Source organism: Planctomycetia bacterium, from assembly GCA_015200345.1.
Classification (GTDB): domain Bacteria; phylum Planctomycetota; class Phycisphaerae; order UBA1845; family UTPLA1; genus PLA3.
In genome coordinates, this window is sequence record CP054187.1 from 576470 (window position 1) to 634140 (window position 57671).

Genomic DNA, 57671 nt, shown 5'->3' on the forward strand with positions numbered 1-57671 from the left:
TGTTCATCGGCCGCATAATTGTACGTCCGCGTGAGAGGCCGTGCGAGTACGGATTACTCCGGCCCGGCGTTGACTTCGAACTCCGACTCCGGCGCGAAGCGGACGGCGCCGCCGTCAAACGCAGGCTCCAGGGCGTCGAGCCAATAGGCCTCATCGTTGCGTTTGTAGATCATCACGCGGCCGCGGTTGGAGCCGTCCTTCGCGCGCTGGTAGCGCGTGTAGATGTGCTGATCGGTGACGGCGAGGATTTCGACTTTGCCGGTTTCGTGAGACATGACAAACCGCGCCCGTCGCGCCAGGCCCGATCCGTAGCGCAGCGCTTCGCGGAAGATGAACCAGCCCTGCACGATGGGGATTTCGTACGGTTCGTTCCCCGCCGTGGGGCGGCCCTGGAAGAGGTAATACGGCGGACAACCGACCCACGAGAGCTTGCGATACATGTCGGCCAGCACCATCGGATCGTCGTTGATGCCCTTGATGAGCGGACACTGGTTCACGCAGATGACGCCGCAGCGAATAAATGCGTCGATTCCGCGCACGGCGTCGTCGGTCAGCTCGCGCGGATGGTCGAAATGCGCCATGAGGTAAATGCGCTTGAACGGCGTGGAATGCTCGCTGAAAAGCTTTTGCAGCTCCGGATCGCCGAGCATGCGCCAGGGGTCGAAGGCGGGCATCTTCGAGCCGATACGGATGATCTGCACGTGGGGGATGGCGCGCAGGGCCTCGATGATTTCGCGCAGGCGACGCGTGCTCATGATGAGCGGGTCGCCTCCCGTGAGCAGCACGTTGGTCACTTCGGGATGCGCCGCGATGTAGGCGATTCCCTGGGAGACATCCTTGGTGACTTCCTCGTTGTCATCCATGAACAACCGCTTGCGGAAGCAGTAGCGGCAGTAGGCGCCGCAGACTTCGTTGCACAGCAGCAGAACCGTGTCGGGGTACTTGTGCTGCACACCCCGGGCAACGGTGACGGCCGCTTCGTTGCTGGCGTCGAGCTTGCCCCAGTCGTTGAGTTCCTCGGCGCGAGGAATAATCAGTTGCTTGATGGGGTCGTTGGGATCGTCCCAGTTGATGAGGCCGAGATAGTAATCATTCGCGCGGAAGATGTACTTTTCGGCGACCTTTTTGAGCAATTCGCGCTGATCGGCCGGGATGTTCGCGATCTGGTCGATCTTGTTGATGAATTTCGTGCGCCGGGTCGGCGCGGCGTCATCGGATGGCGTGACCGTGAGTGAGACCATGGGCGGTTCCTCCGGTGAGTACGACCGTATGGCTGGACGGACAAACTGACGAACGCTTATGCAATCAGGCGTGAATGAGCGGCGGCCTCGCCGCTGGGAGCCACGTGCAGCACGGCTCCGCGCCTGATAAACACCATCACGCCGCTTCGGAAATAGAAGCGGACAACCGAATGGTAGCGCGTGACGTAGCCCCCGTCAACGGAATTTGCGTTTTTTTCCCGCGCGCCGCGGAACCGGGCGCGCGACGCCATGGCGGGACAAATATAGAAGATCGTCTTGTTATAACGACTGACTCCACATCGCCGCGTTACGGCGCCGTCAACAGGTTCGAGAAACCCTGCACGTCCCCGCCGTTGAGCAGCGTATCGGTGTTGAGGTCGCCCCGGCTCGTGCTGCAGAACGGGTAGGCCGCCGCGTAGGCCGCGGGATCCAGCTGCGCAAGCACGAACGGATCAACGTCGTCGAGGTTGACCAGTCCGTCGCAGTTCATGTCACCCAGAATGACGGGAATGCGGGCGAAGAATACGCGCACGGAAATATCGCCGTTGATGCCGACGACCATGTCGTCCCACCCGTCACCGTTGATGTCGCCGAACGCAATGGCGTTGCCAGTCGACGTGTCGTCATAGGTGTACGCCGGGGTATTGCTCAACACGCCGTTCGTGTTCAGGTAGATGTGTGCGCGGCCCGTGCTGAACTGAAACTCGGCCAGGTCCTGATCGCCGTCGCGGTCCACGTCGACAAACTTCATATCCTGCGGCTGCGTCGAGAAAGGTGGAGCAGCCGTCCAGGTCTGGTTCAAAACGCCCCCGGTGTTGGTGTACAGGATCATGGGAGAGCGGCCGACGGCAAGATCGAGGTCATTGTCGCCGTCCACGTCGGCCCAGGCCGTGCCGCGGTCGCCCCCGGTGTAGCCCGACTGCCAGACCGGAACGGTTTGAAGCACGCCATTCACGTTTTTGTAGACGGCAGTCTGGAAATTGACCCACTTGCCCACGGCGAGGTCCTCCCAGCCGTCGCCGTCGAGGTCGCCGAACGACGGGCCGCTGGAGATCGCCTCCTCGTCGGACTGCCAGAACGGCGACGTCTCCAGCACCCCGCCGTTGTTGCGATAGCCAAGCATGCGGCGATACGGATTGGGCGAGACACCCTGGTTGGACGTGAACGCATCAAGGTCGCCGTCGTGATCGAAGTCGAACAACGCCACGCCCGTGGTCCAGGTCGATGGGGATGGCGTCGCGATCCAGCCGGCCGTCGTACTCGGCCCGGTCGCGCTGCCAAAATAAATCCGAGACGGCGAGAACGTACTGCCGCCGTCCGCGGAGAACACATCGGGGTAGCCGTCCAGATTGATGTCGCCCACCGCGAGATCGCTGGTGTGAACCTGGCTGCCCGAGATCCACGACGGAGTGGCTTCCAGCGTTCCGCCGATGTTGTAGTAAATCAAATTGGTCCACTCGGGATAAGGTGGAAAACTCTGGGACGTGTAGCACCCGACAAGCAGATCCTTCTTGCCGTCGTTGTTCACGTCTGCCACGAGTACGGCACTCACCTGCCGCCGGAGGTTGTTGTTCCAGTCCGACGTCGTGAGGTACGGTACACCGTTGTACCGGAACGAGGCGCCCTCCGTCTCGCCGGCCGCGTCGGGCAGCTCCACGCGAACACGTCCGTCCTTCGAGATTTCGACGCGCGAAGCTGCCAATCGGGTCGTGCGGGCTTCTTCCGCGATGGCGGAGCTGGCCGCGAGATAAACGGTGACCGTTAGCGTTAACGCAACTTGAAATCTCGTGAGCATGGCGTCTTTCTCCTTTGCTGCCGAACTCGTTCAGGGGTGGGGGTCGGTCCCGGCAACAGCAAGGACATTATAACGGAATTCTTGAAGAATTGTGCGGTAAGGGGATCTTAACCGAACAGGTGGGACATGGCGTCCACGAGATCGTGAATATGCCGGCCCACCATCCACATGGGGACAACGAGCAGGCCGATTCCGAGCAGGACGAGACAGGCGCCCATGGTGGACGGTAGCTGTGCGACTTGGCGGATCCGGGCGGCAAGCCCCTGGGCCAGTGCATCCACCAGCGCTTCATCAGGCGGCTGCGTGTCGACGGCGATTGAGACATTTCGCAACAGTCCAAAACTGTGCAATTGCAGAGTGAGCCGACCGTCTCGGCTTCGCCAGGTTCGACCGCGCCATCGTCCCGAAAGTTCCATTGAATACAGGGTCTGATCGAGCAATTGCATGCAGCGGGCTTCGCTGATGTTGTAAACGACGAACCCCGCATTCCGTGATGGAAGCAGATGCCAGAACACAATCGCCGCGACGACGAATCCCACGACGAGCAGCCAGGCGGTATGTCCCCGCGCCAGATTCGGCACGGGCCAGAGCAGCACGGGAACCAGCACGGACGTAAGCGCGACAAAATCGGCGCGGGCTGTGATCAGGTGCGGTCGAGCGTGGGAGTTGACCAGCCCCAGCGCAAGGAGATAAACGGCAATCGGGGCAATGTTGCCCACGAGCATGAGAACATCAACAGGTTGGTAGCTCGCGAAGTTCATAAGCGCTCGCGCCGCCAGGCAACCTCTGGAGGCGCCAGCGCCGCACTACCCAATTCTATCATATCGGCGAGAGCAATTCCGCACCCGCTGAACAACCGGGTGAGGGACCGGCTGAAACACAGGTAGATCGAATTCCGGTCCTGGGGACCCAATCGAATTAATCCCGGAGATGGTCGGGGGCGGGGCGGTCGACGTGATCGCCCATCGGCGCGACCTTTCGATAACCCAGATACTTGATCACTTCCAGGACTTCGGTCCAGGTCGGGAAGGGGCGACGATTGGCGCGTTTGTATTCGTCCATGGCGAGGACGAATTCGAGCTGCTCGTTTGACATTTCGCCTTCTTCGGCGCTGCGGCGCGAGTCGGACCGCCGCCGACCGGGTCCGCGACGGCGCTCCAATCCGCTTCGGCGCTCCACCGCGGAGCGGCGTTCGGTCGTTCCGCGGCGTTCGGTCGCCTCGCTCGCTTGATCGTCTTGCGGCGTATCAGGTTTGGTCATCACCGCCACCTTCACCGCATCGCCCGCAGCAAGAGGATCCATCGGCATCGCTCCAAATAGGCGGGTGTCTGCCCCGGATACCTTGCTGCCTGACGGCTCAATGGCCGGGAACCCGTCGCGGCCTTTATCGACTAAAGGTCGTCGTCAGTTCCGAATTCTTCTACTTCGTCATCGTCGTCGTCACCAAAATCGTCATCGTCGTCGTCAAAATCATCCGTATCGTCGTCGTCTTCATCCTCGTCGTCATCGACGTCCGAAAAGTCATCGTCGTCCGAGTTTTCCAGGTTGAGCGCCAAATACTCCGACGCCTCGATAAAGCGATCGCTGGGCACCATCACGGCGATGCCGCAGGCTTTGTCGGAGGGCTTTCCTTCGACCTGGGCGTGGATCCCCTGGCCGCGCAGCAGTTCGCAACAGTGCGTCGCTTCACCCATGGTTCGGGCGTACATGACTTCCACGAGCGCGGCGGATTCCGGCGCACTCGGCGCACTCAAACTGCTCATTGATTCGTCCACCATAGCGAGCGTACTCCTCCAGCGATGATCGCGCGGACTCCGTGCCACGGATCATGTTTCAAGTTGGTTGTGACTTTAAGGTGACCGCACCTGAGAATGCTCGACTCAACGTCGCCAACACGCTATCGACTCGCCGGCTGATTCGCAAGCAGGACATCCGCATCACCGATGCCCGTTCCGAGCGCCGACTTCATTTGCTTCGCACGCATGTCCCCGAACGCGACCCGGGATGAGAAACCCGATCTGGTCACGTTCCCACCCCCAGCACTCCTCGCATTCTGCGATGCCGCCCGAGTCCATGTCAAGCGATTCCAATGGCCCGGAGCGGGGAATATTTTGCCGGCTCGGTTACGATCCGAAAAGCCCCTCTTTGGGAGGTCAAGCCAAGCCGGGCCTGCCCTCCTCCCAAGCCGTCGAGGCAAACAAAAAGGCCCGCTGAATCGCTTCAGCGGGCCGGTTCGAACTGCTTAAAACGTCGTGGCCGGGGGAACCTTGCCGGCCCGGCACGGTGGCTCAAGACGCTACTCCGGAAGCACGGTCACCGGACGCTCGCTCTGCCGTTTGGCGGCTTCCTGGAAAAAGAACAGGAAATCGCTGAACCGCATGCCGCCGACGGTGTACTGGGCTTCCAACGCCTTGTCGATCCGCTTCTTGACGTCCGACAGGTGTGCCTCGGTCGTATCGTCGAGCTTGGCGGTCTTGAGCGTCTTGCCGATCTTGTCGGACAGCTTGGCCACGCACCGCCGCGCGATGGCATTGGCATCGGCCGGCACCGTACCGTCGGGATCGGTCAGGATAAGATTCATGAGCATCTCCAGGTGATTGCGCTGGAGGTTTCGCCGGAAGCTGTTGATGAACGGCTTGCGGTCGGTGCCCTCTCGGTCGCCCTCGTTCAGCTCCGACCAGATTTCGTTGGTGAGACGAGTCAGGTGTTCTGAAAGCGTGTACACCTCCTGGTCGTCCTCGAACTTCACCTGGTTGTCGTGGATGCGATTGACCGTGAACGGATTCATCAGCGTCATGAGAATCCCGTACTGGTTCGCGGCGACCACGTCGTGGATGTTGAACTCCACCTGGAAGTCAAAATCGTCGCTGCCCCAGTGGTTCTCGCGACCCGGCCCCAGCAGGGCCAGCAGCTTGGGGTCAAACAAGTAGGCGTCCTCCGCGAACACATGCTTGCAGACGAACTCCAGCGCCTCACGCTGCTTGGCGCCGTCGACCACTTCGATCGGCTTGCGGCACTTTGGATCGCCCTTGCGGTCGCGATTGATCACCTGGCCGCCGACGAACCGGGCGACGTAACTCGTGACGTTTGCCTTCTCGCTGAGGATACGCGTGAAAGCACGGCGCAGCCGGCTGTATGACTCGCCATCCTTGACCGACCACTCCGTGATGTCCGACATCAGGTTGTTGGTCAGGTCCATCTGCCACTGGGCGTACTTCATCACGTCGCGGCCCATGTCGTAGCGATTGCTGTAGGGATCCGGCGAGATGAACGACATGGTGTCCTCGTCGGTGCCGTAATCCAGGCCGGCTTCCGCGACGCGGCTCGCGATCTTGGTGAGCATCTCCTCTTCGCTTTTGTACGGCGCGCCGACCGGGCGATAGCCATACTCAATGGCCCAGTAGTCGTACGGGCCGATGGTGCGCGTGACGAAGTTCGGCTGCTTCTTGCCGCGAACCGCAACGATCGCCGGGTTGTAATCCATCACGGATCCGACATTGGCCTCGCCGGCCGCGGTGTTGGCTTCGATCTCTTCCATGGGCAGCCAGGCGCTGGCCTTGAAGTTGTGACGCAAACCGAGGCAGTGGCCAACCTCGTGCATCACGATTTCCTTGATGATCTGCCCGATGAAATCCTCATCGGTGCGACCCAGGCCCTTGGCTTCCATCGCGATGCCGGCGAACTCCAACTGATACGCCATGCCCGCAGCACACTCACAAACGGGGCGGCCGCGCTTGAACATGTGCGCCATCAGGTGATTGCGAAACTCCTCATCGGGGTCATTCTGGAGTTTCACGTTCGGGAGCAGTTTTTCGATCGGGCTGCGATAAAGCCATTGCGGATTGGAGCGGAAAAACTCCTGCACCACCGGCTCGAACGGTCGCCACGACGTGTCGCCGCCGCTTAGCCGCTGATACGACGCGACGTAGGCGCGGGCCATGGAATCATCGAACACGATGTCCGCGTCGAAGATCTGCCCGGTAAGCGGGTGATCGCGCGACGGGCCCATGGCGAAGGCGCGACCGGTGACAATCCAGCGGAAGAAGTTGTAGCGCACGTCTTCGGGGTCGAGGTCCTTCGTGGACGGGTCGTAGTCCTCCTGCTGCTTGACTTCAATCGCATCCAAGAACCCGCAGGCCTGGTAGGCCTTGTTCCATTCGAGAATGCCCTCTTTGACCCAGCGGCGATACTTGAGGGGGACCGTCTTCTCGATGTACCAGACGATCGGATTCTTCGGGGCCGAAAGCTCCGCCGAGGGGTCGCGCTTTTCTAGGTGCCAGCGGTTGATGTAGCGGTTGAACAACGTCTTCGAATCGTGCGGCTTGGTCCAGTCTTTGCGCACGGTCATGAAGTAACCAATTCGCGGGTCGGCCACGCGCGGCTTGTAGGCGGCGGCCGAATCGGGAATTTTCGAGATGCTGTAGTGCATCAGATTTCGCCGGCCGCCATCGCGCTGCATCAGGGCGAGGTCGACCTCGAGCTCGACGTTCTGCGGCATGGGTTTGAACTTGACCCATTTGCTTAACGCGGGGTTGACGTTGCCGCCGCCCCAGCCGCCGATGCCGGAGAAGTCGCCCTTCATCAGCGCGTCGAGATCGATGACGCAATCCCCGCCCTTCATCGTGATGATGGGAACCGTTTTGAGGATCTCGTCGCCGCCGTAGCTGCGTTTGATCACGTCGCTGACTTCGTTGCTGCCCTCAACGTAGCGGGGATCGACGCGCATTAAGACAAGCATCTTATCCATGCGATCGAAATACGCCAGGAAGTGGTCCAGTTGGAAGCCCGTGGCCACCGGCCCGCCCGCCATGCTCGAGGCGATCAGGAATTGCGACTTCGGCCCGATCATGCCGCCGGGGATCACGGCGCGCAGCGAATCCGTTTTCTTGTTGTGCCAAAGAGCAAAGAACGGAGGCTCGCTCGTGGGGACTTCCGCGTAGTCCTTCATGACCTCTTCGAATGGCGGGAAGTCGGGTTTGTCGGCCTTGGGCTTGTCGGGTGAAGGTGGCGCGCCGGGCGGTTGCGCGCCGGGCGGGGCCGCGAACGTGACCGAGCAGGCCGCCGCGACGAAGGTCGCGAACATCGCCGTTAGAGTGGATCGTTTCATCGTCATGAAGTTCTCCTTTGCGGAATGAGTAAGGGACTGCGCGCAACGCGAACCGACCGCGGCCGCGGACCATCCCATACGGATCGCCGCTTCGTCGAGGACGGCCAGCAACAGCGTTGTTCCACCCCGGGGGGCGTTGCCAAATCAAAGAGTTTACCGTGAACCAAGCCGGGTTCTCACGCGGGCCGCGCGGGTTTCTCCCCCGGCACGAGAAACTCTTCGACCGAACTGAAAGCTGGGGTTGCGGAGGAATCGCGCAGGAAATTTTTGCAGCTTTCCATTCAGCATCGCAGAGACGGGCTCGGGTTATCGTGCGGCCAGTTGCGCCTAACTAACGCATATACAGACGGTTAAGGTTGTACGGTCCTGTGAATTTCGTAGCCGTTTGAGACGCTGTATCCGGGCATTTCAATGCTGCGAAACAGGGTCGTTCCAACGGAACCCTGTTTGACACCGCTTGGCGAATCGTGCTAGGTTCCCCCGCCGTTGTGGCGGGAAGCCGTCGTTTCCAAAGCGTTTTAACGGGATTTGCTAGTTCCACGGCGACGGACCCGCTGGCAGGAGTCGGCCTTTGGATGGGAGTGGGATCGTTCAGTCCGAGTGGCTGGACGTCGATATAGCCGCGTGGGGGCGGCAGGCTGGACCACGCGACGAGGTGAGCAATTCCCTGTCCGCAGGCACTTGGCTGTTAAAGAGCACACTTAAACCATGACAGAGAAACCCGCCAAGAAGAAATCCCCCAGCCGGTCGGCAAAAGAGACCGACAATCCGGGCGCGTCCGCAGGCGGCAAGTCGCTAGTGATTGTCGAGTCTCCGGCCAAGGCGCGAACGATCAACAAGTACCTGGGCAACAAGTACATTGTCCGCGCGAGCAAAGGGCACGTTCGAGACCTGCCCGCGCATCGCTACGGGATCGACCCCGGCCGGAACTTCGAGCCAACGTACGAGATTCTTCCAAGTCACGAAAAGACAGTCGAAGAGTTGCGGAAGCTGTCGCGCGATGCGGACGAGGTTTATCTCGCGACCGACCTTGACCGCGAGGGCGAAGCGATTGCGTGGCACCTCGCCAACGCGCTCGACCTTCCGGAAGACAAGCGCCGCCGCGTCATCTTCAATGAGATTACCAAGAGCGCGATTCAGGAGGCGTTCAAGAAGCCGCACGCGATCGACATGGCGAAGGTCGATGCGCAGCAGGCACGGCGAATTCTGGATCGCGTCGTGGGCTATGAACTGTCGCCGCTACTTTGGAAAAAAATCGCGAAGGGACTATCGGCCGGACGGGTGCAGTCGGTGGCTGTGCGATTGATCGTCAATCGCGAGGACGAAATTCGCGCGTTCGAACCACAGGAATACTGGGCGCTGGATGGCGCCTTCTGCGGCGACCCGGCGAAAGTCAAGGCGCTGCTGCCCGAATGGAAGAAGTTCCTGGAGACGGGCGGGGAAGCAGGCGGACTGCCCACTCAAAAAGACATGATGGCGTGGCTGGGCGAGCATGGTGGATTTCAGGCCAGCCTCGCCGAGTTAAACGGCAAGCCGTGGAAGCCGGAAGGCAAACTGGCCAAGAAGCCCAAGGCTGGTGCGAAGGTTGTCGCGCCGCTGACCGGTGCGACGGCTTCCGAACTGGCCGCTCGGTATACATATGAATTCACCAGCGCGCAGGGGCAGGCGCAGCCGCTTGTCGAGGCGCTGGGTTACCAGGTCCGCGAAGTCAAGGCGACCGAGTTCGAAGAATACGGTCATCTGGGGCTGAAACGAATCGAGCTGGTCGGCGGATTGGACATCGGCCAGGCACCGAAGTTCATTGTGAAGAACGTCGAGACGAAGCGATCGCGCACGCGGCCATCGGCTCCCTTCACGACGGCCTCACTCCAGCAAGCGGCGGCGAATCAGTTGCGATTTCCGACTTCCAAGACGATGAAAATTGCCCAGGCGCTCTACGAGGGCGTGGACATCAAGACCGGTGAGGGCAACGTCGGTCTGATCACCTACATGCGAACCGATTCCACGAATCTGTCCCGGGAGTCGGTCGAGGCCGCCCGCGACTACATCGGCAAGACGTTCGGAGGGGAGTACCTGCCCGAAAAGCCTAACGTTTACGAGACCAGCGCCAAGCGCGCACAGGAAGCCCACGAGGCCATTCGCCCGACCGATGTCACACGGTCCCCCCACGTGCTGCGGGGCCATCTGTCGGACGAGCAGCATAAGTTGTATACATTGATCTGGAATCGGTTCGTCGCCTGTCAAATGACGGCGGCCGAGTGGGATTCCACGACCGTGTCGATCGTCGCGATGACGTCCGCGGGCGAGGCGACCTTCAAGGCCAGCGGGCGCGTGCTGGTGTTTGACGGGCATTACAAGGTGACGGGCGTGCCCAAGAGCAGCGAGGATCAGTTGCTGCCGCCGCTGGAGATCGGACAGGAAGTCGGCCCATTGTCGCTGCATCCGGCGCAGAAGTTCACCGCGCCGCCGCCGCGGTACACCGAAGCGTCGCTGGTGAAGACGCTGGAAGCGGAAGGCATCGGCCGCCCCAGCACCTACGCCGCCATCATCAAGACGATTCAGGATCGCGGCTACGTGGAGCAGGAGGATCGCCGGTTTTACCCGACGGCTCGCGGCGAGCTGGTGACGCGCCGACTGGTCGATCATTTCCCGAAGATCATGGACGTGCGTTTCACGAGCCACATCGAGGAGGACCTCGACAAGATCGAAGAACGGGAGATGGAATGGCATGACGTCCTCCACGAGTTTTACGATCCGTTCAAGGAAGCGCTGGCCAAGGCCCATGAGGACATGGAGGCGGTTCGCGCCGAGGCAAGCGAGTACACCTGTAACCTGTGCGGCAAGCCGATGGTCTATCGCCTCGGGCGCAACGGTCGATTTCTGTCCTGCACGGGCTATCCCGACTGCACGAATGCGAAAAATGTCGATCGCGACGGAAAAGCGATCGAGCCGATCCAGGGAGCCGCGCCGTGCGAGGCATGCGGCAAGCCGATGATCCTTCGCAAGAGTCGCACAGGCTATTTCCTGGGTTGCACGGGTTACCCGGAATGCACGAACACGACGCCGAGCAACGAGCGCGGCGAAGCACTGCGCCGGGTGAAGCCCGAGGAGCTGAAGCAGCCGTGTCCCGAGTGCGGAGGCGAAATGACGATCCGCTTCGCGCGCGGACGTGCGTTCTTCGGTTGCAGCAAGTATCCCGAGTGCAAGGCGACCGCGCCGGCGCCCGACGACGTCTTCATTGAGAAGCCCAAGCCGGAAGAAGCCGGAGCGCGCTGCGACAAGTGCGGCCGGCCCATGGTGATTCGCAAGAGCCGTCGCGGCCCGTTTCTATCGTGCAGCGGGTTCCCGCGGTGTCGCAACGCGATGCCGATGGAGAAGCTGGATCACTTGAAGGACTTGGAAGCAAAGGGCGAGATCCCCGAAGCGCCGAAGGAGGTGCCGGCCGGCGGAAAGCAGGGCAAGGCGGCCGGTCGCGCGGCCCGTGCCAAGTCCGGCGGCAAGGCGAAGCGCCTGACGAAGGAAGAAGTCGCCGCCCTGGGGCCTCCGCCGACGGGTTTCGCATGGACGCTGACGGGCCGGCCCGTGGTGGAAGAATGGCCGGAAGGATCGCTGACGTGTTTCGAATGCGGCGGGGAGATGTCGCTTCGGCAGGGACGATTCGGGCCGTTCTATTCGTGTGCGAAATGTCGGGCGTCGGCGAATCTGCGCGGCGACGCCAAGAAACGGGCCGAGGCTGAATCGCCCCAGCAGGAGCGCGCCAAGCCGATTGAGACGGATGTAAAATGCCCCGATTGCGGCAAGAAGATGCTGCTTCGCCTGGGCCGCACGGGCCGATTCCTCGGATGCAGCGGCTATCCCAAGTGCAAGAAGACGATGGAAGCCCCGGCCGGGTTGCTGCGCGAAGTCGCGGAACTGGCGGAGACGTAAACCATAACGCCCGCGCGGCGGCGCCTAATTCGGATTCGGCTCCAGCAGGAGCCTGGTAATCACCGGCGGGATGGGGGTTTTGGCGGTGATCCAGCCGACGGGATAGACATCTTTCTGATTGTCCCGGTAAGGCGAGCGCTCATAGAAGAACGCGAGCCGGGCGCGCGGGTTGGCGGCCATATCGGGATTGGCCTTGAGCCAGGCATCGAACTCGTCGCGCAGGGCAGGCTCTTCGGCGAGCATGCGGTCCGCCATCGGCCCCATCACGTAATCCTCGAAGTATTCCTTCTGCTCGAAGATTGGCGTAAAGAATCCCCAGCGCACGAGCGCATCCGGCCCCTGCGGGTCGAGCAGATGTACGGCCAGCGCCGCTAGCGGCGTATCGAGGCGCACAAGATACGAACCCGCCGGATACACTCGCGTCTCATTCATCGGATGCACGTCGTAGTCGACCATGAACCGGCCCTCGAACGGCCTGGGCGCGAAACGCACGTTGTTGAATCGCACGCTTTGAAGATCGAGCGTCACGGCCTCGGGCAGACGTTGCACAAAAATGCCGTGCAGGCCGAGGCGATCGGCCACCTCGGACCACTGCGGCGGAATGAGATATGCCCGCGGCACCGCCACGGATCGCACGACCAGGTCGGATCGGATCAGTCGCGACGGGACGTCAACGGGCCTGGACTCGTCCCAGACCGGCAGCTCAACATTTCCGGCTTCGCTCTTTCGAAATTGATGCTCATACGCCTTGAAGATGAACGGCTCGCCCTCGGCGTCGGCCGGCTGACTGGTGGCGAGTACGACGCGATTGTTCGGCGGATTTTGTGCGTGCAACTGCCGCGTGGCCAGATCGGCGTCGGCGATGGCGCGTCGCAGCGATTCGGGGTCGGTGTTGACGAATTCAATGGTGCGGACCAACAGATCGTAGGTGGCCTTCACGCGCCGTTCGAACGACTTGATCATGTGCGTCTCGACGAGAATGGACACGCGATTGGTGATCGGGCCGTAGCCGGTTGAAAATCGCGGGAGAAACTCACCGGCGACAATGCCCTTCGCGGGATCGGTGCGATCGCGCATGTCGAAATAGACCTGCGGCACATGGCCGTCGGCGGCGAGCAGCGTGAGCAGGTGCGATTCAAGCTGGCGCGACCACTTGGCGAGCGGCGGGGCGGTCTCCGGTCCGCTGGGGATGAAAAAAGTAATGTCGTATTGGAAGTCCGCGCCGTCGGTGGTATGCGTATCGAAGAAAAGATCGGGCTTCCAGTCCTGATACATGCGCAGCCAGGCGCGCGTCTCCGGCGTGTCGACCTTCATGAAATCGCGATTGAGATTGATGTTGGTTGCATTGGCCCGCCAGCCCATGTTGGTCGGGCCGTTCTGATTGATTCGGTTGAACTCGCTGACCCGCTCGTGGCCGTCGATGTTGTAGATGGGCAGTATCAGCAACGTGACATGATCGAGCAGGGCGGCCTTCTCGCGGGTGACGGCGATGTCTCGCATCAGCGCGAGGCAAGCGTCCTTGCCCTCGATTTCACCGGAATGGACACCGTTGTAAATCAACACGGTGCGCTTACCGGTGCGGGCGGCGGCGGCGGGCGTGAAGGCCTGATCGCGCGAAAGCACGACCAGCGGCATGTCCCGCCCCTGCGGCGTCGTGCCGATCGACTGGACGCGCACCCAGGGTGAATGCTCCGCGACCCGTCGGCAATACTCCACGGTCTCGACATAGGACGCGGTATGCGTGAAGCCGGATTGCTCGGCGCGCGTTCGCCATGCAGTCGGATCGGCGGGTTGAGCGCAGCCGACCATCAGGGCGTAAGGAATGAACAACGTATTGAAGGCCAAACGGAGCGTTTGAGAGGACATGAGGAGGGAGTGTAGAGCGTGGAGAAAACCCGCACAAACGGGAGACGCCGCACGCGGCGCGATAGATGTTTCACGCGGCCCGCGCATTTGAAGCGGTGAACCAACCGGGCTAAACTTGCGGGGCTATGGACGAATCGCGACGCGAAAAGCCCAATGCCGCAGGGCTGCGGATTGCGCTCGTGGCAAGCCGGTTCAACGAGTTCATCGTGCAACAGTTGGTCGAGGGCGCGCGAACAACCCTGCTGGAGCACGGTGCGAGAGCCGAGCAGATTCAGCAGGTCTGGGTGGCCGGCGCGTGGGAGCTGCCGCTGGCGCTCCAGACGCTGGCGGCGAGCGAACGTTTCGATGCGCTGGTGGCGCTGGGCTGCGTGATCCGGGGCGAGACGACGCACCATTTGTACATCTGTGCCGAGACGGCGCGGGGGATCGCGCAAGTCTCGCTGGATACCGGCATTCCGATTGGTTTCGGCGTGCTCACGACGGAGAACGAGGAGCAGGCGATGGCCCGGGCCGGCGGACCGAAGGGGAACAAAGGCGCCGACGCGGCCTTGGCGGCGGTGGAACTGGCGCAACTGAAACGAGCGTGGAAGTAATCGGGTATGGATAGACATCAGTCTCGTATTCTCGCCATGCAGGCGGCCTGCCAACTGGAAGCGGTCGGCACGGCCTTCCTAAGCGACCTCGACGGTTTTCTCGCGGACGAAGGGGCGACCGGGGCGACGGCCGCGCGTGCCCGGCAGTTGGTCGAGCAGGTCGAAGCGCACCTGGTGGAGATCGATGCGCGCATCGCGGCGGCGGCCGTGAACTGGGAAGTAAAGCGTCTTGCACCGGTCGACCGCGCGATCTTGCGCGTGGCGGTTTGCGAATTGGCAATCCTGGGTGATACGCCGCCCAACGTCGTCATCAACGAGGCCGTGGAGATGGGCAAGGCGTTCGGCAGCGCGGAGAGCGGCTCGTTCATTAACGGCTTGCTGGATTCCATTGCGCGGCGGTTGGCGAGCGAGCGATCCGGTGCTGCGGCACCGGAGGGTGTTCCCGCACCGGAAGCGACAAGCGAGGCACCGCATGGGGCTGTTTGATCGGTTCAAGAAGGCGCTAAGCAAGACGCGATCGGCCGTGGCGAGCGGTTTTCGATCGGTGCTGCCGTTCGGTCGCAAGATCGACGAGGCGCTGCTGGATGAAGTGCACGACACGATGATCGGCGCGGACTTCGGCCCGGCGACGGCGGCGGGATTGATCGAGGCGGTGCGCGCGGCGTGGAAGAAGGGCGAGATCAAGGAGTCACAGGAGATCATCGCGTTTCTCAAGCGGCACATCGTCGGAAAATGGCCGGATGACGCGCGATCCCTGGCGAAGGCGGCCAGCGGGCCGACGGTGGTGCTGGTGGCGGGGATCAACGGCAGCGGAAAAACGACAAGCGTAGCGAAGTTGGCGAACTATTTGAAGAAGGATGGCAGGAAAGTCGTACTGGCGGCATGCGATACGTTCCGCGCGGCGGCGGTGATGCAGCTTGCGGAGTGGTCGAAGCGATGTGGCGTGGACCTCGTGAAGCACGAGCAGGACGCCGATCCGGGCGCCGTCGCGTTTGACGCGTGCGAGGCAGCGGTCGCGCGAAAGGCCGACGTGCTGCTCGTGGATACGGCCGGGCGGCTGCACACGCAGGACAACCTGATGCGCGAGTTGAACAAGATTCAGCGCGTGGTGGAGAAGAAGATCCCCGGCGCGCCGCACGAAGTGCTGCTGGTGCTCGATGCGACGATCGGACAGAACGCCGTAAACCAGGCGCGGGTCTTTGCCGAGCATGTGAAGGTAACGGGCATCATCCTCGCGAAGCTCGACGGATCGGCCAAGGGCGGCATCGTCGTCGGCATCCGCGATCAGCTTAATGTGCCGGTGAAGTTTGTCGGTCTCGGCGAGACGATTGACGATATCGAGCCGTTCGACCCGGAAAAGTACGTTGAGGCGCTGTTCGCGGAGTGATGTTGGCCGACCAGGAACCGATTGCGCGAGCAATCACGTGGGGATATCCCCCACCATCACACCGAGTGCCCGCTCGATGGTGCTTTGAATTGGGAGGAGACACTCCGTATCGCCATTCGCCAATCGACGTCACGGCCGCGAGTCGGAAGGATCGAGGGAGGACGATACCGGCCAATCTGTCAGGAGCGGTTCCTGTTCCTCCCTGGGCCGGCTCTTCCAGCGGCGATGAATCCAGAGGTATTGCTCGGGAGCCTGGCGAATCATGTTCTCCATTGCCGCCGAAAACGTCTGCGTGATCCAGAGTAATTCGTCAGGCTGACCTTCCCATTCCTGTGGGTGGATGATGCGCTCGACGTGAATCTCATACTCAAACCGCCGCGGTCGCAGCCGCCGGGCGCAGCCGACGATGATCGGCACACGATGCGAGATCGCCAATAGGCCGATGGACTTATACGTTGATGCCTTGCGCCCGAAGAAATCGACAAACAAGCCCTTGCTGCCGGCGTTCTGGTCGGCGATGAAGCAAAGCGTCCCATTATTCTCCAGTACTTCCTGCGCCGAGCGCGTCACGCCCTTTTTATACAACAGGCGCAAACCGCTCCGCTCGCGCCGATCGAGCAGGAATGAATTGATGTACTCGTTGTCGAGCGGGCGCATCACCGCGTCGATATCGAAGCCCAGGGTCGCCAGCGTGTAGCCGAGCAGTTCCCAGTTGCCGTAGTGGCCGGTGATCATGATGCAACCGCGGCGGGCCAGCAGCTCGCGGATCGCGCCCGACAGATCGCCGAGGCAGACGTGCCGCGCCCAGGTCCATTGCGTGATGTAGCGCGGCGCAAGCAATACCTCGACCGCCAGCATGGCAATTTGTTGCATCGAGGCCAGGGCGATCTGCTCGACGCGGGGCGTGTCCCATTCGGGGAATGCAAGGCGAATGTGCGTCTCGGCGCGATTACGGTGCTCGCGGAACTTATGCAGCAGCCTGTTCAGCGCTCGCTCAACCCCCGTGAGCCAGCGAAACGCGCCCATCGCCGTGAGCCTTCGCGGAAAGCGCATCTCCGGAAGCGCACGCGGCAGGTGAAACCACACGCCCCCCAGTGCCGACATCAGGCGAAGATTCCAATCGATCGGAAACATCGCCATCGCCGTGGCGACGCCGCGCAGCGCCAGGTAGGCCGCATAATCGATCCACCGGATGCGCTGCTTCATGCACGAAACCCGACCGCGACAACCCGCCCCCGCCAGGCCCTCCGGTGCGTCGTGGGGCGCGAGGGGCTACTATACCCGAATGATGCACGGTCGCTACCGAATGCCCCGCCCGGCAGTCTTCGCGATGCTTATGGCGCTGTCCGTGATCGCGCTCTTCCTGCCGCCGCGCTGGACCGACGGCCTGAAGCACGTCGTGCAACTGATGGTTCCGGCCCAGGACATGGCCTACACCGCGGCGCACGCGGCAGCGCGCAGCGCCTCGTCGCTGGACCCGAAGCGATCCGCCAGCGCCGACGCCGCCCACGAACAACTCGTGCAGTCGATTGCCTCGCAAGCTGCCCTGATCGAGCAACTGGAAGCGCAGAACCGCCGCCTTAGCGCGCTGCGCCGTGATCATCTCGATGTCCACGTCCCGCTTCTGGCAGCGCGCGTGGTGTCGCTCGATGTGGTCACCTGGCGCGATTCGCTGCTCGTCGCGCGCGGTTCCACCGGCGGCGTTTCCTATCGGGATTGGGTGACGGCGAGGCTCTTTGCCGATCGCGGCTTCGCGTCGGACGTCGCGGACCATCAGCCGGTTCTCGCAACGCACGGTCTGATCGGCCGCGTCGAGCAGGTCAGCCCGTACTTGTGTCGCATTCAGCTGCTGACGGATATTGGCGCGCCCCGTGTCGAGGTACGCGTCGCGCACCTGCAAGGCAGCGAAGCGCGGATGATCGACTACCCGTGCAGCGTCAAGGGAATCGGCCAAGGCCGCATGGCGATTGATGACATTGACTACCACTGGATCGACGGCGCCGCAAGCGCCGCGGCACCGGCTGATTCCGCGCGGGCGACCGCCGATCGAATAACCGAGGGCGATCTGGTCTACACCGCCCCCGGCGCGCTGGGACTGCCGCGGCCGGTCGTGGTTGGAAAAATCGTTTCGCTGGCGGAGAATCCTCGCCGGCGGCTGGTGTACACGGCGCAGGTCGCGCCGATGCAGCCGATGGAGGACGTGCGCGAGGTGTACATCGTGCCCCTGACGCCGACCGCGTCGCTCCAGGTTCCTAATTAGGAGTTTGTCGCTAAAATGAGGCATCGGCCTGACCCCCGCCGCCGTTCTCTCCCTTCCCGGTTCAGCGCGGATTCCGCCGGCGAATTCGAATCCCCGCGTCGAAAGAGCGAACCGGCGGCTGACATTCTGTTTCAGGACGACGATTACGTCATCGTCAACAAGTCCGCGGCAGCCTGGATCGACGAACCGCTTGACGATTCACCGTGCGTGCAGGATGCGCTGGTCGCCGCAGGCGTGATGACGGGAGATCACAACGCATCACCGGTCTACCCGCTCGAACCGGGGCTTAGCGGTGTCGCCCTGCTCGCACGAACGCCTCGCGCCATCGAGGCTGCGAATGACACCATTCTATCCGACGGATTGCACCTGACGTGCCGCGCGATTGTCCAGGCGCATTTGCTCACGCGCGAGGGCGTCATCCCCGGACCGGTGCCGCAGCGGCTGCGCTCGGGCCCGGCGCTGCGATACCTGGATGCCTGCGCCGGCGAGCCGCACACCGCGTGGACGATGGTCGACGCGCTCGTCGCATTCGCGGTGATCGATTGCCGCCCGTTTCCCGCGTATCCGTCGCTCGTTCGCGCGCACCTGGAATTGGCGGGCATGCCGCTCGCCGTCGATCCGGCGTTCGGCGGCGCGCGTTCGCTCATGCTCTCCTCGTTCAAATCGGGCTATCACCCCAGCAGGCGTCACGCCGAGCGCCCACTGATCTCCCGCACGAGCCTTCACGTTCATCGCATCGCGTTCACGCATCCGTTCACGCGTCAACCGGTTCAACTGGAAGCCAGACCGCCCAAGGATTTTCGTGCCACGTTGCACCAGCTTGATCGCTTCGGGCGCATTGCCAAAGGCTAGACGTGCCGCGCTACAACCGCTTCGCCGGTTTTCGGCTTGAGCAAAAGCCTCGCCCTGCATATGCTCGCTCTGGCGAGATCGCTCCATCATTCCGGACACTCGCCAGAGGTTTTCCTCCTTGGCCACACAGACGCGATTGTTCCTGACATGCTGGTTGATGCTTGGCGTCGCCGCTGCTTTTGCATCGGCCCAAACCGTGACGACCCAGCCCGGCGAGGTTCAAGTCGAGCTGCGACCCACATCCGCTTTGCGAGATGCCGCGACCATCATCGAAACGCTTGAGAAGCTGCGCGCGGAAATGCAAGCCCTCGCTCCCACCACTCGGCCCGTGACCTCGCAGCCGACGACCCGACCCGACGCCGATCTTCCCAGCCAACTCGACGGATGGAGAATCGAACTGTGGCAGGCCCTGGCCGAATTGGAATCGCAGCTTAGCGAGTTGCTCCGGTTAACGCGGACCCTGGACGAGGCCGCGACCGACACCGAGGTCGAAGCGCTGACCGGACAAATCAACGAGTGGAAATCGCTCACCCGGCAATGGTCGGAGCAGCCGCTGCCCGATGAGATCAGCGATGCCCTGCTGGCAGAGCGAACGCGTCAATTTGAGGAGTTTCAGAAGCGTCTGGAGGAGCTCACGACGACGCTGACCCAGCAGGAGGCCCTGATCAAGGACGGGTTCAAGGCCCAGCGCGATCGGCTTAAGACGGAACTCGCGCGGGCATCGGCGCTGCGTGAGACGCTCGTGGCGTCGTATGAGCTGGACTTGAAGTCGGCGGATTCCGATTCGCAGCGGGAGATCGTCACGTCCCGGCGGCGCGTTGCGTCGGCGCGTGTTTCGGCGCTGGAGGCCTCGCGTCAGGCCATCGACCTCAAGGAAAAGTCGACCCAGAAGGAGCTGGAGCGCAATCGCCTGCGAGCCGAAACCCTGCGACCGCTGGTGGCCGCCATGCGCGAACGATTGGCCCGGCTGAACGAAGAGAAATCGCGTTCGCGTGCGGATAAATTGCGTCGCCAACTCGAGACGGCGAACGTTCCCGAAACGCGCAAGGCGTATCTGCGCCTTCAGTTGCTTTGCGAAGAACACAAGGCGCGCCTGCATCAGTCGATCAATCCGGACGTTCTGGAGCGGTGCTCGGAATCAGACGTGGCGGAGATGACCACCGAGCTCGCGCGCGATACACAATACTGGGAGCAGTTCGGCGAATCGCTTTCGCGTCGCAGCGCCGCCGACGTGTTGGCGGCTCACGCACAGGCCAATCGCGAGGAAGTGAGCGCCCGCCGCCAGTTGCGACACCTGCTTGATCAGATCGACCAGACTCTCACCGAGCAGCGTACGATCGAGGACCTGGAGCGCAAGGCGCTGGAAGCGTTCGACGTTCAGGCGGCGGCCTATCGTAATCTGGCCGCCGGTGCGATCGACACGGAAACGATCAAGTTAAGCCAGGAAATCGGCCAGATGCGCATCGACCTGCGCAACGAGCACGAAGACCTGCTCGGCCGCCAACAGGTCGTGCTGGAGCGATTGCGCAAAGCCCTCGACGTGGCACGGCGCCGCGTGCAACTTTGCGAGCAGGCGGTCAGCCGCTTGTACTGGTCACACCTGATCACCCGCGGACCGCATTATTTCGACACAAGTCGCTATAATGCGCTGTCCGCGGAGACTGATGCGATGGCCGCCGGCGTGCTTCGCGACGTGGCGCGGCAGGCCTGGACCTCGACCCGAACCCAGGCCCAGTCGATGCAGCGCGGCGACTGGGTTGTCGTGGCTCTCTCTTTGATGGCCAACGTCCTCGTAGCCTTCTGGCTGATGCGCCGGCTCCCGTCGCTGCGTCAATCCGGTGCCGCCGCGGCAACCGCTGAATCGGCGGCCGCCGATGGCGCCGAACCCGAACCGCTCACCTTTGTCCAGCGCCTCATTCCACAACTGGGAAGATCTCTCCAGCGCGTGATCCCCTGGCTCCTGCTCGGTTCGATAATCGGCACGCTGATCGTTACGCTGGGTTTGACAGGTTTGCCCGCACAAATCGGTTACACCGTGGTGGGCTTGTGGGGCGCGTTCTGGCTTTCCAGCGCCGTGCTGCAAATCGCATTTTTAGCCCCGAAGACTCGTTTTCGGGTGATCCCGTGCAGCAGTGTCGTCGCACGGCACTACCTTTGCTGGGGGCGCGTGCTCATTGCCCTGGCTGTCCTGCTCCTGGTGCCCAGTCGGATTCTCACAGCCGCCGGCGTGCTGCCCACGACGGCCGCCCTGCTCAACGAATGGTTTAAATTCACCGCTACCAGTGCTTTCTTCCTTTTCATGGTCCGGCGTGAGGCTGTGCTCAACGTCTGGCCGCGCGCGCTGCGCGGGCGATTCGCCGGCACGTTCACGACCCTCCATACGATCTACCCGACGCTGGTTCTATTTGTACTGGGGCTGATTTTCTGTCGCGTCGTCGGGTACACGGCGCTGGCGGATTATCTTTCCCTGGGCGCCGTCTCGACGATCCTGCTCCTGCTGGCGGCATCGGTGATCTACCAGGTCTTTCGCGACATCCTGATTCGCGTCGCCGCACGCATTCGTACGGCCCGCGAGAGTTTTGCACTGTCCGCTACTCCGGCGGCCACGTCGGCAGTCGCAGCAGCCCAACCCAACGCCGAGGAGGTCTCCCCAGCGCTTCCTACAGAGCAACTGCCGTCTTCCATTCGGCTGCCGTTGAGCGGCGCAAAATGGCTCCTGTTTCTCTCCGCACTGGTCGGCTCGCTGAACATTTGGGGCATTCGTCCCTATGAAATCAAACGCCTGCTCGACTTCGGACTCTGGGAACACAACGGCCAGCAGGTGACGCTCTGGCGCATCGGCGGAGCCGTTCTGGCTGTGTTCGCGGCGGTGGTCGTATCGCGCGGCATCCGCCAGACGCTGCGCACGCGTTTCTACCCGTCGCACCCGGGAATCGACGTCGGCGCCCAGGCAGCGATCAACACGCTGCTCCATTATGTGATTACATTCATCGGCATTTACGTCGGCCTGGCGACGCTTCGCCTCGATCTGGGCGCGCTGGCCGTTCTGTTTGGCGGCTTGGGACTTGGCATCGGCCTTGGCCTGCAATCGCTGATTGTGAACTTCGTCAGCGGCCTGCTCATCCTGTTTGAACGCCACATCAAAGTGGGCGACGTGGTCCTGTTGCAGGACAAGCAGGGCGAAGTGGTCAGCATCAATATGCGATCCACGACGTTGCGCACGCCGGACGGGCTGTACATGGTCGTGCCCAATGGTGAGTTTATTAATCAGAAGGTCGAGAACTGGACCCTGCGGCGCGACCCGATCCGCGGACTGCTCACGGTCGGGGTCGCCTACTCGTCCGATCCCAAAGTCGTGCGGCAGACGCTGCTGGAAATCGCCGAAGCCGAGCCGCGCGTGCTTTTCAATCCGCCGCCCGAGGTCCATTTTCTCGGCTTTGGAGACAGCAGCCTGAACTTTCAAATTGCCGCGTGGTTCCGTACGACTGGCGACCGTTGGTATGGCATGATCGACATGCGCTACGCGATCCTGAAGCGCTTCGCCGACGCGAAAATCGAAATCCCCTTCCCGCAGCGTGATCTGCACGTGCGCAACGCATACCTAGACGTGCGCCTGCGACGCGATCACGATGCCGCTGACGCGCCGGATGAACCAACCAAGCCCCCGTCGCCGTAATCGGCCCGCGCGCCTGCCGGTTCAGCCCAGCCGCGCCATAACCGCCGACATCGTCTCGCCGATGCCGGCGCGAATGACCAGCGCCGCCGCGAAGTCCAGCGGGGTACTCTCTCGGTTGAGGATGACCACGCGCGCTCCGCGTTGCATCGCCGTCACCGGCAGACCCGCCGCCGGCTGCACGACGAGACTCGACCCCATCGCGATGAACAGATCGCCGCTGGATGCCAGTTGAATTGCCTCGCGCATCACGTCGGCCGGCATCTGCTGACCGAACGAAACAGTCCGTGACTTGAGCAGCCCGCCGCATGCATCGCAGCGCAGGTCCCATTCTCCAGCTTCCAACCTCGATTGGATGTCACGCGCGCTCCATCGTTTGTCACATTCCAGGCAATGCACCGTCATCGCCGTACCGTGTATCTCCACGACGCGGCGGCTGCCGGCGCGTTGATGCAGCTCATCAATGTTCTGCGTGATGACGCCCAACAGTTTGCCGCGCCGCTCCAACTCTGCCAACGCGAGATGACCTGCGTTAGGCGTCGCGGCGAAGAACGACGGCATCATCTCGCGGCGAATCTCCCAGAACCGCCGCCGCTCCGCCGGATCATTCAGAAAATCGTCAAACATGACCGGGGCATGACGCGACCACAGGCCGCCGGGGCTGCGAAAATCGGCGATGCCGCTTTCCGTGCTGATGCCTGCTCCCGTAAACGCCACGATCCGCCGGCTCGCCCGGAGCCACTGCGCCAGTTGATCGACGGCGGCATCCATTCCATCGCTCACGGTCACTGCCCCGCACCGGCTGCCCACGCTCCGTCGAGCGTCTTCAGAAACGCCTCGATTTTTCCCCGCAATGCATCGCGGACCTCGCGCGCCCGCACCAACGCTACGTCCGGGGCTGGCTCATGCGACGGATCCGGCATCGGCCACCGGTGCGTCGCCACGCTGCCACGCAGCGCCGGGCAGCTCGTTGCCGCGTGATCGCAGACCGTCATGACGTAGTCGAACGTCCGTGGGCCGAAGGAATCCAGCCCCTTGGACCGCTGCGAGGAGATATCGATGCCCGCCTCGCTCATGACCCGAATCGCCAGCGGATGCACAAAGCCCGCCGGGGCCGACCCGGCCGAGAACACGTCGATCCGATCGCCGGCCAGATGCCGCATCAAGCCCTCGCCCATTTGCGACCGAAACGCGTTGCCCGTGCATAGAAACAAGACGCTTGGCTTCTTATCGTTCATCGCACACTCCCATCACCGCATTGCCCGCTCGACCACCGCCCGCTCCGTCGCCAAGGCCGACGCAGGCCCGGCGTCCTCCAACGGCGCCGCGGGCACACGCTCCAACAGGACCGATTCGCGAATACCTGCTCGCCGCGTTTGCTCCGCCCGCAGCAGCAGCCACGCACCGCCGAGCATCACAAACCCGCTTCCCCACTGCCCCGCCGTCAGCGATTCGCCGAACAGGAGCGCGCCGCCGATGGCCGTCAGAAACGGTGAGATTTGAACTATCGCCGTACTCACAGCCACCCCCAGCCGCGTCATCGCAGCATAATAGCACGTATGCCCCGCCGCGATCCCGACCAGCGCCGAGACAATCAACAGAAACCAGTTCATCGCCGAGAGATTCAACGCCTCCAGCCCATGACGGCGCCCCATGGGTATCATCAGAGCGACCATTCCCAGCGCCGTCAACAACGATATGACAGAGAACGCCGTAAGCGACGGCACGCCGCGCATGCAATAGCGCACCGACACGCCATACAGCCCGAAAAACGCGCCGGACAGCAAGGCCATGACGATTCCGAAACCGCCCGCTCCGCTTAACGGGGTCGTCCCCACGAGCACCGTTCCGACCGTGCCCCCCGCTACCAGCGTCATTCCCATCCAAAACGTCGCGCTGCGCGCCAGCGGACGCTCATCCACAAACAGGATCAACGCGCCGGCCGTCGACGAGATCAGCGACACGCGAAGAAGGAACCCTGCCAGCCCCGGACCAATGTAATACGGCGCGAACGCATACAGCACTTGCCCCGCGATATTGAACGCGGCCGGAATGAAGGCGCGCCGCCACAATCGCTCGGGCAGGTCGCCGCGCCGCAAGCCCATCAGCAGGATCGGCAACCAGAAGATTGCCGCGATGCTGTACCGCCAGCCATTCGCCGTCCAGGCATCGATGTGCCCGGTCAGGTGTTTCAGAAAGAGCAGGACGGTGCCCCAACTGACCAGCGTCATGGAGACAAACGCGATGCCTGCGGCGCGGGAGAGGGGCTTGAATCCGGTCATTCAGAGCAGTGTAATCCGCCGATAACGCGGCCGCACATGCGGCACGGAAAATGCTAAATCCATGGTCGCAGGGCGCCGGCTGCCGAGCGGATTGCGTAGGGCGATTCATGCTGCGTCGCGGCCCGCACCCGCTGCGGATCAGCCCGCACCTGGAAAGGGGTTGGCCATGCGTATCATGAACTATGCCACGCGTGATGTCGTCACCCTCTCACCCGGCGATTCCATCGACCGCGCGATTTCGATCATGGAAGAGCGAGGGTTTCACCATCTGATCGTGCGCGAGAATCACCGCGTCGCCGGCATGGTCAGTGACCGAGACATTTTACTATCAACCGGCTGGATGCTCGCGGTCGAGCGTCAGGCCGATCCGGGCAAACCCCGCTCGGTCATCGGCCCGACCCTGATCGGGCAGATCATGTCCTCGCCGGTGCATTGCGCCATGCCGACGCTGGGCGCTTACGAAGCGGCCCGCATCTTTGTCGAGCGCCGAATCGGCGCGCTGCCGATCGTCGACGGCGACCTCCTGCTCGGCATCCTCACCCAGACCGACCTGCTCTGCGGCCTGCGCGATCATTTCCGTATGGACGACCTGGCGGACAGGCTGCTGGAGTCCCCGATCTCCTCGCTGATGCATCCGCGCATCGTGACGACCGCCCCGACCAGCGCCATCTTCGAGATCGTGAGCATCTTTCGGCATCATCACATTCGGCACGTGCCCGTTGTCGAAAACGAAAAACTCGTCGGCATCCTGTCGGACCGCGATGTCCGCCGCGCCATCGGCTGGGCACACATCCGCGACATGCAGGCGGAGGCCCAGTCGCGCGTCTTCGAGGCACCGGTCGTCGTGGAAGACATCATGCAGCGCGACGTACGCACCGTCGCACCGGGCGAAACCGTGCGAGACGCCCTGGCCAAGATGCTCGAATCGCGCTTCCATTCCCTGCCCGTGGTACAGGATGATCGGCTCGTCGGCATTGTCACGCAGACGGATTTTCTCAACGCCGTCGCGCGGGAGTTCCTGCTCTGAATCTGCGGAGCAAACATACTTGAATAAAGCGAATAGGCCGCACGAATCCGCCTTGCCGTTTCGCGGCGCATCGCCGACATTCGCTCCCTTGCTTGCCGACTCCAGAGCGATATCATTTGCTCGCACCCAGACGAACGGAACAGACGAACGAATCAACCAACTGGAGACCCGCACCATGCGACGCGCCAAGATCACCGTCATCGGAGCCGGAAACGTCGGAGCCACCTGCGCCCATTGGGCCGCCGCGAAAGAACTGGGCGACATCGTGCTGCTCGACATCGTCGAAGGCCTACCCCAGGGCAAGGGACTGGACCTGCGCCAGGCCTCACCCATCGAGCGTTTCGACGCCAACATCGTCGGCACCAACAACTATGCCGACACCGCCGGCAGCGACATCGTCATCATCACCTCCGGAATCGCCCGCAAGCCCGGCATGAGCCGCGACGACCTGCTCAACACGAATATGAAGATCGTCCGCTCTGTCAGCGAGGAGGCGGTCAAACACAGCCCCGACGCCGTGTTCATCGTCGTCTCCAATCCGCTCGACGCCATGGTGCAAACCTGCTGGAAAGCCACCAAGCTGCCGACGCACAAGGTGCTGGGCCAGGCCGGCGTGCTCGACACCGCTCGCTACCGCACGTTCATCAGCATGGAGCTCGGATGCAGCGTCGAGGACATCACGGCCGTGCTGATGGGCGGCCACGGCGACGACATGGTGCCCCTGCCGCGGTACACATCGGTCGGCGGCATCCCGGTGACGGAGTTGATTCCGCGCGAAAAACTCGACGCCATTGTGAAGCGCACGCGCGACGGCGGCGCGGAGATCGTCGGCCTGCTCAAGACCGGCAGCGCCTACTACGCACCGGCCGCGGCGACGGTGCAGATGGCCGAAGCGATCATCAAGGACAAGAAGCGCATCCTCCCCTGCGCTGCGTACTGCAAGGAGGAGTACGGCGTCGGCGGCTACTTCGTCGGCGTGCCGTGCGTGCTGGGCAGCAAGGGCATGGAGAAGGTCATCCAGCTCAAGCTGGATGCCGACGAGCGCAAGTTGTTCGAGGCCAGCGTGGCGCACGTGAAGGAACTGGTGGCGTGGGTGGAGAAGAACTGGGCGTGAGGTACCGCATCAGTCACTGGCTCGATTACTGATTGGCAGGTGTGCATGCTCCAGCCGACTGGCGGAGGCAACAGCCGGACGCCCATTCTGCCGCGGCCTTAACTCACCTCCATGCAGAACCCGTATTCCTTCAGGATGCGCGGATGGATGACGCCTTTGACGCGATCCAGCACGCGCTGTTTAAGTCGGGTGCGCGGATGAAGTTTGCCTCGCGCCAAGGCGCAGAGCACGAGGTAATCCACGATGCAGCCGGGGGTCCACTCGATGCCGTGGCGATAGCCGATCACCGCCAGCGCCCCGGTCTCCTTCAGAATCTCGCGCAGATCGACCTTTTTCAGCACTTCGCACGCCGAGATATACAACACGCGCCCGCGGCACTGGCCGCGAAGCACGTCAAGCAGGTCGCCGAGCTTGACCTTGCGCTTCCAGTTCTCCATGAGAAACTTGCCCGGCTCGCCGTGCATGGAGAGATACAGGATCGGGTACTTCGCGTACGCCGCATCGCACCATTTGCGCAGGTAAAACAGCAGGCTCGGCCCGGTCGCCGCCGTGCGCAGGATGAAATCGACGTTTGACTTATCCGCCTCCTGCACGAGTTTCAGGATGTGCTCCATCGTGTAGCGCTTGCGGAAGTCGGACTCCCACTCGGCCTCGATGCAGTAGATGCCGTTGCAGGTGATGGCCATGCGCGACGATGCCCCGGAACTTCGGCCCGTAGAGCATGGTAAGGTGAGGGTGCGGCAGCGGTCGAGCGTCGGCCAGCGCGCGGTCAGATTCGGGCCGGCGGGCACCGGCGGCGACGCGTGAAAACCGCGACCGCGATCAAAAGCCCCGCCGTGGAAGGTTCGGGGATGCCGACGAGGCGAAACCCGATGAAGTGGGACTCCGTCGTCGGGCGCGCCCAGTTGCGGAGCGCTGCGTAGAGATCCGAATTAATACTCAAATAGCTGCCTCCCCGGATGCCCCGATTAAATGTGGGAAAGGCCGTCTCATTCCACTCCCAGACATTGCCTCCCTGGTCATACGTCCCGTAAGAACTCTCGGAATTCTCATGTGACCCGACGATCGTTCGATAGTAGGGCGAGCCGATGGTCATCCCCAGATTGGAGTACGTCGCATTGTTGCCCGGGTCGGGATTATACAGAAGGTTACTGGGAATGTTGTTGCTGGCAGTCGGGTAGTTCCAGTAATTGCCCGCGAGGCCGTCATTCTTGTGGTAGGCAGCCTTGTACCATTCGCTTTCAGTGGGGATGGCCCAGGCCGCGGTGGGTCTGCGCGTGATGGCCATTAACTCGGGGATCGTCATCGCACCGTTAAGATAGTACGCGCCATCCTCCGTGGTGGATAGATTTTGCGGCCCGGTCGGCTGGCCATTCTGAAGCCAGTTTGCGAAACGAGCAGCGTCCCCCCATGAAACGTAATTCACCGGACGGTCGGCCCAGTCCTCTGGAACGCTGTACGTATAGCTGCCCGGCTGGCCGCTTCGTTGAATGTTCGCGCCCGAGGTCACTCCCGTCGTGCTCCCCATGCTTGGGTTGTACAACCCGTGCGGATCGTCAGCCGCCACGGCATTGAGAAAGGCCGTGTACTGCCGCGCCGTCACCTCAAACTTACTGATTCGGTATTCGTAATTGACGCTTCCGATGGTCGGACCGCCGGCATTCATAAAACGCGAGTCACCGCCGTTGCCGACATGACCAACCGGAACGGTTTCGACAAGTTGAGCGGACGCACGATGGACATTCACAACGGCGACCAACGCCGGGAGCAACACGGTTAATCGAAGTGCCCTCATCATGTCCCTCCGTCGCGCTTCTTGCCGGTTGAGTGTGGATGCCTTCGTAAGGCCCCAGCCGGTTCGCATCGTACAAGAACAGTGGCCCAAGGTATTGCCTTGGATTTGACACGCTATGCTACCGTTCGTGGGCGGCTGTGTCAAGGAGAAAGTCTAATTCTCGCCTCGATAATTGTCACAACTCGTCCGATTCCGACCATTTCGCGCGACACGAAGCGCAAGCATAGAGATCATAACCAGTTATGCTATCGCACCTCCCGGTTCACCGGTTCCGTCAACTTGGCACCCGGCGGCGGCATGTCAAACGGCACGCACGGACCCACCAACACCAGCCCGCCTTGCGCTCGCGCCAGATCACGCACGGCGCGTCGAAACACGACGTTCACCCAGCATCCAGCCCCCAGAAGCGAGCGAGATAGGCCTGCTTCAATCCCGCAAGGGTATCGGCGCTCAATGTGGGCGACGTGAACTGCTTGCGGCCATCGACGTGGACAAAATGCACCGTGGCGGAAGACATACCGCGCAGGATAAACGCTGCTCGGCAACGTGCTCCAATGCAACCCTGGTAGGCACCGGCTCTGTACCGATAGCCTCTTTGAAATAGCTCTGTTGCGTCGACGCGACGATCCGGGCGCGTTCACTTCCCCGGTCGCACGTGAATCACTCTTCCGAACTGATCCACCGTCACGGTTGACCGCCTGGCCGCCTCCGCGCCTTCGCCAGTCACGGTGACACGCCACACGTTGAATTGCTTTTTCGATAGAATCTTGTATCGCTCCGGCATCAGACGAAGCGCGCGCAACTGCTCGACGGCGATCCGCTCGGCCGCACTCGAATCAGGGGTTCGGCCCCTTTCAACCCCGCCCGACGCGCCTTTCGAACGGGCCGTATTCATTTCTTGTATCCCGCGAGCGCGACTGCTCGAGTCGGAGTCGGAACCGGATCCGTTGCAACTTGCAATGACCACCGTCATGAGAATCAAGCAGGCCGTGCGCCATCGAGGCTTCTCCATATCGCGCACTCGACACTCCCGTTGATTGGACTATCAGGTGCTTTGCTCCAATTGAGCTAGCGATCCTTTACTTCACAAGGAGCGCGATCACCAAAATCAGAATCAACACACCCTCGGCGATGACGGCCGTGATGAGCGCCGGATTCGCAGAGGCCCGCGCCACGCCGGCGGCTCGGCCGGCTTCGTACGTCGCGTCTACCTCCCCCGCTCCGAGGCCCTTCAGCAGACTGTCGGCCACGCCTTCTCGCGCCTGAAGCGGCGCTTCGCCCCGCGCGACGCGCTCCAGGTCTTGCAGCATGTCAGTCGTCGACGCGTAGCGCTTGTTGCGATCCTTCGCCATCGCCCGCTCCACGACCTCGCCCAGGCCCGTCGAAATGTTGGGATTGAGATGATCCGGCGGGACGAGCGGCTCCTTCAGGTGCTTCTGCATGATCTGGCCCGGCGTGGTGCCGTCAAACGGGACGCGCCCGGTGACCATATGATACAGCGTGGCCCCCAACGAATAAATGTCCGCCCGGAAATCCACATCCTTCACGCCGCGCACCTGCTCCGGCGAAATGTAGTACGGCGTGCCGTAAGCCCGGCCCTTCTCCGCTTCGGCAGCCGCCTCGTCGCCGGCCTCCCGCGCCAGGCCCATGTCGGCCAGCTTGGCGTTGCCGTCGCGCGTGATCATGATGTTCTTGGGTTTCACGTCGCGGTGGATGAAGCCGCGCGCGTGCGCGTGCTCCAGCGCTCGGGCAATCTGAATGATGACCGCCAGCGCGTCCTTCTCCGAATACACGCGTCGCTCGGCAAGAATGTCGTACACCGTCTTGCCGTCGACATACTCCATGACGAAATAGTGGTAGCCCGCGTACTCCCCGACATCAATCGCCTGCACGATGTTGTTGTGGTTCAGCTTGGCGGCCGCGCGGCCTTCCTTGTAAAACCGCGCGACGAACTCCGGGTCTTCGCTTAATCGCTTCGGGAGAATCTTGATCGCCACGATGCGATCGAGCGAGAGCTGCCTGGCCTTGTACACGCTGGCCATCGCCCCGGCTCCGATCCGCTGCATGATCTGAAAACCGGGAATCTGCTGAAGCGATTGCGACATCGAGTCGTCGGCAGGGTTCATCAGCCGCTTGAGCTGACCCGCCGTGACGATGCCGTATTTCACGAGCAATTCTGAAAGCGATGCGTCCTTGCCCTCGTCGCGGAGCTTCTTCTGCTTGGCGAGAACGGCCTGCACCTCTTCGGGCGTGGCGAGCCGGGCGTCGACGACCATTCGACCGATGGAGCTGTTCGCGCCGGCGCCGCTGCGCTGGCCGGCGGCGCTGCCGCTGCCGGCACCTGTTTTATTGCCGAACGCCTTCGGTTCATTCGCCATGACGATCAGACTCCACCTGTCTTACGGCCCGCCGGAACCAGGTCGGCGCGATGATCGAACCTCGACCGGATAGCAGCACTCCCGAGGAAAAGCCGTAACTCGCGCCGACACCTTACTTTATGGCATTCAACGTCGCCAAGTCAACACGGGTTGGTACAAAACCGGACAGACCACGCGATGACAAGGCTCATGGCGCATGCCAGGGGACATCTTCCACGCCCGAAAACGCATTGGCACATCGCGCCCAGGCGAAGAGAAGATCGCTCAAACGATTGAGATAGATCACCACGTTGGGATTGGGGCAGTCGGCCCCCAGCGCGACGACACGCCGCTCCGCGCGCCGGCACACCGTGCGACACACGTGCAACGCCGACGCAGCCGGCGCACCGCCCGGGAGAATGAACTGCCGTAACGGAGGGACCACCGCGCACGCATCGTCGATCCAGCTCTCCAGCCGTGCGATGTCAACCTCGCTGATTTTCGGCACTTTGTCGCGATGCGGCGCACCGATCGGCGTGGCCAGCTCCGCCCCGACCGTGAACAGATCACGCTGTATGTGCATCAGGCGGTCAACCAGCCGCTGCCAATCCTGCCGCGCGCCGCCGGACGACGCCGCCACCAGCCCCTGTACCATGCTGGTAGCCACGCCGACGAACGCGTTGGTCTCGTCGACGTCGCCATACGCGCAAACCCGCGCATCGTGCTTTCGCACGCGCGTGCCATCGAAGAGCACCGTGCCGCCGTCGTCGCCCTGTTTTGTGTACAACTTCACGACTGGCTCCCGCCTCTCCCCGCATCCGACCAGTCACGTTACCACAATCCAGCGATTGGCCCAAATCCGCCGACCGCGCAGGAAAAAGGCCCGCCGGGCGATCAAACCCCGCGGGCCTTCTTGCACGCTCTTGCCGCGCGTTCGCGGCTCGATTACTCGCCGTCGTCCGAACTGTCCTCATTCGAACTCGACTCGTCCTTATCTTCCGATGACTCGTCGCCGGATTCGCTCTCTTCTGAATCAGACTCGTCGCCGTCATCCGCCATGTCGGCCGCCTCGGCCGCCGAGTACTTCTCGAACATCTCCTTGCACGCCTTGATCAGCTTCATCGGGACGACGAAGTCGATCCGGCTGGCCGTGTCTTCCACCGCCGACGTGACCGCGACCGGCGCGTGCAGGGTCGGCATGTCGAACGGCACTTCGTCCTCTTCGCCAACCACCGCCGCGACTTTCTTCACCGTCTGCATGATGTGATCCACGGCAAAGTACATCTCCGCCACTTTCTTCGCCGGCAGGCCTTTGCTCACGGCCGCGATGCCCGCATCGGTCGACAAGCCGCCGCTCGACTTCGCACCCGTCGCGATCTTCTCGAATCGCTTCTTCCCGCCGCCCATCGAAAGCACGACGTGATTGTCGCCCACGGCGCCGAACCGGATTCGCATGTCCGATCCGAGCACCTTCTTCATCTTCTCGACGTCGCCCTTGTCGCCGTCGGTCGCATCGGCGATTTCATCGACGCGAATCTCGATCGTGTCGGCCTTGCCTCCGCCTACCGTTTCCGCATCCGCCTTGTGGACGATGTGCTTCTTGATCGCGACAAAGTCTTCGTCATCGGAAAGGCCCATCGCCGTCGTAAACAGTTTCCGCAAACTTTCGACAAACGCCGCAGAGTCGTTCGTCTCGGCCACGATCGCCAGCCCGATCATGCCTTCGGCCGTATCTTCCAGCGCGCTGAACGACAGCGCGACCCGCTTCAGGTTCTTATGAAGCTTGAGATACTCCTTGTCCATCGCCGCGAGCTGCTCGGGCGTCGCACCGGGAAGGCGCATGGACTTCAACAGGCCCGAGATCGGCTTATCGCTGCCCGCCGTCTTGCCGACGTCGCTATGATTGATGGTGCTTCCCAGGCTGAACAGGTACTTGTCCTTCGGAAGCACGGCCAGCAGGGCGTCTTCCGTGCCCTGGTCGGCCGCGATCATTTTCTCCAGATCCCCCTCCGCTTTCGGCGTGATCCGCGCAACCACGGCCAAACCGTCGTCGTTGAACGTCAGCCCGAGATCGAATGACGCGACCTCGGTGAACATCTTCATGATGTTCTGCGCGGTCTCGCCGGTGGGGTCCTGCGCCGCCATCGCCATCTGGAGGAACGGCATGGCCATGTCTTTGTACGCCGTCGAGACCGCACCGAGCGAAATGCTCATGTAGACATCCGACGCGCTCATCGCATTGGTGCGGCCTGCTGACACCGCCGATGCAATCGTCTTCTTTGACTTGGCGACCTTGGTCACCGCGTCCTGCCCGGGACCGACGATCACCGCTTTGCCCTTTACCGCGGCAAAGCCCGGCTCGCCCATCACCGTCACGCGCGAAACACCCTCTTCCTCGCTTGGCTCGGCAGACAGCTTCTCCAGAACGGCCTTGGGATCCTTTGCCGGCACAATCGCCACCGCGGCCTCGTTCATACCGCCCATCTTTTGCACATCGAGCACGACCACGCAGACCGGGCGTGTCATGTCAACGGCATCCACGAGGTTCAGCGGGGCCAGGGCCATCGCCGAGATCTGCGGCGGTATCGGCAGGCCCAGCGACTGCTGGAGCCGCGACGCCGTCGAGTCGAGCTGGTCCAACGATCGAATCATGACAAACCCCCAGGCATCGCTGGGAATGAGTTCGAGCGTCTCTTTCACGCCGGACGCCTGCGCGGTTGAGCCAATCGCCAGGGCCGTCAACAGGCACGTGACCGTCCACATTCGTTTCATCATGGGAATCCTTCTCATTTTTCTGCTCCTTCAATGGACACGGCCACGCCGCGCCGACCTTGCTCTTCTATCCCACAGCGCTCGGCTTCGGCCCGCGCCGCTCGTCTACTCGCCGGTTTGATTCAATCCCCGGATACTCCCTCACCAACGCCAGGATCGGATGACCGCGGACGACCCGGCATGCGAGGACGGGGAGCCGTGCGCGGCAGGACAGGACGCCCGAGCGGCTCCACTTCCCGCGACGACGCCTGCGAGCCGATCACTTGCAACAGACGCCCCGACATGTCCCGCACTGTTTCACCGATCGCGGGGAGATCCGCCGCAGCCACGCTTAGCCGACCCGTTATTCGCCCGTCTTCGATCCTTGCGCCCCATCCGATCATCGGACCGGGCCGAACCGGCGGCTTGCCTTGCTTCTTCAGGACCGGTGGAAGCGGCGCCTCGGCGTCGCTCATTCGACCGGCCAGCGTGGCGGCGGTCAACGCCGGCAGCGTGGCCGCGACTTCGCCGACGTCCAGCAACGCGACGATTTGACACGATTTCGGCAATCGCGTGAGTGCGGCCTGCGCGGTCTCGTTCACCTTCAGTGTGCGACCGATCTTCAGCGCCCGGTCAACTTCACAGACGCCGTATTTTCCCGCTGACATCGTGAACACCAGGTGCCGATCGTCCATCGCGCCGATCTGAAGCAACGACTGCTCTCCGTACAGCACCGCCATTTCCCGACGGAACGTTTCAGAGGTGTCAGGACCGATCAGCGCCGCCTCACGGTATTCCATTTCACCGCAGCGCCGGGGCTTGAACTTCAGCTTGCCATAGCCCATGCCGGGCATGAAGGACGCCATGATCTCCGAAGAATGCTCCTGAACGTATTGCGCTTGGTTCACGCCGCGTCGGGCCTCGGTCATCAGCGTCCCGGTAACGATCTCCAACGGAAACACGTCATCCTGCTTCGACCCCAAAACCATGTACAGCCCCTGGGTCCGGCCGCTCATGTCGTGAACGGTCTCAATCAGCTTCTCGCGCTGTGCCGCGTTGGCGCTGTGCTGTACGGCGGGCTGCTTCAGAAGCAAATCCATCACGCGGCAACTGAAGCTGTGTTCCGCGGTCACCTGCCAGTCAAGCGCCAAGATCGCCATGAACCGCCGATCCGCGATGAAGCTGCCGAAGTCCAGGCCATTGCTTCGAATGCTGTTGAGATACGCGCGGACCGATCCGTTGCGCGTGAAGGTGTGATGGTGAACCAATTCCAACGTCTTGCCGTCGAAGCGAACCGCCGCCGAAAGCGTCTGCATTTCATCCACGACCTGCATCACGCGATCGGCCGCCCAGTCCGCCACGACCCGAACGCCATCGGGCATTGCATCGTCGGGCTTGGCGGATTCCAGCATGCCCAGCTTCATCGCGTTGACGGCCAGCGACACAAAGGGGCGAATGCGATCGCGCCAAGCGGGTGACCAGAAGTAGACAAACACGTCGGAGTCGCGCGCCAATGCCTGCTGGACCGGGTCCAGCGAAGCGAGCAGCCCTTGTTCTTTTGCAACCTGTTTGAGAAATCGCTGTAACGGAAGCCGTCGCCCGGCGACCAACGCCGTGCCACGCCGCATCAGCAGGCAGCGCTTACCGCCGATGCCCGACACGGTTTGAATCGTCCCGTCCGGCGGACAGCCTTCCGGCGCGATGGGTTCGAGGTTCTTCGGTTGAAACAGCAGCGCGAGGTGTTCTCTCGACATGCTCGCGCGCGCCGACACGATCACAACCGGCTGCTTGAAATCCACCACACCCCGCGGGAGATCAAACGAATCGAGCACGTCATCAGGAGAGAACAGCTGCGCACGGGGAAAGTGCTTCTCAAGATACGCGTTCAACCGCTCCGTCGTCGCCGCCAGGTTCGGAAACACCACGACGGCCGCCGCATCGCGCGGAACTTCAGCCAGCGGATCGTCGGCCAGCAGGCGCGCACCGAGCACGCCGACGACCAGCGCAAAGATCCATGCCTCATGCCCGCGCACGGGAAGGAGTCCGGATGAATGGCGGAACACTGGTTTCGTTTTCAATGGGTTAGTCAACCGACACACAGAATGAGCGTTCGTGCGAAACCTGAAACTGCTCGGTCCACTTCTGATACCGCGTCAATCCCATACCGAAAGCACGGTTGTCTGGCGGCTCCCGCTGATCAAATCACGGTGCGCGGCCCCTTCGCGAACCGAACCGATCGCAGCCCGGCCCCGCGCCGACCGCATCCGCGAGGCAAGGATTTTAACGGAATCGCCGACAACGTCTAACGCCCGATATCACCGAACGTTTGCGGCAGAACTGAATGAATTCACAGGCAGCAGGGGGACTTGTCAGATCGCGGCCGACCGTGTGATCCGGTCGCGGACCCAATCGACGGTGACGCCCTTTTCGGCCAGCATCTGGGCGACGAAACCCTCCGGCTCCCGCAGGATCGCAAGCAACAGATGTTCGTCGCTGACCTCGCCGTGACCAAGCCGATTGGCCGAGTCCACCGCCATGATCAGGCGATGCCAGAACCGGGGGGAATGAAACGCTTTGGCCAGCTCCTGCTGGTGGATCCACTCCATCGCATCGTGGCCGCTGGCGACGCCGGCGTGGTCTTCGTAGGTCGAGGAGCGAAGCAGCGTCAGGATCTCTTCGCGAATCTGTTCCAGCTTGACGCCGCGGCCATTGAGCAGCTTGGCGGGGACGTCGCTCCCCTCACGCAGGCAACCCAGCAGCAGGTGCTCCGTGCCGACGTACTTGTGACCGAGCTTGCGCGCCTCGTCGATTGCGTACTGCACGACCTGGCGCATGGCGGCGTTCTGTGCCATTTTTGTGGCATGAATGTCCTTGCGCCCCGGCTCCACCATCTTGTTCAGCTCGGATCGCAGCGTTTCCAGGTCGACGCCCATGTTGCGCAGCACGAGCGTCGCCACGCTCGAGGTCACCGCCAGGATGCCCATGAACATGTGAACCGGCGCCAAATAATCATGATGCAGCCGGATCGCCTCCTGATTCGCCAGGGCCATCGCCCGCCGCGCTCGGTCGCTGAATCGTTCGTGCACAGTTGTCTCCCTTCAGCCGTTGCGGTGTGGCGCCGACCTCGCGCCGGCGAAATCACGGGCGGACGCCCATGCCACACATGATAAACGGATCGTTTGTTACTTCTTCGCCGGCGCGGGCGGCGCCTTGCCGCTCTTCGCCAGGCGCACCGCCTCGATCACTTCCGCCTGTATCGACTGCGGCACGCGCTTGTACTTCTGAAACTCCATCGTAAACGATGCCTTGCCCTGCGACAGCGATCGAACGTCCGTCGCATAGCCGAACATTCGCGCCAGCGGCACTTCCGCATCAATCACGGTTGAGATCCCGCGATTCTCCGTCCCCAGCACCAGTCCGCGACGGCTCGACAGGTCGCCGATGATCGCACCCTGAAACTCACTCGGCGTCTCGACCTGCACCTTCATGATCGGCTCCAGCAGCACCGGCGCCGACTTGAGAAACGCCTCCTTCATCGCATCGCGCGCGCAAATCTGAAAAGCCATGTCCGACGAGTCCACCGCGTGCGACGAGCCGTCTTCCAGAATCATCTTGATGCCGGTCATCTGGAAACCCGCCAGCGGACCCTTGCTCAACACCGACTGGAAACCCTTGTCCACCGACGGGATGTACTCGGTCGGGATGCGCCCGCCGAACACCTTGTTCTCAAACTCGTATCCGGTCTCGTGATCCTCCGGCAGCGGCTCCAGTTTGCCGACGACGTGCGCGTACTGGCCGCTGCCGCCGGTCTGCTTCTTGTGTTTGTAGTTGTATTCCACTGCCTTGGACGGCGCCTCGCGATAGCTCACCTTCGGCTGACCGACCACCACCTCCACCTTGTATTCGCGGCGAATGCGCTCGCAATAAACGTCCAGGTGCAGCTCGCCCATCCCGGAGATGATCGTCTCGCCCGTGTCCGGGTCGGTGCTGACGTGAAACGTCGGATCTTCGCGCGCGAAGCGGCCCAGCGCCTTGGAGAACTTGTCGCGATCACCCGTCTTCGCCGGCGCCACCGCCAGCGAAATCACCGGGTCCATCACGTGCATCGATTCCATCGACACGTTGATGCCTTCGCCGCAGAACGTGTCGCCCGAGATGCAATCCAGGCCGACCACGGCTACGATGTCACCCGCCGTCGCGAAATCAAGGTCTTCTCGATCGTTCGCGTGCATCCGAAGAATGCGGCTGAACCGCTGCTCTTTCCGCGTCCGCGAGCAGGTGTAGCGCTCGCCACGCACCATCTTGCCCTGGTAAATCCGCATGTACGTGAGCTGGCCAAACGTCTCGTCCACCAGCTTGAACGCCAGCGCCACCAGCGGCGATTCCGGGCTGGCGTCGATCGGCACTTCGGCCTCGTCGTTGTCCATGTCCAACGCGAAAACCTCGCGATCCACCGGCGACGGCAGATACTTCACGATCGCATCGAGCAGCAATTGCACGCCCTTGTTCTTGTAGGCCGAACCCATCAGCACCGGCGCGATCTGACCCGAGATCGTGCCGCGTCGCAGAATCGAATGGATCAACTCCTCGGGAACGGGCTTCTCTTCGAGCATGATCGAGAGCAGCTCGTCGTCGTACAGGCTTAGCGCGTCGAGCATGCCGGTGCGTGCGCTCTTCGCCTCTTCGACGAAGGCCGCGGGAATCTCTTCCCAGCGTATCTTCTCGCCCTTCTCTCCGTCGAAGTACGCCGCCTTCATGCGGATCAGGTCGATGATCCCCTCGAGATCCGGACCCACCCCGATCGGCATCTGCAACTGCACCGTGGTCAGCTCCAGTTTTTCTTCCAATCCCTTGATGACGTTGATCGGATCGGCCCCGGTGCGGTCCAGCTTGTTGATGAAACAAATCCGCGGCACGTTGTAGCGCTTCATCTGGCGGTCGACCGTGATCGACTGCGACTGCACACCGGCGACGCCGCACAGCACGAGAATCGCGCCATCCAGCACGCGCAGCGAACGCTCGACCTCGACGGTGAAATCCACGTGGCCGGGCGTGTCGATGATGTTGATCTTGTTCTCGTTCCACTCGACCTGCGTGGCGGCGGACGTGATGGTGATGCCCCGCTCCTTCTCAAGCTCCATGTAGTCCATGGTGGCGCCGTCGCCCTCTTTGCCCTTGACCTCCTGGATCTTGTGAATGCGGCCTGCGTAGTACAGGATGCGCTCCGTCAGAGTGGTCTTACCGGAGTCGATGTGAGCGCTGATGCCCACATTCCGCAACATGCTCATGCCTGATGCTGTCATCGCGTTTCGCGCCTTATGAGGTTTCACGCCGGTCGAACTGCCGCGCTCGCCGGTATTGTTATTCATCTGCCTGGTCGAACCACCGTTCGCGCCTGTTCGCTGCGCTTCTTCGTCAGGTTGCACCGCCATCGTCGCACTTCTCCAAAGGAGTCTTCAACCGGCTGCTTCGGTCCTACGTCTTGAGTTTGAAGCACGGGACCGCTCTACGGAACCCAACAAGTACCGCCTCGCGAACTCGATGCGTTGCCGAGCGAACGGCTAACAACCAGCGGAGGGCTAAAGGCACGGCCTCATGGGGTAAACACAGCGTATAAAAAACCGCCTCAATTTATCGGCCTGCACCCCAAGCCGCTGGAAAACTCCGTTCCGCGAATCTCAAGTTGTAAGGGATTCCGCCTGGACCCGCTACGCTGATCGCGTAACCCAAGACATGACAATGCCTTACATCTCTCCCGCCGCGCAATTCACAGCAGCGAGACATGTATGGTAATTTTGCAATCGCACAAAGTCAAGGAAATTCTCATCCGAATATCGCTCATGCGACCTGTCGCCATGGCACCAGGGTACCACACCCGTTGCACGTTCAATGCCCGGCAACCCCTCACACCGGGGTAATCCTATGACGGGTCACGCACGGAACGACAGGATGACAAAACGCTCCATCAAGGCCTGGCAGTGCCGGATTCCCTATAAAAACAACGGCACGAGACGCACTCGCCGTCTCGTGCCGTACCTCGCTCGGAGGTGGAGGAGGAAGATTACGATGTCAAAAGCCGACGCATCTACTTCTGCTACGGAATCAGGAACGCATCGGTTCGATTGCTCGGTCGCTCGGTGCCGGTGTAGCGATCGACGCCGACCACGCGATAGATATCGTCGGCATCCAGCCCGACGCGCGGGTTGGACGACCAGATGACACTGATGTTCGCGCGCAGGACGTTCTGGCCCTTCAGCCACGGATGGCTCGTCGAGTTCTCCGGCGCGGTGCCTTCCACGAGCGCGCGATTGTCATCGACCAGTGGCGTCAGGTCAGACGCGATCGGCATCGACGGCGCCATCTCCAGGCGCGTCCATTGCTGCGGCAGAATCGGCGTGGAGTAACTGTTGTTCCGCACATTGGGAAAGTCGTTCCGCCCCGCCACCTGCTCGCGCGTCAGGGGGATCTCGCCCGGCCGCGCCTCACACACAAACTGATGCGGCTCGACGTAGCCCTGTTGCACAAGCGGAAACAATTGCTGGGAACTGCTGACGTGTCGAAACTCGGACGGTCCTTTTGCCGCGCCGGCCGCCCACGCCGCGTCGACCGGCAGTCCGGCCGCCAGCGGGAACTGGTTGGCGTTGGCTTCGGCATACTGCACGGCGCCGTACCCGATTTGGCGCAAGTTGTTGGCACAGATCGTGCGCTGCGTGGCGCGACGGGCCGATTGATACCCCGGGACGAAGATCCCGACAAAGATCAAAATCGCCGCGGCGAGTCCGATCAGATCGCGCGTCGAGAAGTTGCTGCCTCGATCCGTGTTCGCGCCGCCGTCGGTGGGGGCAAGCGCCTTGCCCGCCGTGAGGGGAATGGTCCGGTGCAAAGCGTCCACCCGCGCGAGAATGCGCGAGGACAATTCCGCCGGAGCATCAACGCGATCGGAATCGAGCGGCCGCAGCAGACGCCGTACGCGCTGTACGGCCTGCTCCAATTCGGCCCGATTGGCAAACGCGGATTCCACCGCGGCCCGTTCGGATTCATCAAGCAATCCGAGGGCGTACCCCAGCAGGTCCTGTTGCTGGTTGGGTTCGTCTTTCGATTGCTGCGTCATGACTGCTCACCGCCTTGATCGTGTCGGCGATCAACCTGCATAATGCTCACGCTCTCCCTCTCCATCGTCCCGGCGCGGCCGCCCGGCTTTACCGATCGGCACGCTCCATTCGCTTTCGATAAGCCGCGGCGAAGTGATTCACTGCCGCATGCAATCTGCTCTTCACCGTCCCCAGCGGGATCGCAAGGATTTCCGCGATCTCCTTGTACGCGAAGCGATCAAAATACCCCAGCAGCAGCACCTCCCGCAGGTGATCCGGCATGCCGTCGATGATCGCACGCACCTCCTGTCGCACTTCGGCCGACTCCACGGCATCGCCGGGCGACGTGGATTCGTCACCGAGATAGTCCAGAAAACTCGTCGCGTCCGTTTCGCCTGCCGTCGGACCGTCGAGCGAGATTTCCTTCCGTCGAGCGCGACTCCGCAAAAAGTCACGCGCCTTGTTCGCCGCGATCGTGAACAACCACGGCCGCAACCGACGCTGGGGATCAAATCCCCCGGCCGACTGGTACACCTGGACAAATGTCTCCTGCACCAGGTCCTCGGCGGTGGCCGGGTCTCGCACAAAGCGAGACACGAACTGGAACACCTGGGGCGAGAAACGCTCGACCAGCTCGGCGAATCGAGCCTCATCACCGGCGACGAACTGGGCCAGCAGCCGTTCATCCGTCCCGGCGTCTTCGACTTCCAGCGGTCGATTCACCACCCTGTGTTCCTATTGCGAAGTACGCCCCCTTGATCCGGAAGGTTCACTGGTTCCATCGACAAATGCAATTGCACGAGCAGTTTACGAGACTGGGTAATTTTCCCCTTGACTTACCCAGTTTTATAAGCTACAGTAATTATAAACAATTACAGCTCGAGACGGATCATGAACCGCAGCCGGGTATCTTTTACCCATGTATTACCCAGTAGCCTTGCCCAACCCTTGTGGAAGCGATTTTGATGGTATCTGACCAGACCCAATTTCGAAACCTCTCCCCGCGGACGATTTCGGCGCTGGTGGAAGCGTCAGCCGCCATGAATGCCTCGCTGCATCTTGGGGAGGTCCTTCAAGCCGTGGCACAAAAAGCCGCCGCCGTGCTTCGTTCGGAGGCATCAAGCGTCTTGATGCTGGATCGCCGGCGCAACAAGCTCAAGTTCATGGCGGCAGTCGGTGACCGGGCGTCGGCACTCATTGGAGAGGAGTTTGACGCGAATCTCGGCATTGCCGGACGGGTCGCGGCGACGGCGCGGCCACTGATTGTCGGTGACGTGCGAGAGAACAAGGATTTCTTCAAGGGGATCGACGCCAAGAGCAGCTTTCAGACGCGCGGATTGATCGCCGCGCCGTTGATCTGGAAGGGCGAGGTCATCGGGGTCGTGGAAGTCCTGAACAAGATCGGCGGCGGCAGCTACGACGACGACGACCTGACCTTGCTGCAAATCTTCGCGAACCTGGCGGCGGCCGGCGCGCACAACGCCGCCGAACATACGAATCTCGTCAAAGAGAACCGCGGTCTGAAGGAAACGCTGCGCATCGCCGCGCCGATCATCGGCAGCTCGGCATCGTTGCGGCAGGTCATGGACATGGTCAACCGCGTCGCCGGCAGCAACGCGACGGTGCTGCTGCTGGGCGAGACCGGCACGGGTAAGGAGATCACCGCGCGCCAGATTCACTCGGCCAGCCCGCGGGCCGACAAGCCTTTCATCGCCATCAACTGCGCTGCCCTTCCCGAGACGCTGCTGGAAAGCGAGCTGTTCGGCCACGAAAAGGGCGCGTTCACCGGCGCCCATACCGACAAGATGGGGCGGTTCGAGCTGGCCGACGGCGGCACGCTCTTTCTTGATGAAATCGGCGATATCAGCATGAGCACGCAGGTCAAGCTTCTGCGCGTGTTGCAGGAGAAGGAGTTTGTGCGCGTCGGCGGCACGAAGACGATCAGCACCGACGTGCGAATCATCGCGGCCACCAATCGCAACCTGCGCGAAGCGATCGAGAAAGAGACGTTCCGCGAAGACCTTTACTATCGGCTCAATGTTTTTCCGATCAATCTGCCTCCCCTGCGCCAGCGCCGGGAGGACATTCCCATCCTGGTGGATCACTTCATCGCGCTGGCGGCAACGCAATTGGGCTGTCGACGACCGAACGTCAGTGACGAGTCTATGGCACTCCTTGCGAGCTACCACTGGCCCGGAAACATCCGCGAGTTGCAGAACGTCGTCGAGCGCTCGGTCCTTCTGGCGGACGGCCAGACGCTGACGCCCGCGCACCTTCCGCGCGAGATCGTCGGCGAGGAGACGTTCGCCGAGAACACGAAGCAGGAATCGTCGCTCTGGGGATACGAGAAGGCCCTGATCGTCAAGGCGTTGCGCGAAAACAACTGGAACCAGTCCAAGGCCGCCCGCTCCCTGGGCATCAGCCGGGACAATCTTCGCTATCGCGTGAAGAAGTTCCAAATCGCCCGGCAGCCTTGAGACAACCGGCGTGCTCACATCGGTCTTCGGCCGCGCGCTTCGATCCCGTTCCAACCCGGTTTCACAACGACATCGACCAGCCCCGCATCCAAAAACCAGCGGCGTATCTGGCCGAGCGTCTTCGGGCGGTCGTAGGCGGGCGCCAGCATGTCAAAGGTGTCCAGCAGGGCGTGCTCGTAGAGCGCCTGGTCGTCCAGGTCATACACCCCGCGATAATCGGCGACGCCGAGCAGCCACGAGAAGCCGCGGATCGGGCGACCCGCCAGCTTGTGCATCAGGCCCGTGAGCGGATAGACCCATCCGACGTGCCAGCGGACAAACCGGTGGAGCACCTGGGGATACAGGAGGCGGGTGAACGGGCGCAAGTCGTATTTACCGAGGGAGAGCGACTTCCAATAGAGCCGGTAATGGTCGATGACGATTTCGCCGCCGGGCTTGAGGAAACGCACGAGGCACATGAAGGCGGCACGAGGGTCGGGGCAATGCTGGATCACGCCGATGCACAGCACCTTGTCAAACGAGCCGTGTTCGTAGGGAGGATGGTAGATATCGGCCTGCGCGAAACAGACATTTTCATATTTACCGTTGTTTCGCCGGTTGGCGTCCACTGCCGCGCTGTAGTCGAAGGTGCAGAGCGTCGCGCCGGTCTTTGCCAGCGGCTCGGTGAAGCGCCCCATTCCGGAACCGGCTTCCAGAATCCGCAGGCCGCGCATGTCCTGCGGCCAGTTCGTCTCTTGCTGCAACCGCTCCGCGCTCTTGCCGCCCCAGGACGATTGAGAATCCAGCTGCGTCGTCGAAAACGTCTGCCATTGGTAGCCGAAGCTCTCGGCGTATTTCTCACGCGGACAGAATCGGGGGATGCCCTTCACAATTTCAAACGCATCACCCGCGCCAATCAGCGCGCCCTCCACGATCTCGTCGCCCTCCACTCGATCTGCTCGCACGGCGAGCGGTTCCCCGTCCGAGGATGACGAAAATGGTTCCCATGCTCACGCTTCAACGGCTGCCTCCTGGTGATTCATATCCTTCGCAGGAATTACTTCTCGTCGAATTCGAATTCCAACGGCACCGCAACCGTTTATCATCAGCAGTCCGCACGTGCGGTGTTACATTCTGGTCGCGGCTTGCAGGTGCTCCGCCAGGAAACCCGACGGTTCGCCATCGCCGAGAAGGTGGATATCCAGCAATCTCAAAACGACCGCTTCCAAAGCCGCCATCCCGGTTCCATGCAGCGCCGAGACGGCCGCAACACTCGCGACTTGCCTTGCGTATTGCTCATGCAGCAGATAAAAGGCATCCCGTCGCTCAATCGCATCGGCGGGCTCGTCGCATTTGTTGACGACAAGCACCGCATTCGATACATCCCGTTGTGCACCGAGGATCGCACGAAGCGATTCGCTCATTCGCTGACTCGGCAGCGTCCCGTCGACGACGATCAAGATCAGGTCCGCCTCCCGTGCCTTCGCCGTGCCACGCAGAATGGCATCCGATTCAATCGCGCATGCGGTCTCGCGCACGCCGGCCGTGTCGACCAGTGTGACGGGCCAGCCGTCGATCATGGCCGTTTCTTCCACCCAGTCGCGCGTGGTGCCAGGAAGGTCGGACGTGATGACGCGATCGCGTCCGATCAATCGGTTCGCCAACGTGCTCTTGCCGGCGTTGGGCGGGCCGACGATGGCGATCCGGATGCCGCGCAACAGACGAATCGCCGCTCGGGTCCGTCGTTCATAGTCCTCCCGTTGCCCCGTCGACCATTGATCGCGCGCCGCGAGGAACGCCGGCAGAATTTCTCGCTGGGCCAACAACCACTCTGCCAGGCGCCGCGATTCGGTTCGCAGCAGCGCCGCGAAGCATGCGGCAACCAACGGATCGCTCGTTTCATCCCCCGTCTCGAACGTCTGCGCGTCGATGCGGCGCACACCGTGCCGTTCAAGGAGCATGAGGATTCGCTGCGCAATGCGAACGCCGCCGTGAACATGCAGCTCGACGTGTTCAGAGGTCCGCCCCGCCGCGCGCCGGCGAATGACCAGCACGTCGTCGAGCGTGACGGCTCCTTCGACAAGATGCCGAAGCACGGGACGATTCAATGAAAGCGCGCGACGCGCCGCCGGTTCAGCGCCGGCGCGGGCCGACGGCTTCGGTCGGGTCAGCGTGTTGACCATTCGCTCGGCATCCGGCCCGCGCAGCCCAATCACGGCAATCGCCCCGGGCGCCAGCGGCGTCAGCAGCGCTGCCTGCGTCCCTGTCGTCCCTTTCATGATTCATCCGTCAGCGGCGCAAAATGCCTGCGAAACGCCAGACCGATGCCTCGCAGACACAAATCCGGCACAACGTTGTCGATGAAATCGCACTGGCTGCGCACCAGTTCCGCCCCGCCGCCCGTTACGACCAACTGCGGCCATTCGTGCAACTCGGTGGCATAACGCTCGACGATTTCGCGCAGGGCCCCCACCACGCCATACAACACGCCGTTGCGAATCGCCTGCTCGGTGTTCGCGCCATAGACCGCGCCGGTCGCCTCGATCTTCACCAGCGGCAGACTCGCGGTCCCGTCATGCAGCGACTGCGCCTGAAGCGCCAACCCGGGCAGGATCGACCCGCCCATGAACACGCCCTCATCGTTCACGCAGTCAATCGTGATGGCCGTGCCGACGCTGGCCACCGCACACGCCCTCCCGATGACCTCGTACGCCGCCGCGGCCGCGCAGACGCGATCGATCCCGACGCGTTCGGGATTCTCAACGGCCAGCGACATCGGGCGATGAAGGTCCTCCCCCACGACAAAAGCCGGCGCGTCAATCTCGGCGGCAAGCCTGTTCCGAACAGCCGAAAGCACATCGGGCACGACGGATGCATACGCCACCGCGCGGATCGTGTCCTCGCCGAGCGCGTCGAACGATTCCTTTGCGTAGGCCGCGACGGCGTCGAGATCGGCATGACCGAACTTGGCCCATGTGCGAACGGAGCGACCGACGTACGTGGCAACGGTCACGTGCGAGTTGCCGATCTCGACGATCAGGAGATTTGCGTTTGTCAACAGTTCGGGAGACAGCGACATGTATCACTCGCAATCAGGCCGCCGACCGTTCGCCGCGAACCTCGCCGCCGGTTGTGCTTCATGCGAATGATAGGGGCAAACGCGCCCTGCGTCATCGCGAATCAAGCTTCGCCGTGGCGCAGATCGCCGTAAATCCGATTGATCAGGGCGGTCAGATCGTGAACGCACAGCGCCAAGCCATCGATGGCGTGATCGTGAGCCGCCTGTTCGACGAGCGCTGCCATTTCGCAGAGATCGCGCTGGCCACAGTGCGCGCCGGCCGCCTTCAGATGGTGCGCGACGGAGCGAATCCGCTCGAAGGAGCCGGATCGCAGGGCATCCAGCAGCGCCTCGGCCCGCGCGGGCAGCGTTCGCACGAAGGCCTCGGAGGTTGTCCAAAGTTCGGCGTCCTGGGTCAGCAGTGAAGACAAGACCATGTCGGCCGAATCATACGGCGGTTGATTGGCGGATTCCCCCATGGCGCCCTCCTCCGGTGATAGGAGTCCGGCCGGAACCGGTGGTGCGCGATCCGATCCGCCGCGCCGTTCACTCGGTTTGCTCGCCGGTGCGTACGGTCTCAACATCGAAATGCGGTTTGGTCCGCTTGAATTGGATTCAGCACCGTCCGCAAATCCCAGCGCGCGAAGCGATCCCGCGTCCCAGAATTCACCCGCGCCGATCCTGGCGCTGCATGAGGGCACTCTGATCGCGCGGCCTTACCTTGTCGGACTTCGCCTTCGCCGTTAACCTTCGTGAGGTCCGACCGAGCCACCACTCATGACCGCTCTGCTAGACGCCGCCGGGATCCGCCAGACGCTTGATCGCCTTGCCGGCGAGATCGCCGCCACGTTTCCGCACGACTGCCCGATCGCGATCATCGGCATCCGCCGCCGCGGCGACGAACTGGCCCGCCGGCTGTTGCAGATTCTCGCCGCGAAGGCCCCGCGCGCGATACAATACGGATGTCTTGATATTACCCTCTACCGCGATGATTTGGCCGAGGTCGGTCCCGCCGCCGTCGTGCGAACAACCGAGATCAACTTTGATGTCTCCGGCGCTTATCTCATCCTTGTCGACGACGTGATTTACACCGGCCGATCGATCCGGGCCGCGCTCGCAGCCATCATCGACCTGGGCCGTCCGCGTGCGATCAGGCTGGCGGTGCTCGTCGATCGCGGCGGGCGCGAGCTTCCGATTCAACCCGATTTTGTCGGCATCACCGCGCGGGATGATCGACGTCCGATCAACGTTCATCTGACGGAAACGGACGGACGCGACGAGGTGACCACAGCATGACGACGCCATCGCAAACCGCCGCGCAACGCCCCCCCGCCGCGCAGCCTCCCGCTCCGTCCGGGGGTTCGCCGCCCTCCTCCATCCCGTCGTCGCCGGCCAGTTGGTCGCACAAGAATCTCCTCGGCCTGGAAAACCTGACCGCCGGGGAGATTCTGCACCTGCTCGATACGGCCAAGGCGTTTGAAGAAGTCTCCACGCGCAGTGTGAAGAAAGTGCCCGCCCTGCGCGGCCGGGTCGTGGTCAATCTGTTTTTTGAGGATTCCACTCGAACGCGCATGAGTTTCTCGCTGGCAGCCCAGCGCCTGTCGGCGGACGTGATCGACTTCTCCGAGAAGACCAGCTCGTTGAACAAGGGCGAGAGCGTGCGCGACACGGTGCGCAACATCGAGGCGATGGGTGTGGACCTCATCGTCGTGCGACACGGAGCGGCCGGCGTACCGCACCTGATCGCGCGGAACGTGCAATGCAGCGTCATCAACGCCGGAGACGGGCGCCACGAGCACCCGACCCAGGGCCTGCTGGACATTTACACGATGCGACAGGTGAAGGGTCGCATCGCGGGGCTGAAGGTCGCCATCGTCGGCGACGTGGTGAATTCGCGCGTGGCCCGCTCGAACATCCACGGGCTGACGCGGCTGGGGGCGGAGGTGACGCTCGTCGGCCCGACGACGCTCGTGCCGCGCAGTTTCGAACGATTCGGCGTGCGCGTCTGCCACGATTTTGACAGCGTCATCGGCGAGTTCGACGTGATCAACATGCTGCGCATTCAACGCGAGCGCATCGCCTCCAACGTCTTCCCCAGCCTGGGGGAGTACTCGCGACTCTTCGGCCTGTCCAACGAGCGGATGAAACGCGCCAAGGCCGACGTGCTGGTCATGCACCCTGGCCCGGTCAATCGCGGCATCGAAATGTCGCCGGAAGTCGCCGACGGCGCTCGCAGCGCCATCCTGCGACAGGTCACGAACGGGCTGGCCGTGCGCATGGCCGCCATGTTTCTGTGCAAACAGGCGGGGGAATCACCGTGACCATCGCCCCGTGGAGCCGATCCGCATGACGAGCCGACTCATCATCCGCCGCGGTCGTGTCATCGACCCGACACAAGGCATCGACGAGGTCGCCGACGTGACGCTTGCCCACGGCAAGGTCGCCGCGATCGGCCACGCCACCGAGCAGCCCGGCGATCAGATCCTCGACGCGGCGGGAAAGATCGTCTGCCCCGGTCTCATCGACATGCACGTTCACCTGCGCGAGCCGGGCAACGAAGACGCCGAGACCATCGCCAGCGGCGCCGCGGCCGCCGTCGCCGGCGGTTTCACCTCCATCGTCTGCATGCCGAACACCAAACCGGCCCTCGACACCGAAGCGATGATTGAGTTTGTCTATCGCCAGGCCGACCGGGCGCGATCGTGCAACGTCTTCCCGATCGGCGCGATCACCAAGGGCCGCGAGGGCAAGGAACTCGCCGAGATCGGGCAGATGGTCCGCGCCGGCGCGGTCGCCTTCAGCGATGACGGCGCTGGCGTCGCCAGCGCCACCGTCATGCTCCGCGCCCTGCAATACGTCGGGATGTTCAACCGACCGATCATCCAGCATTGCGAGGACGCCGACTTGGCCGCGGGTGGCTGCATGAACGCCGGATTCACGGCGACGCGTCTGGGTCTGCCCGGCATCCCCGCGGCGGCCGAAGAACTGATGGTGCAGCGCGATCTGCTGCTGGCCGAGGCGACCGGGTGTGCCTATCACGTCGCGCACATCTCCACGGCCGGCGCGGTGCAGCTCGTGCGCGAAGCCAAGCGCCGCGGCGTCCGAGTCACGACCGAAGTCTGTCCCCATCATCTTCTCCTCACGGATGAATGCGTCGAATACTATGACACGAATTACAAGATGAACCCGCCGCTGCGTTCCCAATCCGACGTCGAGGCCTGCATCGCCGGCGTCGCCGACGGCACGATCGACTGCCTCGTCACCGATCACGCACCCCACGGGCGAGAGGGCAAGGAACTGGATTTCCAATCCGCGCCATTCGGAATCGTCGGTCTGGAAGTCGCGTTGCCTTTGTTTGCCAAAGCGCTCATCACGCCGGGACATCTGAACTGGAATCAAATGATTGCGCGCATGACCACCGCGCCCGCTCGCATCCTGGGCTTGCGCAAGGGGTCGCTCGCCCTGGGCAGCGATGCGGATGTGACCATCATCGATCCGGATCTACCCTGGACCGTTGATACAAGCCTGTTTCAATCCAAGAGCCGCAACTGCCCGTACGAAGGATGGTCGCTCGTGGGGCGCGCGACGCACACGATTGTCGGAGGAGAGGTGAAGTTCGCGCTTGAGTCAACGCCGCCGACGCTTGCTGCCTAACCCCAACTGTCACAACAGGTTATGTTGCTCCACGGCGGCCGGAGTGTTCGGGCTGGCCTTCGCAAAGGACCGGTTGTTTGTCTGTTTTGCCAACTACAACAGTGGACATGGGTGTACGAACAGCCGCGCTTCGAAACCCAAAGGGTCCGATACTTTTTTCTTTGCGTCGTCCCTCATTGCGCGGTACACTTACCGAAGAACTGCATGGAGTTTACGCATCGGCGGCGGTCGTTCGTGCCCCGCGGATGCCGAGTGTGGGGGCGGGAAAGAACACCTGCGACCGGCCCGAGTGCCGGGCGCGGCTTCTTAGGTGTTGCCCGCGGCGGTTTGTGACTGCATTCCGCCCGCTCGTTCCTGTTCGCCGAGTTGCCGATACGTCGGCCGCTTTCGGGAGACCCACATGTCTGCCAACCTTCCCACTCCAATTCCGCTCGGTTCGCCTCACCTTCGCACTCCGCCGACGCTCGACCGCTGGGGCCTGGGCACACGCAAGCGAAAACGACTGGACCAGCGCGACTACGAACGCCGTACCGCTGCCTGCGATCTGTGGCTGAGCGATGTGCGCGCGCGAAACGTTCTGCGATGCCGTGTTACTGACATTTCAGACGCCGGCCTCTACGCCAGCGCCCCCATCGGCTACGGCCTTGCCGTCGGCCAGCGCTACGAGCTGCGCATCGTTGTCAGCGACCGCGCAAATGCCGACAGCCCGCCGGTGCACAAGTCACTGGGCTACGCCACGATCATCCGCACCGAGATCAAGGCCACCGGCTCACAGCACGATCGCGTCGGCTTCGCCGTCCGGTTCGATGTGCCGCAATTGCTTCCCGTCTGACACGCCGTCGGACGCAGCAATCCCCCGCTCGGCTGCTTCAGGCGAGTTGAGTCGGTGCATTCCGCTCCGCGCGCTTTTCCCAAGGGGATAGGTCTCTGCATCGCCCCCTGCCATTGAATCGCGCGATCTTTCACGGACTTACCATGCACGCAACTTGTGGCAACCATTCTCGGTCCGCGCGCATCGGCTGCGTCTCGTAATCTGTTTTCAGATCTTCTTTCGTCGCGTTCATCCCATTTGAAACCCACTCAATCGACGTCACTCCGTCTCGCACTGCGTAGACTGGGTGAGCGCCGCGAACTCAACCGTTGTTAGACCTCGTGTGGGTGGAACAACCCGACCGGCCATCGCCCAAGAGGCCGCGTTCACGCTGTGGCGCACCGTTTCGGGGACCGTTGGAACGGCCGTGAATAGGCGTGTTTTGTTGCTCGCTGCTTCGCTCAAACGGAGCGCGCGACCCGGAGAGGCTGCGCGCTGTTGATATTAAGTCGGTGGTCTTTGTTAATCACAAGGAGAAACCCATGCGTCGCTGCCTCGCCGCGGCTCCCGCGTTAATCACCCTTGCCATCACAATGGGCGTTGTCGTCCCGACCGCGAAGGCGGATCTTCCGCCCGATCAAACGGTGACTTACCGACTGCACGTGATTCCGACCGATCGTGCCTCCGCCACGCATTCGGAAATTCGATTGGAACTTGCCGCCGTGGAGCAGTTCGGCTCCGAGATCGCATGGCAAGTGCGGTCGATCCGGATCACCCGATTCGATGCAGAAAGTGCATCCATATCGAAATGGCTGGATGAATACCCCGTGGTCCAAACAGCCAGCGGCTTGTGGCACATCCTGCATGCCGACCCGATGGCTCCGACGCTCGATGAATTTGCCGATCCGCCACTCATGCTGGGTATCGCAACCGGCGCCACTGCCTACACAGTCAATCTGGAATACCGAATTGAGGGCACCTCTCCCCCTCCCGGTTCCCCCCTCAATGTCTATGAGGTCACGTCGCTGCTCGACTACGCCCTCACGCCGGAAGGCGAACCCGAGCCGACTGACGAAGGAGAAGATGAGCCGGTTGAGACGACCGATGGAGAAGACGATCCCACTTAAGTGGGATCCGGTCTGCGCATTCCCCGAAGTCGCTTCTCCAGAAGGACCTGATGCGATTTCAAGTCTTCCAGAAGCCGCTTCGCTTCGGGCAGCCGGGATGCGGCCGTGCCGTCCTCGATGGCGAGCGACAGCCGATGGATCGCCGGGAGGACCATGGCTTCGGCGATGCGATGGTCCTCGGGGGTCTTATTGCGCAGGTGCCATTCGACCATGTGCGCTTCGGTCCTGCACAACTCCATCAGGTAATCCATGGATTGGGGGTACCGATCGTAAACCCGCTGAAGGATCCAACGGGCATCCTGAAGGGTTTCCATACCGGTCTTGCTGTCTCCGCTGCGACACTGCGCGACGCCTAGAAACTGCTTGGAGAAACCGACTTCGTACTCAAGCGGAAGGTTGTTGTCAGGATCCGCAAACCGAAGCAGGGATTGAAAAGCGGCGGCGGCCTCGTTGAAACGACTCACTGCCCGTTCCCAGTTCTGTGATTTCTCCGCGATGCGCCCTTCCAGGCGGAGGGAGTAAGCCAGGAGTCGCTGGTACTCCGTTTCCTCGGGTTTGTCCCGCACCAATTGCTGCGCCAGCGCAGTCGCCAGCTCGCAATGTCGGCGACCGGCATCCAGCGTCTTGGGATCGCGTATATACAGCTGTGCGAGTCCATGATGCGATGTATAAAGATAGCGATTGGCGGCAATGTTTCGCTCGGGGGCCTGTGCTGCCAGCTCGATGGCCTGTGAATACAACAAGATGGCATCGTCAATTCGGCCTTCATCGCGCTGGATGCCTGCGAGCCGCGCCAACGCGCCCATTTGCAGGCTTGCCTGGGCGGTCCGTGCGGCATGTTCGGCCTTTCGCCAAAGCACCGTGATGCCGATCAGGGAGCCGATCAGCAGCAGCGCGAAGGCGGAGGAAATCGCCACATGCCAGCGATAGGCCCGCAGCGTCTTGCGAAGCAGGTACCACCGATGACCCGATCGGGCCTCGACCACCTCACCCGCGAGGTAACGCGCCAGGTCGTTCGCGAAATCATCCGCGGTCTGGTATCGGCGTTCCCGCTCCTTCGCCAGCGCCTTGAGGACGACGAGCGACAGATCCGCGGAAATCGGCCCGACCGCGCAGGATTCGCTCTCCGGTTCGCAGCGGCGCTCGAGGGTGCCGGGGGTCGCTTCAACGATGTTTCTGCACACTTCGCCCGGTGAACCGTTTACCGGATAGGGCATTTCGCCTGTCAAGAGCAGGTACAGGATGACACCCAGTGCATAAACATCGGACCGCATGTCCGCGAGGGCATTCTTGTCCCTTACCTGATCAGGGCACAGAAAGGGCAGCGTGCCGATGACCTGGCCGGCGACGGAAAGCGATTGCAATTCGTCGTCGTCAAAGCATTTTGCAAAGCCAAAATCGAGCAGATGTGGGTTCGCGTCGAGGTCGACCAGAATGTTCCCCGGCTTGAGATCGCGGTGAATCACGCCGCATTGATGGACGCTCGCCACCGCCCGGCAGACGCGCACGAATAACGCAACGCACTCGTTCACCGTGGGCCGATTCAGAAGCACGTAGTCATCGATCAACAGCCCGTCGATGTATTCCATCGCGAAGAACGGACGACCCAGGACCACGCCGCTGTCATAAACAGCCACGACATGGTTGTGTCGCAATCTCGCGACCAGCTCGATTTCGCGGGCAAAACGACCAAGATGCCGCGCGGTCACTTCACGACCGGAATGAAGGACTTTCAGCGCCACGATTCGGCCGGTTGAGTGCTGAAGTGCACGGTAAACGATTCCCTGCCCTCCCCGGGCCAGCTCCTCGTATACCTGATAACCCGTCAACGCCTCATTAAGACGTGCAATCTCTTCGGCAGCCTCCTCAAGCCCGCCGGACTGAACCGCCGCCAGATCAATCATCCGCGCGGGTCCGGATCGATCCGTTACCGTCGGATCGCCTCTCGATGAATTGGGAAGCGAACTCATCGCGTCATCGCTGGCACGTGCTCCAGCCAATGCGTCATTGAGCAGCTTCGCGGGATCACTCGATGCCCGGCGCCGGTCGGTTTTGAAAGGTCGTGGCGATGGTTGCATCGGAGAACTCTTCTAACACCGCCGGCAAACGGCTATCGACGAAACTACCCGATTTCATGCGTCGCGTTCGGTATGCAAGCCGAGGCCTGCGAAGAATCGGTGCGCTGCCAGGTGCCGCTCAAAAAACTCGCAGGCGGACCGAGAATGCGCTGCAATTGCCGCAGACCGTTGAAAATCAGGCTGTTGACCGCTGGTTTGGTGCGGCTCATCAGGGTTGCAATCTCGTCGTGCGACTTGCCCTCGAGGTAGCGATAAACGACCGCCTGGCGTCGCGCTTCGGGCATTTCTGACAGTGCCAGATGGATGGCCTCCGCCATTTCCTGGATGGCGACCTCTTTGCTCGGCGAGTTTCCGCTCGATACAACGCGCGCAAGCAAGCCGGCAAACGAACGTGAATAACGATTCTGTTGACCGATGACGTTCACACGCCCCCCCCGCTTGAGGCGCATCTCCGCCTTGATCGTGTTCAGCAGGCGACTTTGCGTAATGGACGTCAGCCAGCGATCCAGTGCATCGGGGCGGTCTCGCCGAAAACTCTGGCGGTGCTTGAATGCCGCGAACCAGACTTCCTGAAGGATGTCGTCTTCACTGACCCGCCCGCGGAATCGCGGAGGAAGCCTGGTGCGGATGAACTCGCGCAGGCCGGGCCCGCGTACAGACATGGCCTCTCTTAATTGTTCAACGCTTAATTCCGGACTGGTACGGCCTTGGACCATGTTGCGTATTCTACCATTTCGACCCCATTTGTAAAGGTTCCGTGTCGATCGACGACGCTTTCAGCGTGAGTCGGCGCGGCACGCTTGCCGCCGGAGAGGCACGGGCATGGCATGGCTGACCGAGCGGAATTCACCGAGAAAACGCACGACCGGCCGCAGAGCAACGGCCACCCCGCGACGGCTCGCGCCACCCACGTTGGGGACCGGACTAAGCGAACGGACCAGGCCAAATCCCACGTAGATCACTGGGATGAATACACGGCAAGCCGTCAAACCTCAAATCCGCCACGGTTCGGAGGAGCTTTATCGGAATCGTACTGCCTTGGAGCGCCTCACCGCCGCGACGATTTGGCTCATTCCGTCAGCACCGTCTCCTTCACGACTTCTTCAATCGTCGTGATGCCATCGTAAATGGCCAGCAGGCCGCTTTCGCGCAGGGTGCGCATGCCGTTGCGCTGGGCGGCTTCGCGGAGGATGCCGGTGGAGGCATTGTTCATGACCAGATCGCGAATCTCTTCGTTGAAGACCATTGTCTCAAAAATACCAACGCGACCGCGATAGCCGGTTCCGTTGCAGTAGTCGCAGCCGGCGCCGAAATAGAACGTGCGGCCTTCGACGTCCTCGGGGCGAAGCTGCAATTCCATAAGTTGTTCGGGCGTCGGCGTGTAGGGCTGTTTGCAGTTTTTGCAGATGCGGCGCGCGAGGCGCTGCGCCACGACGGCCTCAAACGTCGCGGTGATGAGAAACGGCTCCACGCCGAGATCGAGCAGGCGGGCAACGGCCGACGGTGCATCGTTGGTGTGCAGGGTCGAGAAGACGAGGTGTCCCGTCAGCGAAGATTGGATGGCAATTTGCGCCGTCTCGAGATCGCGGATTTCACCGACGAGGATCACGTCCGGATCCTGTCGCAGGAAGCTCCGCAGGGCACGGGCGAACGTCATGCCCGTGTCGACGTTCACCTGGCACTGAATGATGCCGTCGATGTCGTATTCGACCGGATCCTCGGCCGTGAGGATCTTGGTATCGGGCGTGTTCAGGTGATTCAGGCAGGCGTAGAGAGTCGTCGTCTTGCCGGAACCGGTCGGTCCGGTGTTGATGATGATACCGTGCGGCCGGTTGATGAGCTGTTTGAGGATGTTCAGGTCGTCCTCGCGCAGGCCGATGCGGTCGAGGTCGAGTTGCACATTGCTGCGGTCAAGAATACGCAACACGACCGATTCGCCGAACATGGTGGGCAGAACGGCGACGCGGAGGTCAACCGGGTTGCCGGCGACGGTCAGGCTGATGCGACCATCCTGCGGCAGGCGGCGCTCGGCGATATCAAGATTGGCCATGACCTTGATTCGGCTGGCGATGGCCATGGCGAGAAATCGCTGCGGGGGCACCATTTCGTACAACACGCCGTCGATTCGATATCGAAGTTTGTATTCATTCTCGAACGGCTCAAAGTGGATGTCGCTGGAGTGATCCTGAATCGCCCGCAGAAGCACGAGGTTCAGCAGTTGCTTGACCGGGTTGGCGTTGACCAGCTCCTTCAGCTCTTCGAGATCGATGGACTCGCCGCGGCCCTGAAACTTGGATAACTCCGCGTCGCCGCCGATCTCGGTGAGCAGATCGTTGATCGACTGGGCCGAACCTTCGGGGTAGTAGCGGTTCAACGCCGTGGTGATCTGATCCTCGGAGGCGATCATCGGTCGGATGTTGTACCCCAGAAGCTTCTGGAGATCGTCCGTCGCCTGGAAGTTGTCGGGCGAGGCGATGGCCACGCTCAAGGTGTTCGACGCCGAATCGTATGCCACGGGGATGATGCGATACGTGTTGGCCATCTGGTTCGGGACAAGCTTGATCACGTCGGCCTGTACGTCCATCGCATCGAGGTTGATCGGCTCCATGCCGATCTGCGCGGCAAGGGCCAGCTTGAGATCGGCCTCGGTGATGTATCCCAGGTCGATGAGAATCTGGCCGAGCGGGCCGCGCTTGGTTTTCTGCACGCCGAGCGCCTCGTGCACCTGGGTGCGGTTGACCTTCCCCATCTTGATGAGGATGCGGCCCAGGAGGCGGCCTTTGTATTCGCGCGTCGATGGAGCAGGTGCGGCAGCGGACATATCACCATTCCGTCATCGCCGGATGGACCGCATCGCGCGGCCGCCGGCGGAACCCTTTCAGAAAAACCGTTTGCTATTCCTTGCCCTTTTCACCCTCGGCAGCGGCCTCATCCTTGATTGTAATCAACGAGTCTCCGGCCTCGTGCAACTTGCCGGCCTTCTCCAGCTTCTCCTGAAGCTCTGACGCGTGCCGAGCCTTGTCGAGCATTTCGTCGGCCTCGATCAGGCCGCGCTCGTAGAGCGACCAGAGGTGCTCATCGAGCAACTGCATTCCGTACTTCTTGCCGGTTTGAATGGCCGAGTCGATACGAAAGGTCTTGTTCTCGCGGATCAGGTTGGCGATGGCCGGCGTGACCACCATGAATTCATACGCCGCGACCATGCCCGACGGCTTCCTCGGCATGAGGGCCTGGCTAAGCACGGCGATGAGCGAAGTCGATAGCTGCACTCGGATCTGATCCTGCTGCTCATGCGGGAAAGCATCGATGATACGATTCACCGTTCCCTGGCAGCCCGTGGTATGCAGCGTGGAAAAGACCAAGTGGCCG

46 protein-coding genes (2 of these 46 running past the window's edge) are annotated in these 57671 nt (G+C 62.2%); 15 read left to right on the forward strand and 31 right to left on the reverse strand.

The genetic code is table 11. The features are described 5' to 3' along the window. The 7 genes from HRU71_02585 to HRU71_02615 form a co-directional block, all read right to left on the reverse strand. A protein-coding gene (locus tag HRU71_02585) for an aminotransferase class I/II-fold pyridoxal phosphate-dependent enzyme (GenBank protein QOJ02435.1) crosses the window boundary here: on the reverse strand, positions 1-16 show its beginning. The gene continues 1286 nt to the left of window position 1, outside the view; only the first 16 of its 1302 coding nucleotides appear in the window; it begins with the start codon at positions 14-16; its stop codon lies off the left edge, out of view. 37 nt (positions 17-53) lie between these two features. Further along, positions 54-1241 carry a 4Fe-4S cluster-binding domain-containing protein gene (locus tag HRU71_02590; protein QOJ02436.1) on the reverse strand — a complete coding sequence of 396 codons (1188 nt, stop codon included), beginning with the start codon at positions 1239-1241 and terminating at the stop codon, positions 54-56. Positions 1242-1548: 307 nt separating this feature from the next. Beyond that, on the reverse strand, positions 1549-3036 hold the full coding sequence (locus tag HRU71_02595) for a VCBS repeat-containing protein (GenBank protein ID QOJ02437.1): 1488 nt from the start codon (positions 3034-3036) through the stop codon (positions 1549-1551). 107 nt (positions 3037-3143) lie between these two features. After that, positions 3144-3797 carry a hypothetical protein gene (locus HRU71_02600; GenBank protein QOJ02438.1) on the reverse strand — a complete coding sequence of 218 codons (654 nt, stop codon included), beginning with the start codon at positions 3795-3797 and terminating at the stop codon, positions 3144-3146. 157 nt (positions 3798-3954) lie between these two features. Then, on the reverse strand, positions 3955-4338 hold the full coding sequence (locus tag HRU71_02605; protein ID QOJ02439.1) for a hypothetical protein: 384 nt from the start codon (positions 4336-4338) through the stop codon (positions 3955-3957). 89 nt (positions 4339-4427) lie between these two features. Beyond that, positions 4428-4814 (reverse strand): hypothetical protein, encoded by a 387-nt coding sequence (locus tag HRU71_02610; protein QOJ02440.1) that lies wholly within the window; start codon positions 4812-4814, stop codon positions 4428-4430. Positions 4815-5332: 518 nt separating this feature from the next. Then, complete coding sequence (locus tag HRU71_02615) at positions 5333-8149, reverse strand: zinc-dependent metalloprotease (protein QOJ02441.1); 2817 nt, start codon at positions 8147-8149, stop codon at positions 5333-5335. A 702-nt stretch (positions 8150-8851) separates the two neighbouring features. Here HRU71_02615 and topA point away from each other — a divergent pair. Continuing rightward, positions 8852-12070, forward strand: coding sequence for a type I DNA topoisomerase (gene topA / locus HRU71_02620; GenBank protein QOJ02442.1), 3219 nt, complete (start codon positions 8852-8854; stop codon positions 12068-12070). A 24-nt stretch (positions 12071-12094) separates the two neighbouring features. Here topA and HRU71_02625 read toward each other — a convergent pair whose 3' ends face one another. Then, a complete protein-coding gene (locus HRU71_02625) occupies positions 12095-13936 on the reverse strand; it encodes a peptidase M14 (GenBank protein QOJ02443.1) in 1842 nt (613 codons plus the stop codon). Positions 13937-14061: 125 nt separating this feature from the next. On the opposite strand from HRU71_02625, the gene HRU71_02630 reads away from it, so the two are divergent. Genes HRU71_02630 through ftsY form a run of 3 tightly spaced genes read left to right on the forward strand, consistent with a single transcriptional unit; the run spans position 14062 to position 15916 of the window. Continuing rightward, positions 14062-14529, forward strand: coding sequence for a 6,7-dimethyl-8-ribityllumazine synthase (locus HRU71_02630; protein QOJ02444.1), 468 nt, complete (start codon positions 14062-14064; stop codon positions 14527-14529). Between the two features lie 6 nt (positions 14530-14535). Next, complete coding sequence (gene nusB, locus HRU71_02635; protein QOJ02445.1) at positions 14536-15015, forward strand: transcription antitermination factor NusB; 480 nt, start codon at positions 14536-14538, stop codon at positions 15013-15015. Continuing rightward, positions 15002-15916: a signal recognition particle-docking protein FtsY gene (gene ftsY, locus HRU71_02640; GenBank protein ID QOJ02446.1), complete on the forward strand. Its 915-nt coding sequence runs from the start codon at positions 15002-15004 to the stop codon at positions 15914-15916. The genes nusB and ftsY overlap by 14 nt, the downstream gene beginning before the upstream one ends. Before the next feature lie 129 nt (positions 15917-16045). On the opposite strand, the gene HRU71_02645 is transcribed toward ftsY, so the two are convergent. Next, a complete protein-coding gene (locus tag HRU71_02645) occupies positions 16046-17122 on the reverse strand; it encodes a lysophospholipid acyltransferase family protein (protein QOJ02447.1) in 1077 nt (358 codons plus the stop codon). Positions 17123-17222: 100 nt separating this feature from the next. Between HRU71_02645 and HRU71_02650 the strand changes: the two genes are divergently transcribed. The 3 genes from HRU71_02650 to HRU71_02660 all read left to right on the forward strand — a co-directional run bounded on the left by HRU71_02650 (position 17223) and on the right by HRU71_02660 (position 22704). Then, positions 17223-18176 (forward strand): hypothetical protein, encoded by a 954-nt coding sequence (locus HRU71_02650; protein QOJ02448.1) that lies wholly within the window; start codon positions 17223-17225, stop codon positions 18174-18176. Between the two features lie 15 nt (positions 18177-18191). Further along, complete coding sequence (locus tag HRU71_02655; GenBank protein QOJ02449.1) at positions 18192-19028, forward strand: hypothetical protein; 837 nt, start codon at positions 18192-18194, stop codon at positions 19026-19028. A gap of 118 nt (positions 19029-19146) precedes the next feature. Then, entirely contained in the window at positions 19147-22704 is a 3558-nt protein-coding gene (locus tag HRU71_02660; GenBank protein ID QOJ02450.1) for a mechanosensitive ion channel, read from the forward strand. Positions 22705-22725: 21 nt separating this feature from the next. Here HRU71_02660 and HRU71_02665 read toward each other — a convergent pair whose 3' ends face one another. Genes HRU71_02665 through HRU71_02675 form a run of 3 tightly spaced genes read right to left on the reverse strand, consistent with a single transcriptional unit; the run spans position 22726 to position 24983 of the window. Next, a complete protein-coding gene (locus tag HRU71_02665) occupies positions 22726-23472 on the reverse strand; it encodes an NAD-dependent deacylase (protein ID QOJ04901.1) in 747 nt (248 codons plus the stop codon). A 14-nt stretch (positions 23473-23486) separates the two neighbouring features. Beyond that, positions 23487-23939 (reverse strand): arsenate reductase ArsC, encoded by a 453-nt coding sequence (locus HRU71_02670; GenBank protein ID QOJ02451.1) that lies wholly within the window; start codon positions 23937-23939, stop codon positions 23487-23489. A 12-nt stretch (positions 23940-23951) separates the two neighbouring features. Further along, positions 23952-24983, reverse strand: coding sequence for a DMT family transporter (locus HRU71_02675; protein QOJ02452.1), 1032 nt, complete (start codon positions 24981-24983; stop codon positions 23952-23954). Between the two features lie 166 nt (positions 24984-25149). Here HRU71_02675 and HRU71_02680 point away from each other — a divergent pair, with 166 nt between their 5' ends. Together HRU71_02680 and mdh are read left to right on the forward strand one after the other, a co-directional pair. Further along, on the forward strand, positions 25150-26010 hold the full coding sequence (locus tag HRU71_02680; GenBank protein ID QOJ02453.1) for a CBS domain-containing protein: 861 nt from the start codon (positions 25150-25152) through the stop codon (positions 26008-26010). A gap of 175 nt (positions 26011-26185) precedes the next feature. Further along, a complete protein-coding gene (mdh, locus tag HRU71_02685; GenBank protein ID QOJ02454.1) occupies positions 26186-27124 on the forward strand; it encodes a malate dehydrogenase in 939 nt (312 codons plus the stop codon). Between the two features lie 98 nt (positions 27125-27222). On the opposite strand, the gene HRU71_02690 is transcribed toward mdh, so the two are convergent. The 11 genes from HRU71_02690 to HRU71_02740 form a co-directional block, all read right to left on the reverse strand. Then, the gene (locus HRU71_02690) at positions 27223-27810 is read right to left on the reverse strand and encodes a hypothetical protein (protein ID QOJ02455.1); all 588 of its coding nucleotides are present in this window, start codon (positions 27808-27810) and stop codon (positions 27223-27225) included. An 83-nt stretch (positions 27811-27893) separates the two neighbouring features. Then, positions 27894-28922, reverse strand: coding sequence for an SUMF1/EgtB/PvdO family nonheme iron enzyme (locus HRU71_02695; protein ID QOJ02456.1), 1029 nt, complete (start codon positions 28920-28922; stop codon positions 27894-27896). A gap of 634 nt (positions 28923-29556) precedes the next feature. Next, positions 29557-29814 (reverse strand): hypothetical protein, encoded by a 258-nt coding sequence (locus tag HRU71_02700; GenBank protein ID QOJ02457.1) that lies wholly within the window; start codon positions 29812-29814, stop codon positions 29557-29559. 184 nt (positions 29815-29998) lie between these two features. Beyond that, positions 29999-31297, reverse strand: coding sequence for a serine/threonine protein kinase (locus HRU71_02705; protein QOJ02458.1), 1299 nt, complete (start codon positions 31295-31297; stop codon positions 29999-30001). Between the two features lie 187 nt (positions 31298-31484). Next, entirely contained in the window at positions 31485-32069 is a 585-nt protein-coding gene (locus tag HRU71_02710; GenBank protein QOJ02459.1) for a cob(I)yrinic acid a,c-diamide adenosyltransferase, read from the reverse strand. A 152-nt stretch (positions 32070-32221) separates the two neighbouring features. Continuing rightward, the gene (locus tag HRU71_02715) at positions 32222-34051 is read right to left on the reverse strand and encodes a hypothetical protein (GenBank protein QOJ02460.1); all 1830 of its coding nucleotides are present in this window, start codon (positions 34049-34051) and stop codon (positions 32222-32224) included. Between the two features lie 119 nt (positions 34052-34170). Next, complete coding sequence (locus tag HRU71_02720; protein QOJ02461.1) at positions 34171-36105, reverse strand: hypothetical protein; 1935 nt, start codon at positions 36103-36105, stop codon at positions 34171-34173. Positions 36106-36396: 291 nt separating this feature from the next. After that, the gene (locus HRU71_02725) at positions 36397-37113 is read right to left on the reverse strand and encodes a hypothetical protein (GenBank protein ID QOJ02462.1); all 717 of its coding nucleotides are present in this window, start codon (positions 37111-37113) and stop codon (positions 36397-36399) included. Between the two features lie 96 nt (positions 37114-37209). After that, positions 37210-39315, reverse strand: a complete 2106-nt coding sequence (locus HRU71_02730) for an elongation factor G (protein QOJ04902.1) — start codon at positions 39313-39315, stop codon at positions 37210-37212. 806 nt (positions 39316-40121) lie between these two features. Continuing rightward, positions 40122-41138, reverse strand: coding sequence for a DUF1559 domain-containing protein (locus tag HRU71_02735; GenBank protein ID QOJ02463.1), 1017 nt, complete (start codon positions 41136-41138; stop codon positions 40122-40124). 88 nt (positions 41139-41226) lie between these two features. After that, positions 41227-41841 carry a sigma-70 family RNA polymerase sigma factor gene (locus HRU71_02740; GenBank protein ID QOJ02464.1) on the reverse strand — a complete coding sequence of 205 codons (615 nt, stop codon included), beginning with the start codon at positions 41839-41841 and terminating at the stop codon, positions 41227-41229. Positions 41842-42083: 242 nt separating this feature from the next. Here HRU71_02740 and HRU71_02745 point away from each other — a divergent pair, with 242 nt between their 5' ends. Next, on the forward strand, positions 42084-43595 hold the full coding sequence (locus HRU71_02745) for a sigma 54-interacting transcriptional regulator (GenBank protein ID QOJ02465.1): 1512 nt from the start codon (positions 42084-42086) through the stop codon (positions 43593-43595). 14 nt (positions 43596-43609) lie between these two features. Here the strand turns inward: HRU71_02745 and HRU71_02750 are convergent, their stop codons facing one another. The 4 genes from HRU71_02750 to HRU71_02765 form a co-directional block, all read right to left on the reverse strand. Further along, on the reverse strand, positions 43610-44539 hold the full coding sequence (locus tag HRU71_02750) for a class I SAM-dependent methyltransferase (GenBank protein QOJ02466.1): 930 nt from the start codon (positions 44537-44539) through the stop codon (positions 43610-43612). Positions 44540-44701: 162 nt separating this feature from the next. Beyond that, a complete protein-coding gene (locus HRU71_02755) occupies positions 44702-45853 on the reverse strand; it encodes a 50S ribosome-binding GTPase (GenBank protein QOJ02467.1) in 1152 nt (383 codons plus the stop codon). Then, entirely contained in the window at positions 45850-46653 is an 804-nt protein-coding gene (locus tag HRU71_02760; protein QOJ02468.1) for a type III pantothenate kinase, read from the reverse strand. Before HRU71_02760 ends, HRU71_02755 begins: the two co-directional genes overlap by 4 nt. 101 nt (positions 46654-46754) lie before the next feature. Beyond that, positions 46755-47111, reverse strand: a complete 357-nt coding sequence (locus HRU71_02765) for an Hpt domain-containing protein (protein ID QOJ02469.1) — start codon at positions 47109-47111, stop codon at positions 46755-46757. A gap of 298 nt (positions 47112-47409) precedes the next feature. Here HRU71_02765 and pyrR point away from each other — a divergent pair, with 298 nt between their 5' ends. The 5 genes from pyrR (at position 47410) to HRU71_02790 (ending at position 52224) form a co-directional block, all read left to right on the forward strand. Beyond that, complete coding sequence (gene pyrR, locus HRU71_02770; GenBank protein QOJ02470.1) at positions 47410-47928, forward strand: bifunctional pyr operon transcriptional regulator/uracil phosphoribosyltransferase PyrR; 519 nt, start codon at positions 47410-47412, stop codon at positions 47926-47928. After that, complete coding sequence (locus HRU71_02775) at positions 47925-48953, forward strand: aspartate carbamoyltransferase catalytic subunit (protein ID QOJ02471.1); 1029 nt, start codon at positions 47925-47927, stop codon at positions 48951-48953. The genes pyrR and HRU71_02775 overlap by 4 nt, the downstream gene beginning before the upstream one ends. Before the next feature lie 25 nt (positions 48954-48978). Continuing rightward, complete coding sequence (locus HRU71_02780; GenBank protein ID QOJ02472.1) at positions 48979-50286, forward strand: dihydroorotase; 1308 nt, start codon at positions 48979-48981, stop codon at positions 50284-50286. A gap of 400 nt (positions 50287-50686) precedes the next feature. Continuing rightward, positions 50687-51118, forward strand: coding sequence for a hypothetical protein (locus tag HRU71_02785; protein ID QOJ02473.1), 432 nt, complete (start codon positions 50687-50689; stop codon positions 51116-51118). Between the two features lie 521 nt (positions 51119-51639). Next, positions 51640-52224 (forward strand): hypothetical protein, encoded by a 585-nt coding sequence (locus tag HRU71_02790; protein ID QOJ02474.1) that lies wholly within the window; start codon positions 51640-51642, stop codon positions 52222-52224. On the opposite strand, the gene HRU71_02795 is transcribed toward HRU71_02790, so the two are convergent. The 4 genes from HRU71_02795 to HRU71_02810 all read right to left on the reverse strand — a co-directional run. Beyond that, on the reverse strand, positions 52221-54194 hold the full coding sequence (locus HRU71_02795) for an O-antigen ligase C-terminal domain-containing protein (protein ID QOJ02475.1): 1974 nt from the start codon (positions 54192-54194) through the stop codon (positions 52221-52223). The genes HRU71_02790 and HRU71_02795 overlap by 4 nt on opposite strands. A 152-nt stretch (positions 54195-54346) precedes the next feature. Beyond that, positions 54347-54964 carry a sigma-70 family RNA polymerase sigma factor gene (locus HRU71_02800; GenBank protein ID QOJ02476.1) on the reverse strand — a complete coding sequence of 206 codons (618 nt, stop codon included), beginning with the start codon at positions 54962-54964 and terminating at the stop codon, positions 54347-54349. Positions 54965-55371: 407 nt separating this feature from the next. Then, positions 55372-57123 (reverse strand): Flp pilus assembly complex ATPase component TadA, encoded by a 1752-nt coding sequence (tadA, locus tag HRU71_02805; protein QOJ02477.1) that lies wholly within the window; start codon positions 57121-57123, stop codon positions 55372-55374. Between the two features lie 73 nt (positions 57124-57196). Further along, a protein-coding gene (locus HRU71_02810) for a type IV pilus twitching motility protein PilT (GenBank protein QOJ02478.1) crosses the window boundary here: on the reverse strand, positions 57197-57671 show its final stretch. The gene runs 668 nt beyond the window's last position; the window shows 475 of its 1143 coding nt (coding positions 669-1143); its start codon lies beyond the right edge, outside the window; its stop codon occupies positions 57197-57199.

Bases quoted from the DNA above. Each gene is read 5' to 3' on its own strand.
- HRU71_02590 (QOJ02436.1), bottom strand. From the start codon at position 1,241: ATGGTCTCACTCACGGTCACGCCATCCGATGACGCCGCGCCGACCCGG.
- HRU71_02595 (QOJ02437.1), bottom strand. From the start codon at position 3,036: ATGCTCACGAGATTTCAAGTTGCGTTAACGCTAACGGTCACCGTTTAT.
- HRU71_02600 (QOJ02438.1), bottom strand. From the start codon at position 3,797: ATGAACTTCGCGAGCTACCAACCTGTTGATGTTCTCATGCTCGTGGGC.
- HRU71_02605 (QOJ02439.1), bottom strand. From the start codon at position 4,338: ATGGATCCTCTTGCTGCGGGCGATGCGGTGAAGGTGGCGGTGATGACC.
- HRU71_02610 (QOJ02440.1), bottom strand. From the start codon at position 4,814: ATGGTGGACGAATCAATGAGCAGTTTGAGTGCGCCGAGTGCGCCGGAA.
- HRU71_02615 (QOJ02441.1), bottom strand. From the start codon at position 8,149: ATGACGATGAAACGATCCACTCTAACGGCGATGTTCGCGACCTTCGTC.
- topA (QOJ02442.1), top strand. From the start codon at position 8,852: ATGACAGAGAAACCCGCCAAGAAGAAATCCCCCAGCCGGTCGGCAAAA.
- HRU71_02625 (QOJ02443.1), bottom strand. From the start codon at position 13,936: ATGTCCTCTCAAACGCTCCGTTTGGCCTTCAATACGTTGTTCATTCCT.
- HRU71_02630 (QOJ02444.1), top strand. From the start codon at position 14,062: ATGGACGAATCGCGACGCGAAAAGCCCAATGCCGCAGGGCTGCGGATT.
- nusB (QOJ02445.1), top strand. From the start codon at position 14,536: ATGGATAGACATCAGTCTCGTATTCTCGCCATGCAGGCGGCCTGCCAA.
- ftsY (QOJ02446.1), top strand. From the start codon at position 15,002: ATGGGGCTGTTTGATCGGTTCAAGAAGGCGCTAAGCAAGACGCGATCG.
- HRU71_02645 (QOJ02447.1), bottom strand. From the start codon at position 17,122: ATGAAGCAGCGCATCCGGTGGATCGATTATGCGGCCTACCTGGCGCTG.
- HRU71_02650 (QOJ02448.1), top strand. From the start codon at position 17,223: ATGCCCCGCCCGGCAGTCTTCGCGATGCTTATGGCGCTGTCCGTGATC.
- HRU71_02655 (QOJ02449.1), top strand. From the start codon at position 18,192: ATGAGGCATCGGCCTGACCCCCGCCGCCGTTCTCTCCCTTCCCGGTTC.
- HRU71_02665 (QOJ04901.1), bottom strand. From the start codon at position 23,472: ATGGATGCCGCCGTCGATCAACTGGCGCAGTGGCTCCGGGCGAGCCGG.
- HRU71_02670 (QOJ02451.1), bottom strand. From the start codon at position 23,939: ATGAACGATAAGAAGCCAAGCGTCTTGTTTCTATGCACGGGCAACGCG.
- HRU71_02675 (QOJ02452.1), bottom strand. From the start codon at position 24,983: ATGACCGGATTCAAGCCCCTCTCCCGCGCCGCAGGCATCGCGTTTGTC.
- HRU71_02680 (QOJ02453.1), top strand. From the start codon at position 25,150: ATGCGTATCATGAACTATGCCACGCGTGATGTCGTCACCCTCTCACCC.
- mdh (QOJ02454.1), top strand. From the start codon at position 26,186: ATGCGACGCGCCAAGATCACCGTCATCGGAGCCGGAAACGTCGGAGCC.
- HRU71_02690 (QOJ02455.1), bottom strand. From the start codon at position 27,810: ATGGCCATCACCTGCAACGGCATCTACTGCATCGAGGCCGAGTGGGAG.
- HRU71_02695 (QOJ02456.1), bottom strand. From the start codon at position 28,922: ATGATGAGGGCACTTCGATTAACCGTGTTGCTCCCGGCGTTGGTCGCC.
- HRU71_02700 (QOJ02457.1), bottom strand. From the start codon at position 29,814: ATGAATACGGCCCGTTCGAAAGGCGCGTCGGGCGGGGTTGAAAGGGGC.
- HRU71_02705 (QOJ02458.1), bottom strand. From the start codon at position 31,297: ATGGCGAATGAACCGAAGGCGTTCGGCAATAAAACAGGTGCCGGCAGC.
- HRU71_02715 (QOJ02460.1), bottom strand. From the start codon at position 34,051: ATGATGAAACGAATGTGGACGGTCACGTGCCTGTTGACGGCCCTGGCG.
- HRU71_02730 (QOJ04902.1), bottom strand. From the start codon at position 39,315: ATGAGCATGTTGCGGAATGTGGGCATCAGCGCTCACATCGACTCCGGT.
- HRU71_02735 (QOJ02463.1), bottom strand. From the start codon at position 41,138: ATGACGCAGCAATCGAAAGACGAACCCAACCAGCAACAGGACCTGCTG.
- HRU71_02745 (QOJ02465.1), top strand. From the start codon at position 42,084: ATGGTATCTGACCAGACCCAATTTCGAAACCTCTCCCCGCGGACGATT.
- HRU71_02755 (QOJ02467.1), bottom strand. From the start codon at position 45,853: ATGAAAGGGACGACAGGGACGCAGGCAGCGCTGCTGACGCCGCTGGCG.
- HRU71_02760 (QOJ02468.1), bottom strand. From the start codon at position 46,653: ATGTCGCTGTCTCCCGAACTGTTGACAAACGCAAATCTCCTGATCGTC.
- HRU71_02765 (QOJ02469.1), bottom strand. From the start codon at position 47,111: ATGGGGGAATCCGCCAATCAACCGCCGTATGATTCGGCCGACATGGTC.
- pyrR (QOJ02470.1), top strand. From the start codon at position 47,410: ATGACCGCTCTGCTAGACGCCGCCGGGATCCGCCAGACGCTTGATCGC.
- HRU71_02775 (QOJ02471.1), top strand. From the start codon at position 47,925: ATGACGACGCCATCGCAAACCGCCGCGCAACGCCCCCCCGCCGCGCAG.
- HRU71_02780 (QOJ02472.1), top strand. From the start codon at position 48,979: ATGACGAGCCGACTCATCATCCGCCGCGGTCGTGTCATCGACCCGACA.
- HRU71_02785 (QOJ02473.1), top strand. From the start codon at position 50,687: ATGTCTGCCAACCTTCCCACTCCAATTCCGCTCGGTTCGCCTCACCTT.
- HRU71_02790 (QOJ02474.1), top strand. From the start codon at position 51,640: ATGCGTCGCTGCCTCGCCGCGGCTCCCGCGTTAATCACCCTTGCCATC.
- HRU71_02795 (QOJ02475.1), bottom strand. From the start codon at position 54,194: ATGAGTTCGCTTCCCAATTCATCGAGAGGCGATCCGACGGTAACGGAT.
- HRU71_02800 (QOJ02476.1), bottom strand. From the start codon at position 54,964: ATGTCTGTACGCGGGCCCGGCCTGCGCGAGTTCATCCGCACCAGGCTT.
- tadA (QOJ02477.1), bottom strand. From the start codon at position 57,123: ATGTCCGCTGCCGCACCTGCTCCATCGACGCGCGAATACAAAGGCCGC.